Source organism: Pseudoalteromonas sp. MMG022 (genome assembly GCF_021654245.1).
Classification (GTDB): domain Bacteria; phylum Pseudomonadota; class Gammaproteobacteria; order Enterobacterales; family Alteromonadaceae; genus Pseudoalteromonas; species Pseudoalteromonas amylolytica.
Genome location: NZ_JAKFZQ010000014.1, coordinates 57,169 through 114,839, shown reverse-complemented (window position 1 = coordinate 114,839; position 57,671 = coordinate 57,169). Strand labels below are relative to the sequence as shown.

The 57,671-nt window shown below is 44.2% G+C and carries 50 protein-coding genes (2 of these 50 only partly in view); 32 read left to right on the top strand and 18 right to left on the bottom strand.

Translation table 11 applies throughout. From position 1 onward, the window contains the following. Positions 1–404: the 5' portion of a TraB/GumN family protein gene (locus L1070_RS13870; protein ID WP_237125950.1), read on the bottom strand. 484 nt of this gene lie to the left of the window's left edge; the window shows 404 of its 888 coding nt (coding positions 1–404); the start codon lies at positions 402–404; the stop codon falls past the left edge of the window. Between the two features lie 515 nt (positions 405–919). On the opposite strand from L1070_RS13870, the gene ilvG reads away from it, so the two are divergent. The 8 genes from ilvG to can all read left to right on the top strand — a co-directional run bounded on the left by ilvG (position 920) and on the right by can (position 10,307). Then, complete coding sequence (gene ilvG / locus L1070_RS13865) at positions 920–2,566, top strand: acetolactate synthase 2 catalytic subunit (protein ID WP_237125949.1); 1,647 nt, start codon at positions 920–922, stop codon at positions 2,564–2,566. Continuing rightward, the gene (gene ilvM, locus L1070_RS13860) at positions 2,566–2,808 is read left to right on the top strand and encodes an acetolactate synthase 2 small subunit (RefSeq protein ID WP_237125948.1); all 243 of its coding nucleotides are present in this window, start codon (positions 2,566–2,568) and stop codon (positions 2,806–2,808) included. The genes ilvG and ilvM overlap by 1 nt, the downstream gene beginning before the upstream one ends. Positions 2,809–2,847: 39 nt before the next feature. Further along, positions 2,848–3,771, top strand: coding sequence for a branched-chain amino acid transaminase (locus tag L1070_RS13855; protein ID WP_237125947.1), 924 nt, complete (start codon positions 2,848–2,850; stop codon positions 3,769–3,771). A gap of 94 nt (positions 3,772–3,865) precedes the next feature. Then, positions 3,866–5,722 (top strand): dihydroxy-acid dehydratase, encoded by a 1,857-nt coding sequence (ilvD, locus tag L1070_RS13850; protein ID WP_070986454.1) that lies wholly within the window; start codon positions 3,866–3,868, stop codon positions 5,720–5,722. Between the two features lie 2 nt (positions 5,723–5,724). Then, the gene (ilvA, locus tag L1070_RS13845) at positions 5,725–7,266 is read left to right on the top strand and encodes a threonine ammonia-lyase, biosynthetic (protein WP_237125946.1); all 1,542 of its coding nucleotides are present in this window, start codon (positions 5,725–5,727) and stop codon (positions 7,264–7,266) included. Between the two features lie 63 nt (positions 7,267–7,329). Next, positions 7,330–8,430, top strand: a complete 1,101-nt coding sequence (locus L1070_RS13840; protein ID WP_083330570.1) for an ABC transporter substrate-binding protein — start codon at positions 7,330–7,332, stop codon at positions 8,428–8,430. A 33-nt stretch (positions 8,431–8,463) separates the two neighbouring features. Then, entirely contained in the window at positions 8,464–9,666 is a 1,203-nt protein-coding gene (locus L1070_RS13835; protein ID WP_237125945.1) for a methyltransferase, read from the top strand. After that, the gene (gene can / locus L1070_RS13830) at positions 9,654–10,307 is read left to right on the top strand and encodes a carbonate dehydratase (RefSeq protein ID WP_237125944.1); all 654 of its coding nucleotides are present in this window, start codon (positions 9,654–9,656) and stop codon (positions 10,305–10,307) included. The genes L1070_RS13835 and can overlap by 13 nt, the downstream gene beginning before the upstream one ends. 4 nt (positions 10,308–10,311) lie before the next feature. Here the strand turns inward: can and L1070_RS13825 are convergent, their stop codons facing one another. Next, the gene (locus L1070_RS13825; protein ID WP_070986451.1) at positions 10,312–10,578 is read right to left on the bottom strand and encodes an accessory factor UbiK family protein; all 267 of its coding nucleotides are present in this window, start codon (positions 10,576–10,578) and stop codon (positions 10,312–10,314) included. Between the two features lie 121 nt (positions 10,579–10,699). Here L1070_RS13825 and rep point away from each other — a divergent pair, with 121 nt between their 5' ends. Then, entirely contained in the window at positions 10,700–12,715 is a 2,016-nt protein-coding gene (gene rep / locus L1070_RS13820; RefSeq protein ID WP_237125943.1) for a DNA helicase Rep, read from the top strand. Here the strand turns inward: rep and L1070_RS13815 are convergent. From L1070_RS13815 to elbB, 3 genes are all read right to left on the bottom strand, one after another. Beyond that, on the bottom strand, positions 12,699–15,278 hold the full coding sequence (locus L1070_RS13815; protein WP_237125942.1) for a diguanylate cyclase: 2,580 nt from the start codon (positions 15,276–15,278) through the stop codon (positions 12,699–12,701). The genes rep and L1070_RS13815 overlap by 17 nt on opposite strands. Before the next feature lie 161 nt (positions 15,279–15,439). Beyond that, on the bottom strand, positions 15,440–15,832 hold the full coding sequence (locus L1070_RS13810; protein WP_070986448.1) for a c-type cytochrome: 393 nt from the start codon (positions 15,830–15,832) through the stop codon (positions 15,440–15,442). Positions 15,833–15,995: 163 nt separating this feature from the next. Continuing rightward, a complete protein-coding gene (gene elbB / locus L1070_RS13805) occupies positions 15,996–16,646 on the bottom strand; it encodes an isoprenoid biosynthesis glyoxalase ElbB (RefSeq protein ID WP_070986447.1) in 651 nt (216 codons plus the stop codon). 430 nt (positions 16,647–17,076) lie between these two features. On the opposite strand from elbB, the gene polA reads away from it, so the two are divergent. From polA to L1070_RS13790, 3 genes are all read left to right on the top strand, one after another. Beyond that, on the top strand, positions 17,077–19,842 hold the full coding sequence (gene polA, locus L1070_RS13800) for a DNA polymerase I (protein ID WP_237125941.1): 2,766 nt from the start codon (positions 17,077–17,079) through the stop codon (positions 19,840–19,842). 387 nt (positions 19,843–20,229) lie between these two features. Beyond that, complete coding sequence (locus L1070_RS13795; RefSeq protein WP_237125940.1) at positions 20,230–20,802, top strand: YceI family protein; 573 nt, start codon at positions 20,230–20,232, stop codon at positions 20,800–20,802. After that, positions 20,786–21,307 (top strand): DUF1285 domain-containing protein, encoded by a 522-nt coding sequence (locus tag L1070_RS13790; protein WP_237125939.1) that lies wholly within the window; start codon positions 20,786–20,788, stop codon positions 21,305–21,307. Before L1070_RS13795 ends, L1070_RS13790 begins: the two co-directional genes overlap by 17 nt. Before the next feature lie 9 nt (positions 21,308–21,316). Here L1070_RS13790 and yihA read toward each other — a convergent pair whose 3' ends face one another. Continuing rightward, positions 21,317–21,958, bottom strand: coding sequence for a ribosome biogenesis GTP-binding protein YihA/YsxC (gene yihA, locus L1070_RS13785; protein WP_070986443.1), 642 nt, complete (start codon positions 21,956–21,958; stop codon positions 21,317–21,319). A 312-nt stretch (positions 21,959–22,270) separates the two neighbouring features. Between yihA and L1070_RS13780 the strand changes: the two genes are divergently transcribed. From L1070_RS13780 to L1070_RS13715, 14 genes are all read left to right on the top strand, one after another. After that, positions 22,271–22,903, top strand: coding sequence for a c-type cytochrome (locus tag L1070_RS13780; protein WP_070986442.1), 633 nt, complete (start codon positions 22,271–22,273; stop codon positions 22,901–22,903). A gap of 647 nt (positions 22,904–23,550) precedes the next feature. After that, positions 23,551–24,228 (top strand): methyltransferase domain-containing protein, encoded by a 678-nt coding sequence (locus tag L1070_RS13775; protein ID WP_237125938.1) that lies wholly within the window; start codon positions 23,551–23,553, stop codon positions 24,226–24,228. After that, positions 24,225–24,803, top strand: coding sequence for a Der GTPase-activating protein YihI (yihI, locus tag L1070_RS13770; RefSeq protein WP_070986440.1), 579 nt, complete (start codon positions 24,225–24,227; stop codon positions 24,801–24,803). Before L1070_RS13775 ends, yihI begins: the two co-directional genes overlap by 4 nt. Beyond that, positions 24,803–25,318: a DUF2489 domain-containing protein gene (locus tag L1070_RS13765; RefSeq protein WP_070986439.1), complete on the top strand. Its 516-nt coding sequence runs from the start codon at positions 24,803–24,805 to the stop codon at positions 25,316–25,318. The genes yihI and L1070_RS13765 overlap by 1 nt, the downstream gene beginning before the upstream one ends. Before the next feature lie 286 nt (positions 25,319–25,604). Then, a complete protein-coding gene (locus L1070_RS13760) occupies positions 25,605–26,540 on the top strand; it encodes a CHAD domain-containing protein (RefSeq protein WP_237125937.1) in 936 nt (311 codons plus the stop codon). Positions 26,541–26,576: 36 nt separating this feature from the next. Then, complete coding sequence (locus L1070_RS13755; RefSeq protein ID WP_237125936.1) at positions 26,577–27,476, top strand: DUF350 domain-containing protein; 900 nt, start codon at positions 26,577–26,579, stop codon at positions 27,474–27,476. A 2-nt stretch (positions 27,477–27,478) separates the two neighbouring features. Beyond that, positions 27,479–29,200 carry a polyamine aminopropyltransferase gene (locus tag L1070_RS13750; RefSeq protein WP_275423284.1) on the top strand — a complete coding sequence of 574 codons (1,722 nt, stop codon included), beginning with the start codon at positions 27,479–27,481 and terminating at the stop codon, positions 29,198–29,200. A 77-nt stretch (positions 29,201–29,277) separates the two neighbouring features. Beyond that, positions 29,278–29,691 carry a DUF2170 family protein gene (locus L1070_RS13745; protein WP_237125935.1) on the top strand — a complete coding sequence of 138 codons (414 nt, stop codon included), beginning with the start codon at positions 29,278–29,280 and terminating at the stop codon, positions 29,689–29,691. A gap of 23 nt (positions 29,692–29,714) precedes the next feature. Continuing rightward, on the top strand, positions 29,715–30,407 hold the full coding sequence (locus L1070_RS13740) for a PspA/IM30 family protein (protein WP_070986434.1): 693 nt from the start codon (positions 29,715–29,717) through the stop codon (positions 30,405–30,407). 55 nt (positions 30,408–30,462) lie between these two features. Next, positions 30,463–31,098, top strand: a complete 636-nt coding sequence (locus L1070_RS13735) for a hypothetical protein (protein ID WP_237125933.1) — start codon at positions 30,463–30,465, stop codon at positions 31,096–31,098. Continuing rightward, positions 31,099–31,410 carry a hypothetical protein gene (locus L1070_RS13730; RefSeq protein WP_070986432.1) on the top strand — a complete coding sequence of 104 codons (312 nt, stop codon included), beginning with the start codon at positions 31,099–31,101 and terminating at the stop codon, positions 31,408–31,410. It begins immediately after the preceding gene. Between the two features lie 243 nt (positions 31,411–31,653). Continuing rightward, complete coding sequence (acnB, locus tag L1070_RS13725; protein ID WP_070986431.1) at positions 31,654–34,251, top strand: bifunctional aconitate hydratase 2/2-methylisocitrate dehydratase; 2,598 nt, start codon at positions 31,654–31,656, stop codon at positions 34,249–34,251. Positions 34,252–34,470: 219 nt separating this feature from the next. Beyond that, positions 34,471–35,103, top strand: coding sequence for a 2OG-Fe dioxygenase family protein (locus L1070_RS13720; protein WP_237125932.1), 633 nt, complete (start codon positions 34,471–34,473; stop codon positions 35,101–35,103). A gap of 8 nt (positions 35,104–35,111) precedes the next feature. Further along, positions 35,112–36,350, top strand: coding sequence for a cysteine desulfurase-like protein (locus L1070_RS13715; protein ID WP_237125931.1), 1,239 nt, complete (start codon positions 35,112–35,114; stop codon positions 36,348–36,350). Positions 36,351–36,513: 163 nt separating this feature from the next. On the opposite strand, the gene L1070_RS13710 is transcribed toward L1070_RS13715, so the two are convergent. From L1070_RS13710 to glnA, 5 genes are all read right to left on the bottom strand, one after another. Further along, positions 36,514–36,972: a cyclic nucleotide-binding domain-containing protein gene (locus L1070_RS13710; RefSeq protein ID WP_070986428.1), complete on the bottom strand. Its 459-nt coding sequence runs from the start codon at positions 36,970–36,972 to the stop codon at positions 36,514–36,516. Positions 36,973–37,167: 195 nt separating this feature from the next. Continuing rightward, a complete protein-coding gene (gene ntrC, locus L1070_RS13705) occupies positions 37,168–38,562 on the bottom strand; it encodes a nitrogen regulation protein NR(I) (RefSeq protein ID WP_237125930.1) in 1,395 nt (464 codons plus the stop codon). Then, a complete protein-coding gene (gene glnL, locus L1070_RS13700; protein ID WP_237125929.1) occupies positions 38,562–39,641 on the bottom strand; it encodes a nitrogen regulation protein NR(II) in 1,080 nt (359 codons plus the stop codon). The genes ntrC and glnL overlap by 1 nt, the downstream gene beginning before the upstream one ends. 65 nt (positions 39,642–39,706) lie before the next feature. After that, positions 39,707–40,189 (bottom strand): DUF4124 domain-containing protein, encoded by a 483-nt coding sequence (locus tag L1070_RS13695; RefSeq protein ID WP_237125928.1) that lies wholly within the window; start codon positions 40,187–40,189, stop codon positions 39,707–39,709. Positions 40,190–40,333: 144 nt separating this feature from the next. After that, positions 40,334–41,740 (bottom strand): glutamate--ammonia ligase, encoded by a 1,407-nt coding sequence (gene glnA / locus L1070_RS13690; protein WP_070986424.1) that lies wholly within the window; start codon positions 41,738–41,740, stop codon positions 40,334–40,336. A gap of 541 nt (positions 41,741–42,281) precedes the next feature. On the opposite strand from glnA, the gene typA reads away from it, so the two are divergent. After that, the gene (typA, locus tag L1070_RS13685; RefSeq protein ID WP_070986423.1) at positions 42,282–44,105 is read left to right on the top strand and encodes a translational GTPase TypA; all 1,824 of its coding nucleotides are present in this window, start codon (positions 42,282–42,284) and stop codon (positions 44,103–44,105) included. Positions 44,106–44,160: 55 nt separating this feature from the next. On the opposite strand, the gene L1070_RS13680 is transcribed toward typA, so the two are convergent. The 5 genes from L1070_RS13680 to L1070_RS13660 all read right to left on the bottom strand — a co-directional run bounded on the left by L1070_RS13680 (position 44,161) and on the right by L1070_RS13660 (position 51,446). Then, positions 44,161–45,009 carry a CZB domain-containing protein gene (locus L1070_RS13680; RefSeq protein ID WP_237125927.1) on the bottom strand — a complete coding sequence of 283 codons (849 nt, stop codon included), beginning with the start codon at positions 45,007–45,009 and terminating at the stop codon, positions 44,161–44,163. Positions 45,010–45,052: 43 nt separating this feature from the next. Beyond that, a complete protein-coding gene (locus tag L1070_RS13675) occupies positions 45,053–46,090 on the bottom strand; it encodes an ABC transporter substrate-binding protein (RefSeq protein WP_237125926.1) in 1,038 nt (345 codons plus the stop codon). Positions 46,091–46,133: 43 nt separating this feature from the next. Beyond that, on the bottom strand, positions 46,134–48,239 hold the full coding sequence (locus L1070_RS13670) for a GNAT family N-acetyltransferase (RefSeq protein ID WP_237125925.1): 2,106 nt from the start codon (positions 48,237–48,239) through the stop codon (positions 46,134–46,136). Next, complete coding sequence (uvrD, locus tag L1070_RS13665; RefSeq protein ID WP_237125924.1) at positions 48,184–50,349, bottom strand: DNA helicase II; 2,166 nt, start codon at positions 50,347–50,349, stop codon at positions 48,184–48,186. The genes L1070_RS13670 and uvrD overlap by 56 nt, the downstream gene beginning before the upstream one ends. Positions 50,350–50,498: 149 nt before the next feature. Beyond that, positions 50,499–51,446 (bottom strand): chemotaxis protein CheV, encoded by a 948-nt coding sequence (locus tag L1070_RS13660; protein ID WP_237125923.1) that lies wholly within the window; start codon positions 51,444–51,446, stop codon positions 50,499–50,501. A gap of 209 nt (positions 51,447–51,655) precedes the next feature. Between L1070_RS13660 and L1070_RS13655 the strand changes: the two genes are divergently transcribed. After that, complete coding sequence (locus tag L1070_RS13655) at positions 51,656–52,720, top strand: potassium channel family protein (RefSeq protein WP_070986419.1); 1,065 nt, start codon at positions 51,656–51,658, stop codon at positions 52,718–52,720. Then, a complete protein-coding gene (locus L1070_RS13650; protein ID WP_070986418.1) occupies positions 52,717–52,938 on the top strand; it encodes a hypothetical protein in 222 nt (73 codons plus the stop codon). The genes L1070_RS13655 and L1070_RS13650 overlap by 4 nt, the downstream gene beginning before the upstream one ends. Here L1070_RS13650 and L1070_RS13645 read toward each other — a convergent pair. Next, positions 52,935–53,384 (bottom strand): EVE domain-containing protein, encoded by a 450-nt coding sequence (locus L1070_RS13645; RefSeq protein ID WP_070986417.1) that lies wholly within the window; start codon positions 53,382–53,384, stop codon positions 52,935–52,937. The two genes, L1070_RS13650 and L1070_RS13645, sit on opposite strands and share 4 nt — an antisense overlap. 145 nt (positions 53,385–53,529) lie before the next feature. Between L1070_RS13645 and tesB the strand changes: the two genes are divergently transcribed. Beyond that, positions 53,530–54,390: an acyl-CoA thioesterase II gene (tesB, locus tag L1070_RS13640; RefSeq protein WP_237125922.1), complete on the top strand. Its 861-nt coding sequence runs from the start codon at positions 53,530–53,532 to the stop codon at positions 54,388–54,390. A gap of 41 nt (positions 54,391–54,431) precedes the next feature. Here tesB and plsB read toward each other — a convergent pair whose 3' ends face one another. Next, positions 54,432–56,858, bottom strand: a complete 2,427-nt coding sequence (gene plsB, locus L1070_RS13635; protein ID WP_237125921.1) for a glycerol-3-phosphate 1-O-acyltransferase PlsB — start codon at positions 56,856–56,858, stop codon at positions 54,432–54,434. A gap of 350 nt (positions 56,859–57,208) precedes the next feature. Here plsB and rpsJ point away from each other — a divergent pair, with 350 nt between their 5' ends. Together rpsJ and rplC are read left to right on the top strand one after the other, a co-directional pair. Continuing rightward, positions 57,209–57,520 (top strand): 30S ribosomal protein S10, encoded by a 312-nt coding sequence (gene rpsJ / locus L1070_RS13630; protein WP_005495349.1) that lies wholly within the window; start codon positions 57,209–57,211, stop codon positions 57,518–57,520. 27 nt (positions 57,521–57,547) lie between these two features. Beyond that, positions 57,548–57,671, top strand: partial view of a 50S ribosomal protein L3 gene (rplC, locus tag L1070_RS13625; RefSeq protein ID WP_070986414.1) — the start only. Its footprint extends 512 nt past the window's final position; 124 of the gene's 636 nt are visible here — the first part of the coding sequence; its start codon is at positions 57,548–57,550; its stop codon lies off the right edge, out of view.

Sequence of the window (57,671 nt, the reverse complement as noted above, 5' to 3'; positions counted from 1 at the left end):
ATGACAGCCCAAGGACGATATTGGTTAAATAGGGTGATATCAACGCCTGCGTTGCCGAAATAGTTTTTAAGTGTTTGATAGGTTTTTTTGCTGACTTCAGAAGCCAGTGTTTTATCCGCTGGTAATTGCATGAAAGGCGCTGAACGTTTTTGAATTTGGGCAGCAGATAATTGGGTGAGATCGACCTCAACAACCACTTGTGTACTGTTGTTGATAGCCTGAGTGACATACTGCGGCAAGCCCTCCATTTTTGGTGTACCCACATGCACCGTGCCCAGCAAGTAAGAGCTAACACCGTTTTTTTCAACCTTGAATAATGCAGGAGCGACATGGCCTAATGGGCTAAAGAGCAGTGTGGTAAATAGTAAGATTCCGACACAAGTTCGCAGAAATAAAAATTTCATAGCAGTCCTTAAATAATTTGAGTTCTACCATTTTAAGCACATATGTACCAACTCATAAAAAATTCATGTGTATTTTTATGAAATTAGCTCTGTTGTAAAAGCTGTATTAACAATTAACATTTGAATAATTAATTATATGAGGGGATAGTTTATTTTGTTTTATTAATTAAATGGAATTTATTTTTCTTATTTAAGGGTTTTGACTTTGCATTTGGCATAATATTTATGGTTGACTTAATGGTTCCAGCGGGTTACTAATAGAAAAAGGAACAGGGCTGGCGTGAAGTAACGAAGCCAGACAACAAAAAATTTTAATTGGTGATACAAAGAATGCTAAACACAGCACTTACTCTAGTCGTGATTATCAACGTGGTGATTATTATTACCGCGGGGGCGAGCTAGTGCTGTAAGAAAAGTATTAGTAAGAACCCCCCGCACTGAAAAGTTCGGGGGGTTTTTTGTTTTTAGGGCAAAAATTTAGTTAACAAACGCAAGCAATGGGAATGGGGAAAACAATGACAGGCGCACAACTACTCATAGATTTATTAGCCAAACAAGGCGTAAAAGAGGTATTCGGCTATCCAGGTGGCGCGATTATGCCTATTTACGACGCTTTGTATGGCGCGCCTGTAAAGCATTATTTGACGCGTCACGAACAAGGCGCAGGTTTTGCGGCGGTTGGATATGCGCGTAGCACGGGTAAATTAGGTGTGTGTTTCGCCACATCGGGACCTGGAGCTACCAACCTCATCACTGCGTTGGCAGATGCGATGATGGACTCTGTGCCAGTGCTTGCGATCACAGGGCAAGTTCCAACGGCTGCCATTGGCTCGGACGCCTTTCAAGAAGTTGACGTCTTAGGTATGTCTTTATCTTGCACTAAGCACAGTTACATGGTGGAACGTGCAGAGGATTTAGCTGAAGTACTACAAGAAGCAATGCATTTGGCGCTATCTGGTCGTCCAGGTCCGGTGTTGGTTGATATCCCTAAAGATATTCAACTGGCTCAAGTGCCATTTCATCCTTGGTTAGCGTTAGATGAGGCACAGCCTCAAGTATCACCAGTACAAGTTCAAAAAGCCGAAACGCTGTTGGCGCAGGCCAAACGACCTGTTGCATACATAGGTGGAGGTGTACAAAGTGCTGATGCTCAAGCCGAGTTGATGCAGTTTTTAAACAAAACGCAAATGCCTGCAGTATCGACATTAAAAGCACTTGGCAGTGTGTTACCCGATTATGAATACGATTTGGGTATGTTAGGTATGCACGGCGGCCAGGCTGCCAACATTGCGGTGCAAGAGTGTGATCTGTTGGTATGTATCGGGGCTCGTTTTGATGATCGCGTGACGGGTAATTTAGCAAAGTTTGCAGCAAAAGCGGATGTGATCCACTTAGATATCGACCCAGCTGAAGTTGGTAAACGCAAACCCGCACAGGCGTCACTCATAGCCGACTTGAAACAGTCAATCCCACAATTGAGTTGCTTTGTAACAGACAGTGATTGGCTAAAGACAATAAAAGAACTAAAACAGCTACATGCTTGGCGTTATGACTACCCAGGTGAGCGCGTATTTGCACCGTATTTACTCAATCAATTAAGCCAGAAAATGCCCGACTCGGGTGTGGTGTGCTGTGATGTAGGCCAGCATCAAATGTGGGTGGCGCAGCATATGAAATTTACCCATCCAAGCAATCATTTAAGCAGTGGGGGGGCAGGTACTATGGGATTTGGTTTGCCAGCAGCCATCGGCGCACAAATCGCTCGTCCAGATGATATGGTGATCACCGTCTCTGGCGATGGATCAATCATGATGAACATTCAGGAGTTGGCGACAATACGTCGTAATAACCTGCCAGTTAAGATAGTGATTTTGGACAATCAGCGTCTAGGCATGGTGCGTCAATGGCAACAACTATTTTTTGACGGTCGCTACAGCGAAACAAATTTATCGGACAACCCTGACTTCGTTGCTTTGGCTGCGGTGTTTGGCATACCTGGGCAAACCATCACCCACGCAAATGAAGTAGATGATGCAATAGATGCGTTAGTCACTTCACAGGGCCCTTACATATTACATGCCTGTATAGATGATAAAGAAAACGTATGGCCTCTGGTCCCACCAGGTGCTGCAAATGATGAAATGATGACGGAGAAAGCGTAATGAAACACCAGTTAACTGTTGCAGTAAAAAACCATGCCATCGCTGTGGAGCGCTTTTTGCGCGTGGCACGTCACCGCGGTTTTCGCCTTACCCAGCTGGAGTTAGAGGGTAAAGACGAGTTGTTTCATGTCAAAATGACGGTAGACAGTGATAAACCCATCTATCTATTAACCTCACAACTAAGTAAGCTTGTGGAAGTGCAGCAAGTTAATCTGCACACACTACAGCAACAGGCAATTTAAATAGTTAATTATATAAAGAATAAGTACAAGGTATTACACATGACAAAAACATCGGAATTAATTTGGCATAACGGCGAGATGATCCCGTATGAGCAAGCAACAACACATATTTTAAGCCATGCTATACATTATGGCAGCTCAGTGTTTGAAGGGATCCGCGCATACGATACGCCAAAAGGTCCGGCGATTTTCCGTCTCAAAGATCACATTAAGCGTCTTTATGATTCAGCGAAAATCTACCGCATAGAGATCCCGTTCACTGAAGATGAATTGATGCAGGCATGTAGAGATGCAGTAAAAGCAAACGGGTTTACTAATGCTTACCTTAGACCATTTGCATTTTTGGGTAATGTTGGTTTAGGTGTTCACCCCAAGTCTCATAAAGCCGATGTCAGTGTCGCCGCGATGGAATGGGGTACTTACCTTGGTGATGGTAGTTTAGAGCAAGGTGTTGATGCATGTATTTCATCTTGGACACGTCTTGCGCCAAACACCATGCCTACGGGGGCGAAAGCGGGTGGCAACTATTTATCTTCTCAATTGATCACCGCAGAAGCGAAGCGTCATGGCTATGTTGAAGGCATTGCTTTAGATGTAAATGGTTACCTCAGTGAAGGTGCCGGTGAAAACCTATTTGTTATTAAAAATGGCGTGCTTTTCACGCCACCTACGACTGCGTGTATTTTACCAGGGTTGACTCGTGACACTATCATTAAGCTTGCTCAGTCACGTGGCTATGAAGTACGTGAAGAGTCCATTGCCAGAGAAGCGCTCTACTTGGCTGATGAATTCTTTATGACGGGAACAGCAGCGGAAGTGACGCCGGTACGCAGTGTAGATCAAATTCAAATAGGTGATGGTAAGCGAGGACCAATCACTAAAGAGCTACAGCAAGCGTATTTTGATTTAGTTAAGGGTCAAAGCGAAGACAGCTTTGACTGGTTAGACTATATCAATAAGTAAGCACTATCACGGCCACCTTAGGTGGCCTTATTTTAGGAATGAGGATAAGTCGATGTAGCGAATGGCTACATCGCAAAGATTAAGGGTAAATATCATGGCAAAATTAAGAAGTAAGACGACCACAGAAGGCAGACAACGCGCAGGCGCAAGAGCACTTTGGCGCGCAACGGGTATGACGGATAGCGACTTTGAAAAACCAATTATCGCGGTTGTGAACTCTTACACTCAATTTGTGCCAGGACATGTGCACCTTAATCAGCTCAGTGAATTGATGGCCGAAACCATTCGTGACGCAGGTGGCGTACCCAGAGAATTTAATACCATTGCTATCGATGATGGTATCGCCATGGGTCATGGTGGCATGTTGTACTCGTTACCATCAAGAGACTTAATCGCCGACTCGGTTGAGTATATGGTCAATGCTCACTGTGCCGATGCCATGGTATGTATTTCCAACTGCGACAAAATAACCCCAGGAATGCTACTGGCTGCATTGCGCCTGAATATCCCAGTTGTATTTGTGTCTGGCGGGCCAATGGAAGCCGGTAAAACCCGTTTAGCAGACATCGACATAAAACTAGATTTGGTTGATGCAATGGTAAAAGGAGCGGATCCTAATGTTAGTGATGAAGACTCTGAGCAAGTTGAGCGTTCAGCCTGTCCTACCTGTGGCTCTTGCTCTGGGATGTTTACAGCAAACTCTATGAACTGTTTGCTAGAGGCTTTAGGTTTAGCGTTACCGGGCAACGGTACGACCTTAGCGACTCACAAAGATAGACAGCAACTATATCAGGCCGCAGGCAAGCGCATTTTGGCGTTATGTGATGAGTACTATCGCAAAGACAACGAAGCTGTGTTGCCGCGCAATATTGCAAATCAAGCTGCATTTACCAATGCCATGACGCTGGACATCGCGATGGGCGGCTCATCGAATACGGTTCTACATTTACTCGCCGCAGCGCAAGAAGGCGGAGTTGATTTTGATATGGATGATATTGACCGTCTTTCCCGTAATACCCCATTTTTGTGTAAGGTTGCTCCAGCGACGCAGCAATACCATATTGAAGATGTACACCGTGCGGGCGGTATCATGGCACTCCTTAATGAACTTGCCAAAGGGGACCGATTAGACCTCAGCGTTGGCCATGTCGCGGGTGGTACGTTGGCAGAGGTACTTAAGCGTTGGGATGCAGCAGACCCGACTAACGAAAAGGCACAGACATTCTTCCGTGCGGGCCCCGCTGGGATCCGTACTACTAAGGCAATGAGTCAAGAGTGTCGTTGGGATGAACTCGATCTCGACCGCGAAAATGGCTGTATTCGCAGTATTGAACATGCATTTCGCCAAGATGGTGGTCTTGCGGTGTTGTCCGGCAATTTAACTCCAGATGGTTGTATTGTGAAAAGCGCAGGGGTTGTTGACGAGATGCTTAACTTTACTGGACCGGCTGTGGTATTTGAATCTCAGGATGATGCTGTAGATGGCATTCTTAATGGTCAGGTGAAAAAGGGTGATGTTGTGGTGATCCGTTATGAAGGGCCAAAGGGGGGGCCGGGTATGCAGGAAATGCTTTATCCGACGAGCTATTTGAAATCTATGGGATTGGATAAAGACTGTGCATTACTGACTGATGGCCGTTTCTCGGGTGGAACATCAGGCTTGTCTATTGGTCACGCGTCACCTGAAGCGGCCAGTGGTGGAGCGTTAGCTCTGGTAGAAAATGGTGATTTAATTCAAATAGATATCCCTAATCGAGGCATTCATTTATTACTCGATGAAACACAAATGGCAGAGCGCCGAGCAAAACAACAAGCGCGCGGCAAAGATGCCTATAAACCGCTTGATAGACAGCGTGTCGTGACACCGGCACTGAAAGCTTACGCACTGCTTGCAACCAGTGCAGACAAAGGAGCCGTGCGTGACCTTGCGAAGTTAGAGGAGTTGAGTTAGCGATGGTATCTCAAGAACTTGATTACTTCCGTGCCATTATTCAAGCGGATATAGCACCCCTTGCAAAAGTCACTGAGGTCAGCCAGATGCATACATTGTCTGAGCGGCTGGGACAAAAAGTTTGGCTTAAACGTGAAGATCAACAGCCTGTTTATTCGTTCAAGCTGCGCGGCGCCTACAATAAGCTACGCCAGTTACCTAAGGGCAGTTTGGTCATCACCGCATCAGCAGGTAATCATGCTCAAGGAGTGGCGCTAAGCGCTGCCCACCTCGGTCATCGCGCAATTATTGTGATGCCAGTGACTACCCCAGAGATCAAAGTCAACTCTGTGCGTAACTTTGGTGGTGAGGTGGTACTACACGGGCATAACTTTGATGCAGCAAAGGCCCATGCTTTTGAGCTTACTGAGCAGTTGAGTGCGGTGTTTGTGCCACCATTTGACGATAAAGATGTCATTATTGGGCAAGGCACGGTGGCGCGAGAGTTGATGCAACAGCTTAATGAGCTCGATGCGGTATTTATCCCTGTTGGCGGTGGTGGTTTGCTCGCAGGGATGGCGGTGTATATCAAATCATTACGTCCTGATATTCAAATTATTGGTGTTGAAGCGCAAGAAAGTGCCTGTTTGCAAGCCGCGCTAGAGGCTGGCGAACCGGTTGAACTTGCACAGGTTGGCGGTTTCGCAGATGGTGTTGCGGTCAAGATCATCGGCTCTGAAACTTTTCGACTGGCGCAAAAGTTTTGTGATCAGGTGGTCACCGTCAGTGTCGATGAAATTTGCGCTGCCGTTCAGGATATATTTGTCGAAACGCGCGCCATTGCAGAGCCATCGGGGGCACTGTCACTGGCGGGCTTAAAAAAATGGAGTCAGCAAGGTAAGCGAGCAGGGCTTAATTTGGCGGCGGTTTTATCGGGGGCAAATTTAAACTTTGATAGGTTGCGTTATATCGCCGAACGCACTGCATTGGGAGCGAAAAACGAGGCATTATTTGGAGTGACCATTGCTGAGGAAAAAGGAAGCTTTAAACGCTTCTGTCAGTCTCTCGGTGGCCGTGCGATAACCGAGTTTAATTATCGCTACGCGGGAGAGGGTGAGGCACAAATATTCGTGGGTGTGGGCCTGCGAGGTGGTCAAGTAGAGCTGGACGAAGTAAAAACCCAGCTGTACAAAAATGGTTATAAGTTTGAGGACTTCTCCGATAACGAACTGGCTAAGCTACATTTGCGTTATATGGTTGGCGGTAAACCACCCGTGGCGATTCAAGAGCGTTTATTGCGGTTCGAATTTCCAGAGTACCCAGGGGCATTAGCACGATTTTTAGATACCTTGGGAAGTGATTGGAACATTACGCTGTTTCACTATCGTAACCATGGTGCCGCAGAGGGCAATGTATTGGCAGCTTTTGATATTCCAACGAGTGATTATGCAAAGTTTGACAGTCACTTAGCACAGCTTGGTTATCATTTTAGCGAAGAAACCAATAATCCATGTTTTGCGCAATATTTACAATTGCCAACTGAGCCCAGACGCCAAGCAAGTTAGTTGCATTTATGGCCTATTTTTCTATAGTTATGATTAGAATTTAACCATACTAAGAGAAAAAGGATGACAAGGCGTGTTTTTACCAATGTACTATGGCTAATCAGTCTTTTGCTAGGGGGCTTTAGCCATGCACAGGAACACGTTGTATTACAGCTAAAGTGGGAGCATCAATTTCAGTTTGCGGGCTACTATATGGCCAAGGAAAAAGGCTTTTACGAACAAGCCGGTTTGGACGTTACCCTTGTACCCGGAGACCCGAATAATCCCGATACGCAATTCAAAGTGCTTGCTGGCCAAGCGCATTTTGGTGTTACCCATTCAGGTATCTTACAAGCACGCATGCAAGGCAAACCTTTGGTAGCACTGGCGGCGATACTACAGTCTTCTCCTTATTGCTGGATGGTAAAAGAAAGCTCCAATATATATACCCCTGCCGACTTTACCAACAAACGGATCAGCTATTTGGGTAAGGCCGAAAATGCCGAGCTGATCGTCATGTTGCAGCAAGCAGGTGTTAATGTTACTAAGTTACCCTTGTATTCTGGGTTGTATCCGCTTCGTGATTTTCAAAATGGTTTATTTGATGCGTTACAGGTGTATATCACGAATGAGCCCTTTCAAATGCGACAAGCTGGTATCGCTACCAGACAAATTTGCCCTAAGCAATATGGTATCAATGTCTACGGTGATATTTTGTTTACCAGCGAAAACGTTATTAAACAAAAGCCACAAATGGTAGAGAAGTTTCGTCAGGCAAGCTTGAAAGGTTGGCGTTATGCGATGCTTAATATGAATGAGAGTATTGATGTGATCCGACGTCAGTACAATCCAAACAAGAGTAAAACGCAGTTGGCATACGAAGCCGATACAATGAGACCTTTTATTGCGCAGGCAGGGATCCCTATAGGCAGTATGTCTGAGATCCGCTGGCAGTGGATCGCACAGCTATATAACTATGAACCACAGAAATATCAAAATGAGTTAGATGAGTTTGTCTATCACCCTCAAACGGATGAAGAACCTTACCCTTGGTCTTGGATGCTGGTGGCCGCGTCGCTTTTAACGGTGTTATGTATACCCCTTTATTTACACCTGATCTTCTCAAGGCAACAACAGTACCGTATTTTACAAGCCACACAAGAGGAGAAAAAAGAGGTAGAATAGCGTTTTTAGTTTGTGTGTTGTGCAGCGCTAATCATGTCTCTATTACATCGATTTACCCACTTAGATACTTTGTTATACCAAACAAGTCGTTATTGGCAGTTGGTTGCGTTTGAGGCGCGTGCTTTGCCATGGGATGGTGCGCTTAATGAGTGGCTTATGGCGCTCAGTGATGAGCAGGTCACGTATTTAGACAGTCATCCGCTACAATTACAGCGGGCATTGTTACCATTTATTCCGCAGTTAGGTGAACTTGATCCTTTGTTGCTTTTGCCCCAAGAACCGCGTGCACGACACCCCCTGCCATTTTGGCTAAGTAACGGCATTAAAGGTCGTAAACTGCTTCAGTTACAAGATTTTGTAAGCCATATTGATGAACATCATTACCCGGTATTGGAATGGTGCGCAGGAAAGGGGCATTTAGGTCGTATGCTTGCCTATGACGGTGCGCCACATGTACATAGCATTGAGTTGCAAGCATCTTTGTGTGAGCAAGGTCAACACAGCGCTCGTCAGCAGGGTTTGCCCATGACATTTAGCTGTGCCGATGTGTTGCGTGACGATACATCTGGGTATTTTAAACAGCAACAACATGCGGTTGCGCTTCATGCTTGTGGACGATTGCATCAGGAATTTATGAGTCAAGCCGTCAACGCTGGCTGTGAAAAAATCAGCTTATCACCGTGTTGCTACCATTTATTCACAGACATTGTGTACCACGCGATGAGTGATGCGGGACAGCAAAGTGGCCTAAGGTTGACGCACAGTGACATGAAATTGGCTTTGCAAGAAACCGTTACCGCGCCGGAACGTATCGCAAAAGTTCGCAAAAAAGAGGTCACTTGGCGTTTAGGCTTTGATGCTCTACGTCGTGACATTACAGGTGTGGACCACTATGTCAGCGTACCTTCGGTAAACAAAGCTATCTTCTCAGGGGAGTTCTCACAGTTTTGCCAATGGGCAGCACAGCAAAAAGGCATTACCTTGCCACAGCAATGCGATTATAGCGCTTATCTTGTACAAGGGCAGCAGCGTAAAAAGATGACGGATCGTATCGAACTTGTGCGTCACGCATTTAGGCGTGCTATTGAGATCTGGTTGGTCCTCGATAGGGCTTTATATTTACAGGCATCTGGGTATGATGTCAGTCTTTATGAATTTTGTGACAAACAGCTAACGCCTCGGAATATCCTGATCCAAGCGACGGCCAAAATAGAGGAAAGCACATGTGCTCGCTAGATCACTTACTAGAGAATAATCAACAGTGGGCCCAGCGCACGCAACAGCGCGACCCTAACTTTTTCAAAAAACTGGCCGGACAGCAAAATCCAGATTATTTATGGATAGGCTGCTCAGACTCTCGTGTGCCGGCCAATGAAATAGTTGATTTGATGCCGGGTGAACTGTTTGTACACCGCAATGTCGCCAATGTGGTCGTTCATACGGATCATAATTGTCTGTCAGTGATGCAGTATGCGGTTGAAGTGCTTAAGGTTGAGCATATCATGGTGGTCGGGCACTATGGCTGTGGTGGTGTACAGGCGGTGTTGGATGAGGCGCGCTTTGGCTTAATTGATAATTGGCTGCGTCACGTTGCCGATGTGAAAGAAAAACATCAAGCTATGTTATCAGCAATAGAATTGTCACGACGCTGTGCTGCATTGTGTGAACTGAACGTGATCGATCAGGTACGTAATGTGTGTTTAACCAATGTGGTACAGGATGCTTGGACACGCGGGCAGCAATTGACCATACATGGCTGGGTTTACGGGCTAGAAGATGGTCTTTTACACGAAGTGCAAGAGCAGACATCACAACCTGAGTATATTAATGCTGGATATACTCAGGCGGTGGAACTGGTGGCAAAGCGCTATTTATAAGCGCTTATTCTTCAGCGCTATCTGCGTTGGTGAGTTTTGCTTCTAGCTGCGCCACTTTGGCTTCTAGCTCTGCTAATTTTTCACGGGTGCGGATCAGCACCTTACTTTGAATATCAAACTCTTCTCTGCTGACAAAATCCATCTCGGCCAGTTTATTTTGAATAACCTGCTTAGTTTTGCTCTCAAAAGTGTCGGCAAGGTTCTTCACGCCTTGTGGCATGTTGCTGGAAATTTGCTTTGCGATCTCTTCTATTTTTGCTGGGTTAATCATTTCAGATCCCTTCTTCAAAATATGCTTGTGCTCATCTTAGCAAATGCTTTGCCAAGCGCCTAGGCGCACCGAGCGCTTTACGGTAAAATATCACTTCGGTAGCACAACACATAGTCTGGCAATGAAACTCAATCCAAAACAAGACGAAGCGGTAAAATACATCAGTGGCCCTTGCTTAGTACTCGCAGGGGCGGGTTCCGGAAAAACACGTGTAATTACCAATAAAATCGCTTACTTAGTACAAAAATGTGAGTATCAGGCAAAGAATATTGCCGCTGTGACATTTACCAACAAAGCTGCTAAAGAAATGCGGGAGCGGGTCTCGCAAACACTGGGCAAACAAGAGTCAAAGGGCTTATGGGTATCCACATTTCACACGCTTGGACTTGAGATAATAAAAAAAGAGCTAAAAACACTCGGTTATAAAGCCAACTTCTCTTTGCTAGATGATCAGGATACCAATCAACTACTGAGCGAACTGACAGAAAAAGAATTAGAAAAAGATAAAGATTTGCTGAATTTACTCAAGATGCAAATTGGTAACTGGAAGAACGAATTGATCTTGCCACAAAGGGCAATAGCCGAAGCTAGGGAGCCACAAAAGGCGTTATTTGCCCAGTTATATGCGCGTTATCAAACTCAGCTACGTGCCTATAACGCGTTTGATTTTGATGATTTGATCATGGTACCGACCTTGTTGCTGTCGCAGTCCGCAGAAGTTCGAGAGCGCTGGCAGGCGCGTTTTCGTTATTTATTGGTGGATGAGTATCAAGATACCAATACTAGCCAGTACCAGTTGGTAAGACTGTTGGTAGGTGAACGAGCCAGATTTACTGTGGTGGGTGATGACGACCAGTCAATTTATTCATGGCGTGGCGCGAAACCACAGAACTTAGTGTTGCTATCCAAAGATTTCCCCGGTTTGCGGCTCATCAAACTTGAGCAAAACTATCGTAGTTGCAAACGGATATTAAAAGCAGCCAATATTCTCATTGCCAACAACCCACATGAGTTTGATAAACAATTATTCAGTGAGCTGGAAAACGGTGACCCGATCAGGGTTATTGCAACACGTGACGAAGAGCATGAGGCTGAGCGTGTTGTTGCAGAGATTATATCTCACAAATTTATGAAGCGTACGAGCTATAAAGATTACGCCATTTTGTATCGCGGCAACCATCAGGCAAGAGTGTTTGAAAAGTCGCTGATGAGTAACCGTATTCCTTACAAAATAAGCGGCGGAATGTCATTTTTCTCGCGTAGTGAGATCAAAGATATCATGGCGTATCTGCGCTTGTTGGTAAATCAGGATGACGACAATGCTTTCTTACGTATAGTTAATACACCGCGACGAGAAATCGGGCCTGTGACACTTGAAAAGCTTGGTAGCTTGGCAAATGAGAAGCATATCAGCTTGTTTGAGGCCTGTTTTGATCCTCTATTGGCAGAGCGTTTGGCTGGTCGAGGGTTTAATGCTCTGATGGGATTCGCCCGTTGGGTTGTAGAGTTATCCGATAGGGCGGTGCGTGGTGATACATTAGAAGCGGTGAAAGATATGGTCCGTGAAACCAACTATGAAGCCTATCTTTACGAGTCTTCCCCCAGTGCCAAAGCTGCTGAAATGCGCATGAAGAACGTTTCCGAGTTATATCGCTGGATCACAGACATGCTTACAGGAGATAGCGACAATCCAGCCATGACGCTTGCTGAAGTGGTGAGCAAGCTCACGCTCAGAGATATGCTTGAGCGTAACGAAGAAGAAGACGATTCTGATGCGGTACAATTGCTTACATTGCACGCATCCAAAGGATTGGAGTATCCACATGTATTTATGGTTGGCATGGAAGAAGGTTTTTTACCACACCAGACGAGTATTGATGAGGATAATGTTGAGGAAGAACGTCGTTTAGCTTATGTGGGAGTAACACGCGCCCAACAAACATTGACGTTGACACATGCCAAGAATCGCCGTCAGTTTGGTGAGGTCGCGACACCCGAGATAAGCCGTTTTGTACAAGAGCTGCCGCAGGATGATCTAAGCTATGAAGGGCAAAAGAAAACTGTGGCTTCACAAGCGGAACGTATGGAAAAAGGTCAAGCCAGAGTCGCCAATCTAAGAGCTATGTTAAAACGATAGGGCCACTTGAGCTTTGTGAGACAACCTTGCTGACAGAGGCCTCTTGCAGCAAGTCTACACTATGTTGTTTGCCAAAAAATAACTCAATCCCATGGCTTTCTAATAAGCCTCGGAAATTTAAAATAGCGGGGCCTTTGGCTATCACTTGTGTTTGTTTTAGCTTAGTTACCGCTAATATCCCCTGTAGTTGAAGGTCATAGCAACGCTGCTGTAGTACTCGCTTGCTAAATGTCGAGCTTAACAATAGATATTTAAAATCATGTTGAGTCAGCATGGCAAGATCGCAGCGATCCTTAGCAAAGTCGTTTAACCCTACATGCTCACCCATATCGCACAGTGTTTTGAGATTCTCTAACTGTTGGCTAGAGGCGTGTCGCAGCGCGGCTTCGTCGAACAATAAGCACATTTGATGTTTAGCGCTTTTTAACAATTGGCATAATGGATTAAAAGCTTGGTTATCAAGTACTGCTAAAGAGCAGGCGAACAATAGGTCTTGAGACTGGGTATTACCTATGTGTATCACTTGTTTGAGAAGTTGTAATTCAATCTCTAGCTGCTCAGTTTTTTCTGCTGCAAATTTTTTCAATATGTCGAAATTGGTACTGCCCAGTATGGGATGTTCTCCAAATGCATCTATCAGGCTAATAGAATTTATTTTGTCAGCCATAGAAATAACTTCGGTACGTCGAAAGTGTGTCGGCAATGCACTTAAATGATGGTGCTCGATATGCTTATTTGCTCCCGAGCTTGCAGTGAGCAATGGATGGTAAAATTCATACCGACCACGACCTGCATTTTTGGCATAGTACATTGCGGCATCTGCATCACGAATGATTTCGTCAATGTTGTTGTAGCGTTTATTACTGTACGTGATGCCAATACTTGCACCACTTTGCACACAGATGCCTTTCATACAAAATGGTTGTTGCATGACTCGAATAATACGCTTTGCGACATCTTCGGCCTGCTGTTTATCGCTGAGATGATCCAACAGTATGACAAATTCATCGCCAGCTAAGCGTGCGAGCAAATCATGATCTCTGATACAGTCGGCAAAGGTTTTACTTACCCAAATCAAGAATTGATCACCAGCTTGGTGACCAAGTTCATCATTAATAGACTTGAACTTGTCTAAATCGATGAACAGTACAGCAAAGTGGTGATCAGGATGACGTTGGAATTTGTGTAATGTTTTTTCTAATTGCGTTAGAAATAAACTACGATTGGGCAGGCTCGTCAGCGGATCGTGATGTGCGTCGTGATATAACTGCTGTTCAATTTTTTTACGCTCTTCAATTTGCATTTGCAGATGTAAATTGGTTTGCTGTAATGCCTTGGTTTTTTCTGCTACGCGATGCTCAAGCTCTTGGTGACTACTCTTAAGTGCTTGATTAGCTAGGTGAGTTTGTAATACCGATGCTATCTGGTTGGATACGAATGAGATCAGTTCAACATCATCGTAATCAAACTCATATTTATGATCATACGCCTGACATGCGATCAGTCCTATCACACCATTGGCGGTTTTTAACGGCGCCCCCATCCAGCTAGTTGCCAGCTGAATTTTATTATACTCTTTGGAACGTTGTACGGTGCCTTCGGCAATCAGCGTTTTTGCCCGCACAGTATCAATGAGCTGGCTTTGCTCCGTGCGGATCACCAGTTCACTATAGCCTTTTGCGAAAGGTCTGGGTTTATATTGTGTGACTTCATCAACGCTATAAGGGAAGCTTAGCCAGCCTGCATGTTTGTCATACAAAGCAATATATAGGTTATCAGCGAAGGTAATTGAACGAATGATGTCATGTACTTGTTTGTATACATCATCGATGTCACTAAATTGCGTCGCCAGCTCAGATATCTTGAAGAGGATCTGTTGGCGATCCAGCGCTCGTTTACGGTGCTCAATCTCTTTGTTGAGGGCTTCGTTGCTTTGCATCAACGCTCTAGTGCGAATTTTAACCTCAGACTCAAGTAATTCACGCTTTTTGACACGCTCGATGGCGGTTGCCAAGTACAAAGACATCACCTCAAGCAGCTCGATTTGTTGCTCGCTGTAGCTTTGTTTTGCCTGATAACTTTGCGACACCATCACACCAATAATGTTACTGTCGCGATAAATGGGCACGCCAACCCAATGCTCGGCTTGACTGCCCAGCGCCTTAAACTCCCCTTTTTTGGTTTGTTCAAGCATACTCTCTTTGGTGAGGTAAACGGTCTCACCTGTGCGAAAAACGTACCCAGTCACTCCGTCGGAAAAGTGGCTGTCTTCATGTAATGGTACAGCAATGCCATCTTTTTCATCGACAAAATAAGATAATTCAAGGGTTTGTGTATATTGATTTTGAAGTACTACGTAGAAACTGCGACTGGGAAGGTACTTGACTAAAATGTCATGTATCGCAGGATAAAGCAAAGTCAGTTCCGCAACCGTACTTGCCCGTTCTGATAATAAAATCAGAGCGTGCTGTAAGTGGTTGTTCTGTTTATACTTTTTAAGTAAAAACCGTAAACGTTTATTATTACGTTCAAGTTTTCGAAGTACAGGTGAGGGATCTTCCAATGATTTAACCCATAGTTATTATTATCTGCTCAATTATTATCCGTATATTTTCACTTTTATTGGCAAGGGTCAAGTTCAATATGGGTGACTTTGGTTGAGGTTTTTTGAACTTACACGGCAATATCGAAGGAGATCGAGCGATCTCCTTAATTTTATTGATATTATTTAGCTGTCATAAATTCAATTGCTGCAGCAATCTCATCATCAGAACAGTCCATACACGTACCACGAGGTGGCATTGCGTTGAAGCCGTTGATTGCATGATCTAACAATACATCAGCGCCTTTTGCTAGGCGAGGAGCCCAATCATCAGCTGTTTTTGGTGCACCTAATGCGCCAGTTCCGTGACAGGCAAAACATGCCGCTTGATATACTTGTTCACCAGAGCGAGGCCCGCTTGGTGCCGCTTCAGCGGCGCTCTCTGCACCAGCCAAATATACGCTGCCAACAGGTGCGATACGTTTCTGAATTGCTTCTTCAGTTAAAGCATTGTCATAAGGCTGCGCTACTGCGGCCGTTGATAGCAATAATAATGCTGCAGAAAGTTTTTTCATTTGTCTTGCTCACTTCATTTGGACGTGATCAATCACGATAAGATGACGGAATTTCTAGCGATTATAACGCCACCAACTAATTTATAAAACTAAACTTGTGTATATTAGAAGAAAAATGCCCAATTTATTGCTTTAGCGCAAATATAGGCAACTGCTCCATCACTTAGGACATGTCCAAAAGTGCTTTGATCGCCTTTTGGATCCCACTTGATGCTTCTGTGATTGAGCCTGCTAGCATATAGGCTGGAGTACTGATTACTTTTTGTTGTTCGTCAACAACAATCTCCTCAACTCCACAAGTAACATGTTTAGCACCCAGTTGTTCTGTTGCAGCTGCGGTTTGCTCATCATTACCGATTGTGGCAAGGGTCCCTTGGGGGTGAATATGGCCGATTAGTGCTGGCGCTATACATAAATATGCAATAGGTTTATGTTGTTGTGCAAAGCTTTGACAACATTGTTTTAGTAGCTCTAAGATAGTTGATTGTGCACCTTCAAAAGCAAAACTACTGAGGTTCTTGGCAACACCAAAGCCACCAGGGAGCACTAAAGCGTGGAACTCATCAACGTTTAATAACGATAAATCCTTAATGTTACCTCGTGCGATACGCGCAGCTTCCTCTAGAACATTGCGTTGTTGTGCTTGCTCTTCACCAGTTAAGTGGTTGAGCACATGATGTTGTTGAATATTGGGTGCGAAGCATTCATAGCTTGCCCCAAGTTGCTCGATGTGCAGCATCGTTAAGACAGATTCATGGATCTCTGCTCCATCAAAGACGCCACAGCCACTCAAAATTATTGCGATTTTTTTCATATGTACTCCCTCTAATGTAAGATCTTACAGGCTTATGCTTAATTGTAATTAACAGCGAAGAAAAATATTATAAAGGATCTTATTTGATCTTGGATCAATTGTGTTAGTATACCCGTCCGCTCACAAAATAGAGCTTGATTTTTGTACAGCTTGTTCTAATCTTTGTGGGCGCCAAAATGTTTTTCCACATTTTAGGCTTAAATAATAATAAAAAAAGAGTTTGCTTTTCTCTTTAATATCAAAAACTTAAAATATACGGTAAATGTTTTAAAACATTCTTGCTGCAATCGGCTGTGTTTATCTACAAAGTTATCCACAGTTTATTCGAGCCAACACTGATGATCTTCTTCGTTTTTATCCCTCGTTTTATCTGTGTCCTTATGGCATCCTTATGTAGTTATTTAAAAGCCCATTTAGGATCCCCTTTATTATGTCTTTGATCCCTGAAAATCCTTTGATCTTGGTTGATGGTTCTTCTTATCTTTTTCGGGCGTACCATGCGCCACCGCATCTTACTAACTCAAAAGGAGAAGCAACAGGTGCTATTTATGGCGTGATCAACATGCTCAAGAGCTTGTTGAAGCAATATCAGCCAAGTCACATGGTGGTCGTGTTTGATGCCAAGGGACCAACATTTAGAAATGAGATGTACAGCGAGTACAAAGCTCATCGACCGCCTATGCCTGATGATCTGAGGTCTCAGATCAAGCCAATTCACGACATTATCGAAGCGATGGGGTTGCCGCTTGTTAGTATTACTGGCGTAGAAGCCGATGACGTCATTGGTACATTTGCGCGTATCGCGGCGGAGCAAAAACGTCACGTGTTGATAAGCACGGGTGACAAAGATATGGCTCAGCTAGTGAATGAACATGTCACACTGATTAACACCATGACCAACACAGTGCTAGACCCACAGGGGGTGGTGGATAAATTTGGTATAGGTCCAGAGCTTATCATCGACTACTTAGCGTTAATGGGTGATAAGGTTGATAATATCCCTGGTGTGCCTGGTGTTGGTGAAAAAACGGCATTGGCTATGTTACAAGGCCTTGGATCGATTGAGAGTCTATATCAACATCTTGATGAAATTGCAGGTCTTGGCTTTCGTGGTTCTAAAACCATGGCTAAAAAGCTTGAGGAGCATAAAGAGCAGTTAGAGCTATCTTATGAACTTGCGACTATCAAACTTGATGTTGAGGTTGAACAAGACTTGGAGCAGTTTGCGATTGCGCCTATAGATAAAGATAGATTGATAGAATTGTATGCCGAGTGTGAATTCAAGCGCTGGTTAAGTGAATTGCTTGACGATGCCAGTGCCGCGAGCAAACCAGATATTGCCGATATCGAAGCATCAGGTAGCGCACCTATGGCGCAACAGCCTGAGGCTAATTATGAGACCATCTTAACCGAAGAGCAGTTAGAGCGTTGGTTGGATAAATTGCAATCAGCGCCATTGATGGCCTTTGATACAGAAACAACAAGCCTTGATTATATGCAAGCTGATTTGGTTGGAATGAGCTTTGCGGTTACCTCCGGTGAAGCTGCCTACTTACCTATCGCACATGATTATGTTGGTGCCCCTGAGCAATTACCAAAAGCCTTGGTGTTCGAAAAGCTAGGTGCGATTTTAGCTGACGATAAAATAAAAAAGGTTGGGCAAAACTTAAAGTATGATAAGAGCGTATTGGCCAGAGCGGGGTTAGAGCTCAATGGCATCGCCTTTGATACTATGCTGGAGTCGTATGTGTTCAATAGCGTGGCAACACGCCATGATATGGACTCATTGGCACTAAAATACTTGGGCCATAAAAATATCAGCTTTGAAGAGATTGCCGGTAAAGGCAAATCGCAGTTGACGTTTAATCAAATTGAGCTGGAAAAAGCGGCCCCATATGCGGCAGAAGATGCTGATATTACATTGCGACTACATGAACATTTATGGCCATTGTTAAAACAGCAAGACAAGCTACAAGACGTGTTTCTCGATATCGAATTGCCACTGTTATCTGTGCTGTCTGAGATTGAACGCACCGGCGTGAAAATTGACTCCTCAATGCTCGCGCAGCAAAGTGTGCAAATCAGTGAACGCTTAGCTGAAATTGAAAAAGAAGCATTTGAATTGGCAGGTGAAGAGTTTAATTTAAGTTCACCAAAACAGCTTCAAGTCATTTTGTTTGAAAAGCAGGGATTGCCAGTTGTTAAGAAAACGCCCAAGGGCGCGCCTTCCACCGCTGAAGAAGTGCTACAGGAGTTAGCGCACGATTATCCGCTACCAAAACTCATCATAGAGCACCGTGGGTTAGCTAAATTAAAGTCCACCTACACCGACAAATTACCCAAGCTTGTTAATCCTGACACTGGGCGGGTTCATACGTCATATCATCAAGCGGTTACCGCGACAGGTCGCTTAAGCTCCAGTGATCCTAACTTGCAAAACATTCCTATTCGCAACGAAACGGGTCGTCGCATCCGTCAAGCATTTATTGCCGATAAAGGTAAGCAGATATTGGCGGCGGATTATAGTCAGATTGAATTGCGGATCATGGCGCACTTATCTCAAGACCAAGGGCTGCTGAATGCTTTTGCGCAAGGCAAAGATGTGCACAGTGCGACCGCATCAGAAGTTTTTTCCGTACCGCTAGAGGAAGTTACCTCAGACATGCGTCGCAAAGCGAAAGCGGTAAACTTTGGTTTAATATATGGCATGAGCGCATTTGGTTTATCTCGCCAGTTGGATATTCCGCGTCATGAAGCGCAGCATTATATGGATAAGTACTTTGAGCGTTTCCCAGGCGTATTAGAATACATGGAGCGCACGCGTGAAGAAGCCGCAGAGCGAGGTTACGTGGAGACATTGTTTGGCCGTCGTTTGCATTTGCCTGATATTAAAGCGCGCAATGGCGCTCGTCGAAAAGCGGCTGAGCGTGCCGCTATCAATGCACCGATGCAAGGTACTGCGGCAGATATCATCAAAAAGGCAATGCTTAAGGTGAGTGACTGGCTACATACCCAATCTCGCGATGACATAAAACTACTTATGCAGGTACACGATGAACTGGTATTTGAAGTGGCAGAAAACAAAGTGGCGCAATTTAGCGATAAAATCTGTGCACTGATGAGTGAAGCCGCGACCTTGGATGTGCCTTTATTAGTAGAAGCTGATCATGGTGAAAACTGGGAACAAGCGCATTAAAGTGCAAGTTCGAAGGGATTTTTACCTAGATAGGGAAAATTAATTTATTTATAAAAGGGCGTGTGACGCCCTTTTTTATTGGGCTATTAGTAAAAAAAGCGTAAATAGGGACAACGGAATGTTTATAAAATATCAAATTGGCCCAATTTTTGCCTCTGGGCGTTTATTTCTGTAAGTGGTTTTGTTACAGTGCGCGCGTCCTCATCCTGTAGGACATCCTGTTGATGATGTATCTCTCGCAAGAGGATACAACGTATTGATAGCTTCTCCCCAGATTGCTATAACGGCTCACTGAATTTGGTGAGCCGTGTTTTTCTTTTCATTCATGTATCATTGAGCATTGCGTGTTAATATTAGGATTCTTCATTACATAAAAAGGATCATGTCATGCTTAAGTCTGTACTATTGTGTGCAAGTTTGCTTTCAACTCAAGTGTTTGCAGCTTGGCAGTTAGATAATAGCCAAAGTGATTTAAGTATCACTTCTATCAAAAAGAACGCGATTGCTGAGAATCACTATTTTAAGGAACTGGAAGGTACACTTTCAGATGATGGAAAATTGGAGCTTTCAATTGATCTCAAAACCATTGAGTCCATGATCCCTATCCGTAATCAGCGCATGCAAGAGATGCTATTTAATGTCAGTAGCTTTCCTAAGGCGAATATCACTGCCGATTTAAGCAAATTTTATAAGACGCTAAATAACGGCATACAGGTAATTAAATCGGTACCAGTTGAGTTATCACTACACGGCCAACAACAGATATTAACATTGGATTTAGTGGTAAATAAGCATAACCAGCAACTACATGTAACGCCGCAGCGCGCCGTCCTGATTAAGGCAAGTGACTTTAACATGGTGGCAGGTATTGAAGCTCTAAGAAAAGTCGCGGGTCTAGACAGTATCGCGACAACCGTACCGGTAACCTTTAGCTTGGTATTTAATGAGCAAGCTAAGTGAATTAGTCGCTGAGCTTGTTACGCCACATGCCCCAACCGAAAAATGGACGGGGCAAACCTGTGGTATGCTAGACATGCGTATTGATAGGCAGGGTCATTGGTTTCATCAAGGTGGAGAAATAAAGCGACTGGGGCTACTGAAGTTATTTGCCAGTGTACTCAGCTGTGAGCAAAACACTCATTGGTTAACGACTCCTGTTGAACGCTGCGAAATAGCCGTAGAAGATGTCGCCTTTCTAGTAACCAGTTGGTATAGCCATAAGTTAGATGATATGGATGTGCTGGTGGCCGTGGATAATTTAGGAAGAAAGTGGCCGATTTGCCAGCAGTATCCACTTGAGTTGCGTTGTTTTGAGCAACAGCAATTACCTTATCTAGGTTTAAGTAATGGTCTACATGCCAGAGTGGCGAGAAATGTCTACTACCAATGGGCTGAGATTGCTGAGCAAGACAAACAGGGCGTTTATCTGCGCTCAGCAGGCATGCAGTTTTATCTAAGTGAATAACCTTTAAGGTTATTCACTATCTTCAGTCTGTTCCTCAGGCTTAACAAAGGGTCCTAAATACCAATCATCAAGTTTCCAAGCCAGCTCGTTTAAACCAATACCTTTTAAAGATGAAAATGCATGGACTGTAATATCAGCGTCTAACTCCGCCAGTGCTTTGCGTACTTGCAGAACCTCAGCTTTGCGCTTGCCTTGTTTGAGCTTATCTGCTTTGGTCAGTAGTGCCAGAATAGGGATTTCACTGTCAACAGCCCAGTTAATTAGATCCATATCTAAGTCTTTCAGAGGGTGGCGAATATCCATTAGCACGACAAGCCCTTTTAAGCTTTTTCGCTTTTGTAGGTACTCGCCCAATGAACGTTGCCATTTCTTTTTCATTTCGATGGGGACTTTGGCAAAACCATACCCAGGAAGGTCGATTAATCGTTTTTCTTCGTCTAATTCAAAGGTATTAATGAGCTGTGTACGACCAGGAGTTTTACTAGTACGCGCCAACTTTTGATCTGTTAGGGCATTTAGAGCGCTCGATTTCCCTGCGTTGGAGCGACCCGCAAACGCGACCTCGATACCCGCATCAGCAGGCAGCTTAGAAATATCAGGGGCACTGGTAATGAAACTAGCAGTATGGTATTTAATCCGAGATTTGAGCACTGGCTCTCCTAACAATAAAACAAAATGGCTAAAACAAGCGTAGTTTATAACACTTAGTGGCGTTGCAAAAGCAGGCATTGTTGACTCAGGATGCTTTTAAAACTGCTTTTGGGTAGGATTAGAACTTAATCTAGGTCAAAACCCCATAATTTATAAGCTTAATGTGGGCAGAAAACGTGCCAGAAAAATTTATATCGTGTAGAATGTAAAAATTGCAACGTAAAGATAAAGATTGTCTACTCAAGTTACGCTGAAAAGCATGTCATCGTGTCTTGGGACTAAATATTACAGGGTCGAAACAGAGAATTTACCATGAAAAAAATAGCATTAACTTTAACAATGTTGCTTGGTACGTTGTCAGCAAGCAACGCAACAGCATTTGATGGCGACGCAGAAGCGGGTAAAGCAAAGTCTGCAACTTGTGCAGCATGTCACGGCCCAGATGGCAATGCACCTGTAACTATGTATCCGAAAATTGCAGGTCAGCATGCTGACTACATTTATAAGCAACTACAAGAATTTAAGCTTGGCATGACATCAGGTGGTAGCGAAGGTCGTATGGACCCAGTCATGAGTGGTATGGCCATGCCTCTTTCTGATCAAGACATGAAGGACTTAGCTGCCTATTTCTCTACTTTAAATATGAGTGAAGGCACAACGCCTGAAGATGTGGTTGCAGCTGGCCAAAAGCTTTATAAAGCGGGCGACGCTGAACGCGGTATTCCGTCATGTGCGGCGTGCCACGGACCTCGTGGTAACGGTACATCGTTAGCAAAATTCCCTAAAATCTCTTTCCAGCATCCTGAGTATATTAAATCTCAATTGCTTAAATTCCGTGATGGAACTCGCAAAAATGATCTCAATGGCATGATGCAGGACATTGCGAAAAAGCTGACAGACAAAGACATCGAAACCCTTTCGAAGTACTTGGGTGGCTTACACTAAAGTCTGATAGGCAGTTTGTACACTCGCGTATAAACTAAGCAAATCGTGCAAAAAGGCAGCGCTCGCTGCCTTTTTTGATCTCTGTAAACTGGTACGATATTCACCCAATCCTTTGTGAGACATTTGCCATTCCAATTTGTGAGATATCTCTTATTTTGTTTTCTGTTTAATGTGTAAGTATTTGTAATTTTGAGGTTTACATATTTTTAATTAAAGACATTATAGGAAATTTACTATTAACCAGTTGTAACTATTTCATTAAGGCGTAGATTAACTGGTGTCGCCAAGACAATAAAACAATACGGATTGAGCGCGATGGAAGCGTAGGTGACAAGTTTAGTACTAAGTCTGGTACTCATCATTATGGAAATAACAATAAAGTGTCAGGATTGACCGATAAAAATAAAAGCCCCATGGAAGTTTAATAATAAAAACAATATGGAAAGGCTCAGGGAAGTAACAATAAAAACAAAATGGAAGACAGCATAATAAAAATAATAAAGACTTAAAAGTCGAAGGGAGAAGTGTCCAGTTTTGAGACGCTCAGATTAGTAGGCGGTAGGGAGCAATCTCTACCGTCTTTTTATTTATGCCTACAAATAGACCTGCTACAATACGCCCCTTAATTAATATTCTGTAAGTCAGTCGTGCAAATAAACTCATCATGTGGCCTGTGTGGTGGTGTGAAGATTACACATTACCATCAGGATAAATTGCGTCATTATTGGCAATGTGAATGCTGCCAGTTGGTATTTGTGGACGAAAGTGAACGATTGACGCCACAGCAAGAGAAAGCGATTTATGACAGCCATCAAAACGATTTAGGTGACGAGGGTTATCGGCGTTTTCTTTCAAGGGTGGCAGACCCCATACTAGCGCGTACTTCTCCGCCTGCTATAGGGCTGGACTTTGGCTGTGGGCCGGGCCCTTTGCTTGCACATATGCTTACAGAAGCGGGACATAAGATGTCAGTATATGACCTATACTATGCTAATGATCCTGAGGTACTTACGGGGCAATATGACTTTATTAGTTGTACCGAAGTGATAGAGCATATTGCACAACCCAAAAGCATTTTGAGCCAGCTGTTTTCATTGTTAAAACCCGGAGCACCTCTGGTGTTAATGACTAAGCTGGTAATAGACAAGACACGTTTTGCAACATGGCACTACAAAAATGATCTCACCCATATTTCGTTTTTTAGCCGCAAAACATTTGCATATGTGGCACAAATTTATGGCAGCGATATCGAATTCGTTGGTAACGATGTCATTATCTTAACAAAACCAGAGGTGCTCGTAGCACCGAGTGAAGAAATATTATGACCAGAAAGAAGAAAACCCGTAAGGTAGCCAGTAATGGTACGCCAAGATTGAGTAAAGAAAAACTCAAAGAGCTCCGAGCAATAAAGGAGCAGCGTACTAAGAAAACCAAAGGGGCGAAACCGGGCTCACGTAATGCCCAAGAAGCAAAAGTGAATAAAGAGCAAACCACGAATAATGGCGCGAAAGATCAGCGCGTAGGTAGTAAAAAGCCTGTTCCGTTGGTTGCTCAAGCATCAGAGCACACGCAAGAACCTGTGATGAAGCGTCATTTGCAACCTCAAGTAGAGTTGAAGAAAGTTAAACCAACATTGTCACCGGAACAAGAACTTGAGCAACTTGAAAATGACGAACGCTTAATGTCGTTATTAGAGCGTCACGAACGTGGTGAGTTATTAACTGGCAAAGATGCGAAATACTTCAATCGCTCAGTTGCGCGCCATCAGGAGCTTTGTGAGTTATTAGGCTTGGATGACGAGTTTGAAGAGCAAGACATGATTGACGATGATCCGTTAGCGGAATTTATGAGTAATGACTTAGCGGATGAGTGGTTAACTGACGAAGACGAGGAAAGGTAATGTCTACTGGGCTGGTAATTGCCGTAATCTGTGGTGCAGCTATCATTGCAGGGTTATCGTTTTATGCGGGCAAATTGCTATGGCAATTAAAAGAGCAAAAAGCGCTGATTGCAAAGCACCAAGCGGAGCAAGCTGAAAAACTCATGCAAGCTCGCCAACAGCGCAACGCCAAACTTGCCGATAGTATTAATCTATTGGCCAGAGCCATGAAAGAAAAACAGTGCGAATATTCTGAAGGGTGTTTGCGGGTGTGGGTACTGATCTCTCAATACAGTTTTGCCGATGAGGTTAAATTGCCAGAAGTTTACCCGGGTGTGCATCAAATGTATGAAGTGGTCAAAGACATGCCCACACATGATGCGCGGAAAAAGTATTCAAAGAAAGAAGTATTCAAGATGGATACTACACGCTGGCGTGCAGAAGAGCAGCTAGAGCAAGCGATATTAGATGATTGCGAAAAGCTGGTCGCGCAGTTTCAGGCACTGCCAGGTAGTGAGAACGTTGTATTCCAGTAAGCGTATTGATATATCTGATATGAGTAAAGCGACCAAATGGTCGCTTTACTGCTTTTGGCTGCCACATTTTTATATTTGCTAACGGATAGATCCGTAAAACACTTATATTCAGAGCAATAGCGGTATATATCCATAGCGGTTATTTTGTTGCAATTTGCAGCTTGGCATCGTGCAAAAGCTATGTGACACTAATACAGGGAATTAAAATAATATGATTGAGTGCTGTGTGTTTGGCGTTATAAACGCTCAATCACAACAGACTTGAATTGGTCAAACGGTGACATGAATGTCGAAAATCAAAGCATGGGAGCTTGTTGGCTTGTTTTTGGTTGTGTGTTTACTGAGTGCGTGCTCTTCAAAAGAAGAGCAATTACAGCAGTCCATCACGCAATCAATTCAACAGGCAGAGACAGAGCTCATAGAATTAAAAGCTGCGCTGGAACAGGGTAGAATTCGTAATGCCACCTTGTTAAAAGAGTATCAAAAAGTATTGCAACAGCAGCGCCCTGAACTATTGCAAATAAGCACGTTAATCGCGCAAGATGCCACGAGTCAAGGACCGCTCTACACAGGCCTTGCCAATCGTCTCACAGACATTAAAAACCTACCAAAAACGCCGCCTAGTGAAGATACTTTGTTACGCTTAGATGTGTTACATGAAGCGATGAAACCCAGTTTGTTCAACGATGCATTGACGGATCCAATCAACATGTTAGCGGATATGTCAAATGGTGCGCTGGCAAGGGTGGGAGCAATTAGTCAGCGTGCTGAAGGGGAAGGAGCGGGAAATCAGCTCGTTGGCAACCCAAATTATGGTCAGTGGCAAACAAACGACAATGGCATGACGTTTTGGCATTGGTATGGCATGTATCGTTTATTAGATGATGTCTTTGATGCGGTAGAGTACGGCGGTTGGAGTAAACGTCGAAAATACAGTTATTACCATGATTATGGACGCTATCGCTATTCAAGTCCTAAACAGATCAAAACACAATCCGCCTTGGAAACTCGCACACGCCAGTCCTATCAGCGCCAAGGCAAACAATTTACTAGCCCTTACGCCAAAAAGCGCAGCGGCGCCTCAGGCTTAAGCCGAAGTAGCTACACACCCGTGCGCACACGTAGCAGTTATGCAAGTACCAGCAGCTATAGTAAAAGTGGCTCGGGGACGGTGCGAAACAGTAGTAGCCGAACATCTCGTGGCGTAAGTCGTGGCAAGTAATGCCGCGTGTAAAGAACAATTGTTGGAGTTATAAAAATGTACGAATTAAATGGAATAGCGATGTGGTCTTTACAAGCCTTGGCCATTGATTTTGTAATCATTATCGCATTATTTGTGAGCCTAAAGTTTATTAAGGGCTGGGTATCAAACCTACATGCCAACGACGAGATCACTGAGCGAGACAACTTTGCCTTTGGTATTAGCTTTGCGGGTGGGCTTGCTGCTCTAGCAATTGTGCTGACGGGCGTTAGTAGTGGCTCATTTGCGCCATCTTTGAGCCAAGAAGCGCTGCTGATGGGAGGATATGGACTGCTGGCTATTGTTCTCATCAAATTAGGTCATTTTTTCCAGGACAAAGTCGCATTACCTAAGGTGAGCCTGCACAGTGAGATTGCAAAAGGTAACACCACAGCCTCATTGATTGACTTCGGCCATGTGGTGAGCGTTGCAGTGGTTATTCGCTCTGCGTTATTGTGGGTTGCAACCGAGGGCTGGCATGGTCTACCCATTGTGATTGCTGCGTTCATTATTGCCAACATTGCACTGTTGTTGGTGAGCCAATATCGCGTGCAGTTATTTAAACGAACGAACCGCAGCGGTGATTGCCTACAGCAAGCAATTGTTGATGGTAACTTAGCGGTTGGCGTGCGTTATGCGGGCTTTTTAATTGGCAGTGCGCTGGCTGTCACGGCAGCTTCTGGGATAGCGCCGTATGCGGCTGATAATTTACTGGTTAGCTTAACTAGCTGGGCATTAAGTGCGCTGATCAGTTTGGTTGTGTTTATTCCCCTTCACTTATTGACGATAAAAATCATTTTGGCTGGCTGCGATATCTCAGATGAGGTTAATCGCCAGAAAAATGTAGGGGTTGCGACCGTATCCGCAGCCATCTCTTTTGCCATTGGCATCAGCATGGCGACGTTACTTGGTGCATAATCTTGTCTGAATCGACCATAGGCCCAAGCCGTAAAGAACTACTTGGGCACGACTTTTTACTGATCACTGTGATGGCCGTACTTGCTGGATGCGGCCTGATCTATGAATACTTACTTTCTCACTATGCCGGACGAGTGTTGGGGTCGGTTGAAAGTGCCATTTATGCCATGATTGGCACAATGATAGTCGCGATGGGGATTGGCGCTTTTTTGGCAAGGTGGTTCAAAGATGCGTTTACCGCGTTTGCTTGGCTAGAAAGCATCATCGCGCTGGTTGGTATGGGCTGTATTTTGGCTATCGCCAGTGTGATTGCAGTCAGTTATTCCTTACCGCATTTATTTTCTTCAATTTTTAACTTGCCAGCGGATGTTGTGCTCAACGGGTATGTGTTTGAAAAACTCCAACAGGTAGCGAGATTTTTACCCTATGTGTTTGGGTTATTACTAGGCATGCTCATAGGCATGGAAATACCACTGATCGCGCGTATTCGCCAGCAGGTGTATGGGCGCTTTTTGGAAAACAATGCAGGCACAATTTATGGTGCTGATTATATTGGTGCGGGAGTTGGCGCTGCCATTTGGGTCAGCATTATGTTGGCCATGCCGATAATGCAGGCGGCAGCTTGGACTGCGTTGTTCAATATTGTGGCTGGCTTGGCGTTCTTATGGCGCTATCATCAGCATGTTCGCTATGTCAAAGTATTGGTTGTCTGCCATGCCTTATTATTGGTGCTTTTTGGTTTCGTGTTGCTGTTTGGTAGTAGCTGGATGAAGGATCTGAGCAATGTGCTTTACAAAGACAAGGTCATTTATTCTGAGGCGACCAAGTATCAGCATGTGGTGCTAACAGAGCGCTTAAGTCGCAATCAAAGCGAGCCTATCACGGATCTTTATCTCAATGGTCGGTTGCAGTTCTCAAGCGTTGATGAGCAGATTTATCATACCATGTTAGTGTACCCAGCCATGCTCGCTTCTAATCGCCATGATAAGGTATTGATCATTGGTGGAGGTGACGGGCTGGCACTCAGAGATGTACTTAAATGGCCTGTAAAAAACGTGACATTGGTGGATTTAGATGCACAGCTACTCAATCTGTTTGGCTATGCGGGTGAGCAATACAACGCGCCCGATCATATAAAGCAAAGACTCGTGCAATTAAATAGCTCAGCCATGTCAGACCCAAGAGCCAATATTGTCGTGGCTGATGCATTCTTGGAGGTTGAAAACCTATTAGCTCAGGGCGCGCTGTTTGACACTATCATTGTGGACTTGCCAGACCCAAACCATCCTGATTTAAACAAACTTTATAGCGACTACTTTTACAACCATTTGCGGCAACTATTGGCAGCAGATGGAGCCATGGTCGTGCAGTCAACTTCTCCATATCACGCGAAAAAAGCGTTTATCAGCATCGCAAAAACAGTGAAGTCAGCGGGGTTTAGTCATGTTGAACAATATCAGCAAAATGTGCCCTCATTTGGCCAATGGGGGTGGACGATAGCAACTAAAGCGGGTAGTTCAGCCAGTGCCAGAGTACGTCGGGCAGAGCAACTACCCGTTGCATCACGCTGGGCGAGCAAAGAATATTTGCTGGCTGCGTTCGTATTTCCAAGCCAATTCTTTGCGCTAGAGAAGCAGATTGATGTTAACCAGCTAGGGTCAGGCGTTTTGTACGACTATTATCGTCAGGCTTGGCAGATAGAAAATGAGCTGTATAAAAATTAGTTCGAAAGGTTGACATAATATGTCAGCCGTGCAACTCTTAACTAAGACATAATATGTCAAATTAATAAGGCGATAAAATGGAATTAAATGAACTTTCAATCAAACTGGCTGCTTTCGAAACCGAAGGGGTAGGCTTTGAATCATTTATGATAGCCAACCCTGAGCAACAAGATGTTTTGCAAGTGATTGTAGATGGCAACGATGAATTGCCAATTTTTGTCACACAGACACAAGAACAGTTGCTTTGTATTAGTTATTTGTTTGCTGATGAAGAAGTTAAAGGTGAGCTTAAAGATGAGCTTAATGAAACGCTATTGCGTTTGAACGTACCTATTCCACTCAGTGCATTTGCCAAAGTTGACAATCGCTATGCAATCTTTGGTGCCTTGTCGGTTAACTCGTCATTTGATGATATTACTCACGAATTAGTGACACTTGCAGATAATGCGATAGAAGCGCTAGATGCCGTTACCCCTTATTTAAAAGATTAAATAAGTTTTTAGGAGTTAAGATTATGAGTATTTTAAAAAAATTATTCACAGCTGTGCGTGGCGGTGCGCGTGAAGCCGGAGAAGCAATCATAGATGCTAACGGTATTCGTATTTTTGAACAAGAAATCGCAGATGCTAAGAATGCGCTAGAAAAAGCGAAGCGCAGCTTGACCGAAGTGATGGCGAAAGAAATGCAGACATCACGCAAAGTCAAAGCCCTAGAAGATTCGATTGCGGAGCACGAAGGTTATGCAGGACAGGCGCTTGAACAAGGGAACGAAGCACTCGCACTTGAAATAGCAGAGAAGATTGGTGATTTTGAAACCGAAAAAGCCGAACATGAAGAGGTACTCAATGGCTTTAGCCAACATATTGTGGCTTTAAAGCAACAAGTAAAAGAAGCGGAAAAATCGATAAAAGAAAACCAACGCCAGCTAAGCATGGTTAAAACCACCGAAAGCGTTCAACAAGCAACGATGGCGGTCAATAGCACATTAAACACCAACAGTTCATCAATGACATCAGCAAAAGCTTCATTGGAACGTATCAAGCAGCGCCAGCAAGACCGCCAAGATCAACTCGGGGCGGCGAAAGCACTTGAATCGCAAACTAATGGTGACGACCTAAAAGCCAAAATGGCGCAAGCGGGTATAGGTGCAAGCAACCCAAAAAGCGAAGACATTTTAGCACGTATCAAAGCAAAGAAAGGTCAGTAACCCAATCGGGGGGCGCTATTTGTTCAGTGAGCCCCTGCCATTTTTTAGGTGAGATATGTTTAATTTTTTTAAGAAAAAAACAGCACCGACACGCCAACTAACTGAACCTTCTCAGTTAAAAGTGGGTGACATGCTGACATTGATAGACTCCTTCGCATATCCAAAATGGTTAAAAGGCCAAAGCTTACGAGTCATTGCTGTGCATACTTATCAGTATCAATATGGCGCTGAATATGAAATGGTTTTGGAAAACAGTTCAGGCCAAGTCGTGTTTTTGCAAATTGAGCAAGAAGATGGTGAGCAGTGGGCAAACTTTTCGATAAAAATTGAGCGTGACGACGTCGACGAGATTTTCACCTTAGATGAATTTGCCAGAATATTTGACGAAGAAGCTTTGACACAAATTAGTGTTGCAAACACGCCCGAGCGATTTAGCCAGTTCTTAGCGCGTAGCTACCATCAAACTCAAGCTCCTTTTGTATGCTATTTTCATCAACGTGATTATCGTCAACAGTCTTTACCTCAATTTGAGCAACAAGGCGGTGAGCCTTGCGAGGTGATTTGTTTGGCATCAGATGATGACAAACACAGCTTAAATATAGAGATTTGGGATGGCGGTGAAACGGATGTGTCTTTAACGCTTAGCAGACCGATATCAGATATTGTAGAACTGTTTCCAGGGAGTGACTAAGTGAGTGATGCTAAAGCGAAATGGCAACGCCAAGAGCAGGCCGTAAGGGCAACGCAAATGGCGTTTGATCTCAGTAGTGAAGTACAAAAGTCAATCAAAAAGCAGGCAATCGATGAGGAGCTGACCCCCTCGGATATGATCCGAAAAATCCTCAGCTTGGAAGTAAAATCTAAAAAGACTCGGCAGCGCTTGTCTTTTAATCTCAGTAACGAAGAAATCGCATTGCTCGCCGAGCGCTTTGGCGTTAACGCTGACGATAAACGTGCTGTTAAGCAGCGCGTGGCTGAACTATTAATTGCTCATACACAGTAAATCGGCAGGCGTGGTTTACTGTTTGCAATTGCAAATGATTCCTACTTACCAAACATTCATGAAGATATACTTGTTTCAATAAGACCATTCATAGTATTTATAGTCACTATTAAGCGCCAGTTTCAGTTGCAAGATTTTCATCTATACTCAAAGGCCTTATAATTAACCACCGGAATTTATCGGTCTTGTCTGTATGAACAATCACATAGACTAGACGATTCACGTCACCAAGAGGGCAAAATTGTGCTTCAAGAATATCGTAAACATGTAGAAGAGCGCGCAGAGCAAGGGATCGTACCTAAGCCGTTAGACGCACAACAAACTGCAGACCTTATTGAATTAGTAAAATCACCAGTAGCAGGTGAAGAAGAATTTATCCTAGACCTTTTAGTTAACCGTGTACCACCAGGTGTGGACGATGCCGCTTATATCAAGGCGGGTTTTTTAGCGGCAGTGGCTAAAGGTGAAGCGACATCACCACTTGTGAGCAAAGAATACGCAGCAGAATTGCTAGGTACTATGCTAGGTGGTTACAACATCGCACCTATGATTGACTTACTTGATGACGAAGCGCTTGCGCCTATCGTTGTTAAAGGTCTTTCAAACACATTATTAATGTTCGATGCGTTTTATGACGTAGAAGAAAAAGCGAAAGCAGGTAACGAATTTGCTAAGCAAGTTATTGAATCATGGGCGAAAGCTGAGTGGTTCCTTAACAAGCCAGCAGTTGCTGAGAAAATCTCTGTGACTGTATTTAAAGTAACAGGCGAAACAAACACTGATGATTTGTCACCAGCACCAGATGCTTGGTCACGTCCTGATATCCCGCTACACGCATTAGCCATGCTGAAAAACGCGCGTGATGGTATCAACCCAGAGAAAGACGGTGAAATTGGTCCAATCTCACAACTTGAAGAATTAAAAACAAAAGGCTTACCATTGGCGTACGTTGGTGATGTTGTAGGTACTGGTTCTTCTCGTAAATCAGCGACTAACTCGGTACTTTGGTTCATGGGTGATGATATCCCGTTCGTACCAAATAAACGCGTTGGTGGTGTTTGTCTAGGCGGTAAAATCGCACCTATCTTCTTCAACACTATGGAAGACTCTGGCGCATTACCAATCGAGCTAAATGTTGATGAATTCAACATGGGCGACCAAATTGACATCTATCCATACGAAGGTGTGGTTAAGCGTCACGGTACAGATGAAGTTATCTCTACGTTCACACTTAAGTCAGATGTAATTCTTGACGAAGTGCGTGCAGGCGGTCGTATTCCATTGATCATCGGTCGTGGTTTAACAGATAAAGCGCGTAAATCTCTTGGCTTAGAAGCTGAAGATATTTTCCGCAAGCCAGCACTTGTGACTGATTCAGGCAAAGGCTTCACGCTTGCTCAGAAGATGGTTGGTAAGGCATGTAACATGCCAGGTGTTCGTCCAGGTCAATACTGTGAGCCTAAGATGACGACTGTTGGTTCTCAGGATACGACAGGCCCAATGACACGTGACGAGCTTAAAGACTTAGCATGTCTAGGTTTCTCAGCTGATTTAACGATGCAGTCATTCTGTCACACATCAGCTTATCCTAAGCCAATTGACGTAAACACGCACCACACACTCCCTGATTTCATCATGAACCGTGGCGGTGTATCACTTCGCCCAGGTGACGGTGTAATCCACTCTTGGTTAAACCGTATGTTGTTACCAGATACAGTAGGTACTGGTGGTGACTCGCATACACGTTTCCCTCTAGGTATTTCATTCCCTGCGGGCTCTGGTGCAGTTGCTTTTGCGGCAGCAACAGGTGTTATGCCATTGGATATGCCAGAATCAATCTTGGTTCGTTTTAAAGGTGAAATGCAACCGGGTATCACATTACGTGACCTAGTACATGCTATCCCTTACTACGGTATCAAAGAAGGTCTATTGACTGTTGAGAAGAAAGGTAAGATCAACGAGTTTTCTGGCCGCGTACTTGAAATCGAAGGTGTTGAGCACTTAACCGTTGAGCAAGCGTTCGAACTATCAGACGCATCGGCAGAGCGTTCTGCGGCAGGTTGTACTGTTAAGCTATCTAAAGAGTCAATTGCTGAGTATCTTGAGTCAAACATTGTGATGCTTAAGTGGATGATCTCTGAAGGTTACGGCGATGTACGTACCATTGAGCGTCGTATCACCGCAATGCAAGAGTGGCTAGCAAACCCAGAACTGATGGAAGCTGACAAAGATGCTGAGTACAAGCATGTACTAGAAATCGACCTTAGCGAAATCAAAGAGCCAATCTTATGTGCGCCGAATGACCCTGATGATGCACGTCTTCTTTCTGATGTAACAGGTGAGAAGATCGATGAAGTATTCATCGGTTCTTGTATGACAAACATTGGTCACTTCCGTGCCGCTGGTAAATTATTAGACGGTTACACAGGTCGTATCCCAACACAGCTTTGGGTCGCTCCACCAACTAAGATGGATAAAGACCAACTCACTGACGAAGGTTACTACGGGATCTTCGGCCGTGTTGGTGCGCGTATTGAAACGCCAGGATGTTCATTGTGTATGGGTAACCAAGCACGTGTTGCTGACAAAGCAACGGTAGTGTCTACCTCTACTCGTAACTTCCCGAACCGTTTAGGTACTGGTGCAAATGTATTCTTAGCGTCAGCAGAGCTTGCAGCAGTTGCTGCAATCATAGGTAAATTACCGACTCCAGCTGAGTATCAAGAGTACGCAGCGAAGATCAATGCAACAGCGGCTGATACATACCGTTACTTGAACTTCCACAAGATGCCTCAGTATACGAAAAAAGCTGATGGCGTAATCATTCAGCAAGCTGTTTAATCACAGTCATTGCTAAAAAAGCCGGTGTTAACACCGGCTTTTTTTGGTCTGAGTTTAGGTTGAATTTTGTGCTGGAAAACTTAAATTAAATAGCCAGTTTTAATTGTTTATGTGGATGGTTAATCCAATATCGATGCCAAATACTGGGTAAATTAAACAGAATTTATTTTATTTTCGATTAGAATTGTCGCTAATTTCACACTAATAGGCGACAGCAAAATGACAGCAGTAAACAACCAGAATCTGCTTCAACTGCGTTTTATCCAACAGGCGCATATCGAAGCAGTTAAGCCCTCATTTGATCAACTTCCCGACAATCCTTATGCAGATGGTGCATTTCGTAAACGTCGTTATTCGGTGCTTAAGTTTGCCGATGATGCCGTGAGCTTACAGCCAACCAAAGCATTTGTTCAGGATGACTCAATAAACACCTTCCAAGGCAATGTTGAGCGCGTATATGAAAACCTAGAAACGAGTTTAATCAACAGTGATGGCTTTAAACATCTGCTGCGTGAGTTTAAACAGATGACCGGCATTGATGATGAGCGTGATATTGAAGTGCATCAATTCCGTATGCTGGCGATTGAGTCTGATACACCACCTGCACCGGAAGGTATTCATCAAGACGGCTTCGACCACGTGTGTGTCTGTGGTGTTTCTCATGAAAATATTGCCGGTGGTGAGCTGCTTGTTTATGAGAATAAAGAATCAGAGCCATGTTTTAAAATGGAGATCAAAGACGGTTTGTTTGCGCTGATCAACGACCGTCAGGTATGGCACAACGCAACGCCAATGAATAAGCTTGATGCCGACCAAGTTGGCTATTTAGACTGTTTCGTATTTACAGCGTAGGACAGAGCATGGAACTTACTCAACTTCGTCGTCAGTTTCCTGCGCTTATGCAACAGGTTAACGGCCAATCACCCATCTTCTTAGATGGTCCAGGTGGCTCACAAGTGCCTCAATCAGTGCTCAGCGCCATGTCGGCATATTTAGGTTATTTTAACTCCAACTTGGGCGGCGCATTTTTCTCAAGTGAGAAAACCGTTGCCTTGATGGACACCGCTCGCCAAGCTGTTGCTGATTTACTCAATGCACCAAGCAAAGAGCAAATCGTGTTTGGTGCCAACATGACCAGCCTGACTTTTAGTTTTAGTCGTGCCATTTCTCGTCAATGGCAAGCTGGTGATGAAGTGATTGTGACTAACGCAGATCACTATTCTAACGTGTCTTCTTGGCGCTTAGCGGCCCAAGATAAAGGTGCGACAGTGAATGCCGTACGCATCAATGAAGATGACTGTACGCTTGATCTTGACCACTACAAAAGCCTGCTTAATGAAAACACTAAGCTCGTTGCTGTGACATACGCCTCTAACACCACAGGCTCAATAAACGACATTAAGCAGATTGTAGAGCTTGCGCACCAAGTTGGTGCGTTGGTCTATGTTGATGCGGTACATTATGCCCCGCATGAGTTGGTTGATGTTCAAGCGCTAGAGTGTGACTTTTTAGCTTGCTCGGCTTACAAATTCTTTGGCCCACATGTCGGTATTGTCTACGGGAAGCGCGAACATTTAGAAGGGTTCACGCCTTACAAAGTGGAACCCGCTAAGGATGTGATCCCTGGTCGCTGGGAGACAGGGACACAAAGCTTTGAAGGTCTAGCCGGGGTCGTTGCAGCCATTGACTATATCGCTTCACTCAGCGGGATGACAGAAGATACGCCACGTCGCGAACGTTTGGCGGAGGCGTTTGCTAAAACCAAACAGCATGAAATGGCGCTCAGCGATTACTTTTTAACGCGACTGGCAGAATTCCCACAGATTTCGTTATTTGGTATCGCCGATAAAGCACGCTTAGCAGAGCGCACACCGACCTTCGCTTTGACGTTCAAAGACATTGAGCCGCGAGCAGTGTCTGAGTTTTTGGGTAAGCAACACATGTGCGTTTGGGATGGTAATTTCTATGCACAGGGCTTATGTGAACAACTCGGTGTCATGGACAAAGGCGGCGTCGTGCGCATTGGTTGTATGCATTACAACACCATCGAAGAGCTAGAAAAATTATTCAATGCATTCGAGCAGTTACTCGCAAAGTAACTCTTAATTGCAATGAAAGTAAAGGTCGAATATAGATTCGACCTTTACGATATAACCGTTTTTATGAGGGTTCGTAACCTATACACCTCATTCAATGCCACTAGATTTCACATCCCATCACTTATTCATAATATCAGCGAAAATTGCCTAATATTTTGCTTTATCACATATTATCTTCAATAAAGCTGCTGAGAGTGTTAATTCTAACACTCATCCCTTCAATAATTTGGTCTTTGACTTTTTCTCTTATTACAGAGGGGAGGCGGGTCATGGCATCGGGTGTGATGGCCAGTAAAATACTGTCTTTAACGGCTTTTGCACTGGTGGAGTGCTCGCGATGACAAATAAAAGCCCCTTCACCGATAAACTCCCCAGGCCTGATCCGACCTAGCTCATGAAGCTGACTACTTTTAAAAATCACCAGCTCTCCACTGAGTACAATGAATAGGCGATTATCAAGCTCAAAGCGTTTGAAGGCGTGGCGGTTGGCGTTCACCAAGTAAAGCCGACCAAAAGACTCCAATAATATTTGTCGCTCGGCAATGCTAAAGTCTTTGAAAAAATCGAGCCGATTAATGATCTCTAATTGTTTTATAAGAGGCACATTTTCAAGTAATTTCATTGGTTTCAGTCGCCTTATGGTTTATCACTAAATAGTGGCGGCTTTTGCAAATAGGGTCAATGAAATTTTATGGAGTTGATACTAAGGATAACCGCTGGCAGATCCCGTCTGTGACTGAGAACCGCATGGGGTAGTGCGTGAAGGCTTCAAAAGGTGAGTGCTTAGACTGGCACAAAGGTACCAGCCTATCGAGCCTTACTCCTGAATATTTCTTTCTTTGAGCTTTCTAGTCAAGGTGTTGCGCCCCCATCCTATCTTGAGCGCAGCGTCTTGTTTGTGTCCATGACAGGCACTGAGTGCGGTTTTGATCAGGCGCACCTCTAGTTGAGCCTGTACCGCTGGCCAAATGTTTTCCTTACCTTGTTTGAGCTCTTGATTTAACCATTGTTGAAATGCATCTAACCAGTCGCCTGTTGCCTCATCGGTGACGGCCTGATTGTTGAGTTCATCAGGTAAGTCGTGTGGACCAATCAAATCACCTGGTGCCATCACGGTCAGCCATCTACAGGTGTTTTCTAGCTGACGTACGTTACCGGGCCAGTGGTATAGCCGCATTACATCAATAGCCTCGTCGTTGAGGACCTTACATTCCACTTGCAGCTCTTTAGCACTGCGACCTAAAAAGTGTTGGGCAAGCTTGGCAATGTCCTCAGGGCGCTCTCTAAGCGCAGGTAGCTTTAAGCGCACCACATTGAGACGATGGAATAAATCTTCTCGAAATTGGCCTTTTTTTACCAACTGCTCTAAGTCCTGATGCGTGGCTGCAATGATACGCACATCGACTTTAACACTTTGATGGCCGCCTACTCGGTAAAATTCACCGTCTGCTAGCACCCGCAGCAAGCGAGTTTGCACATCCAATGGCATATCACCAATTTCATCTAAAAAGAGGGTACCGCCATTCGCTTGCTCGAAGCGCCCTCTACGTGTGCTATCGGCACCAGTAAACGCCCCTTTTTCATGACCAAATAGCTCAGACTCCACTAAGTCTTTTGGAATAGCAGCCATGTTGAGCGCAATAAACTCTTTCTCTTTTCTTGGGCTGTGATTGTGCAGGGCACCTGCTACTAACTCTTTACCAGTGCCTGATTCGCCATTAATTAACACGCTCATGCTAGATGCAGACAGCTTGCCTATCGCTCTAAAAACCTCCTGCATAGCAGGCGCTTCACCAATAATGTCTGGGTGCTTTTGCTCTTGGGTTTGGCGTTTGGTTTTACGTGCTTGCTGGCTGGCTTGATAGGCTCGTTCAACTAATGATGTGGCTTCGTTTAAATCGAAGGGTTTAGCAAGATATTCGAATGCACCTTTTTGAAATGCATTTACAGCGGAGTCCAAATCGGAATGCGCGGTCATGATGATCACAGGCAGACTTGGATATTGTGTGACAATCTCTTCTAGCAATGCCATGCCATCTAAGCCCGGCATTCTGACATCAGAAATCAACACAGCGGGTTGGCTGTATTGCAAGGCTGTTAATACATCTTGGCCGTTGGCGAAACTTTCGGTGTTAAACCCTGCGCGAGATAGTGCCTTGTCTAAAACAAAGCGGATTGAAGCATCATCATCCACGAGCCAAACTGTTTTCATTACTTGCTCCCCGTGCCGTCGTCGTCAAACGGCAAGTAAATATTAAATTCTGTATGTCCGGGCCAGCTGTCACAGTCGATCATGCCACCATGTTGCTCAACAATCGTTTGTGCAATGGATAAACCCAACCCAGAACCACCTTCCTTGTTGGTGATCATGGGATAGAATAAGGTATCCTTTAGCTCTTCGGCGATACCCGGTCCATCATCCGTAATTTTTACCAACAATGCTTTTTTCATCAAGCGCTCACCACGCCTCATGCGGTGCTTAATCCGCGTCGTTAAGGTGATGGTGCCTGCACTTTCTAGCGCTTGTTGAGCATTTCTCACGATGTTTAGCACAACTTGTTGTATTTTCGCTTGGTCGATCACAATATCGGGTATGCTTGGGTCATAGTCTTTTAATAATGTTATTTGACTGGCGTTGTCCAACATACTCAACTTAATAACGGACTCGAGCGTTTGGTGAATGTTGCACGGCGCTTTTTTGGGCAATTGATTGGGCCCAAGCAGCCTGTCCACTAACTCGGTTAATCTGTCCGCTTGTTCTATGATCAACTGTGCACATTGATCGCGTTCTTGCTGACAGGTCTCGTACTGCAATAATTGCGCCGCTCCTCTAATTCCACCTAAAGGATTTTTAATTTCGTGTGCCAAACCTCTTATCAGTGTTCGTGCCGCTTGGTATTGATGCATTTGGTTGGAGGCTTGATCAAAACGAACTTCATCATCGATACGACGACACTCAAGTAAAATAAAGGTTTGTTGTTGGTGGTTGATGCGTCTTGCGTGCAGGTTGATTGTGGCAGCTCGATTATCCACGAACACCACGTCTACCCTGTGCTGCTGGCAATCAACCCCATCATTTAAGGCGTATTGTGACAGGCGTTCAAAGTCAATATGGTGATGGCTAAATATGTTGTTAATCGGCTGGCCGATGAGTCGTTTAATACCCAGTCCAAATAACTCACTGCTGCTGTTATTGGCATAATGGATCACAAACTCTTTATCTAGCACTAACACGCATGTGGATAGGTTATGCCATAGGGCACTCAGCATAGGGTGGGTACTTTGTACCATGTTGGGTCACCTGTAGAATCTCTTGCACCAATTTGGTGCACTATAACATGCACCATTTGATTGGGCTATGGGTTGATACGGCTGGTTTTGTGCAAATAAAATGTACTTTGTGGGCTGGTTGCAATTCTCGTACCGTGCTCATCAAACAGATACATAACCAAATGGTGCTCGCCACGCTCTAAATTGTGTAACGCAAAAGTGGTGTTGGTTTGCTTGTCACTAACGAGTTGGCCGTTGAGTGATAGTTGTACGGTTAAGCCTTTGCTAAAAACAGGTTTGACTTGTCCGCTTACATACACGGTGCCAGTGTTTTCTCTGAGTGTTTGTTGATGCCCAGGGGAGGAAATTTTCAGCTCGTATTGCACCGCTTTGTTCACTTTTTTGGGTTTAAGAATTGAGGTATCGGTCGTTGGCATACTAAGGGGTTTATTTAAACTGATTTTTTCCGACCCTGCGCGGGGAACATCAGAAAATACCCAGTTGCCATTTTCGTCTTTCCAGCGGTAAACCTGTGGTTGTGAAGCCGTTGCGCAGAACGTTAGTATCATAGTGCATACCAACCAAATCCGTATCATTAATCAGGCCTCTTACTCTCGACTCGTTTGGTAATACTCTAGTATGAAACAGATAGATTTACCATTAAAAAAGCCCGCTAAAGCGGGCTTGAGAACACATATGATTTAATTGCGCGATTAAACGCTGTAGTACATTTCAAACTCAACTGGGTGAGTTGTCATGTTCAGTTTTTCCACTTCTTTTGACTTAAGTGAGATGTAAGCATCGATTAAGTCGTCAGTGAAAACGCCACCTTGAGTCAAGAACTCACGGTCAGCGTCAAGGCTTGCTAGTGCTTCGTCTAATGAAGCTGCAACGGTTGGGATCTCTGCTGCTTCTTCAGCAGGTAGATCGTATAAGTCTTTGTCCATTGCGTCGCCAGGGTGGATCTTGTTCTTAATGCCGTCAAGGCCAGCCATAAGCATTGCTGAGAACGCAAGGTATGGGTTAGCTGTAGGGTCAGGGAAACGTACTTCGATACGACGAGCTTTTTCTGACGGTACAACAGGGATACGGATTGAAGCAGAACGGTTACGAGCTGAGTAAGCAAGCATTACTGGTGCTTCGAAGCCTGGTACCAAACGCTTATAAGAGTTGGTAGATGCGTTTGCAAATGCGTTGATTGCTTTAGCGTGTTTGATGATACCACCGATGTAGTAAAGAGCATCTTCAGAAAGACCGCCGTACTTGTCGCCAGCGAAGATGTTTTTGCCATCTTTAGCAAGAGATTGGTGACAGTGCATACCAGAACCGTTATCACCTACGATTGGCTTAGGCATGAAGGTTGCTGTTTTGCCATATAGGTGAGCCATGTTATGGATAACGTACTTCATTTCCTGAATTTCGTCAGCCTTAATTACCATCGTGTTGAAGCGTGTTGCGATCTCATTTTGACCTGCTGTTGCTACTTCATGGTGGTGTGCTTCTACAACGTGACCTAGCTCTTCAAGTACTAGACATGTAGCTGAACGCCAGTCTTGTGATGAATCAACAGGAGCAACAGGGAAATAACCACCTTTTACGCCTGGACGGTGACCTGTGTTACCGCCTTCGTAGTCTTTATCAGAGTTCCAAGATGCTTCTTGTGCGTCGATTTTATACATCGAACCTGACATATCTGTTTTATATTTAACATCGTCAAATAGGAAGAATTCTGGTTCTGGACCGAACAATACGGTGTCAGCAATACCAGTTGAACGCATGTACTCTTCTGCGCGCTTAGCAACAGAGCGAGGGTCACGCTCATAGCCTTGGTGTGTGTTTGGTTCTACTACGTCACAGCGAACGATAAGTGTTGTTTCTTCTGCAAACGGGTCTAGCTTTGCTGATGCAGGATCTGGCATTAATACCATGTCAGATTCGTTGATGCCTTTCCAACCTGCGATTGAAGAACCATCAAACATTTTACCATCTTCGAAGAAGTCTTCATCGGCTTGGTGATGTGGGATAGAAACGTGTTGCTCTTTACCTTTTGTATCAGTAAAACGTAAATCTACGAATTTAACGTCATTTTCTTTGATAAAATCTAAAACCGATTGTGACATGTGTCCTCCGACTCGTTGGGTTTTTTAAGCTTGCTGCATTCTAATGCGATTGCGCTGTTTGTAAGCTTAATTTGTGCCATTTTTTCAACTTCATGATTCTTAAGTGTTTCTTGTTTTGATGCACCAGAGTGTATCGTAGTTATGCACCAAAATGATCCATAAATGCACAGGGTTGGTGCATGGTGAGTATAGTGCAACTTGACTATATTCCCAGCTTACACTTGTCCATTTGTTGAGAGTTTACGCTTGTCATCACTTTTACATCTTGATGTTTTATTGTTGCTGTTTATTAGTGTACTAAACGCCTCTTTATATGCTTCGGCTACGTTAAATTTAGGCTATGCTAAACTGAATATCGGCCATAAAGTACACAATTTATGCTTAGTGATTAAAAAATAATGCTGCATAAACTTTCATCTACCGCGTTATTAGGGGATAATACGCCACTTTAAATCCTGGCGGTCTACTTTTATGGACTGTTTTGTGCAATTTGGTGCACAGGATTAACCCACTCTTTCGAGTAATTATCTGAGTTATAGACATGAGTATTGAAAAATTACGTAATATCGCGATTATCGCCCACGTAGACCACGGTAAAACCACCCTAGTTGATAAGCTACTAGAGCAATCTGGTACACTAGAAACACGCGGCGGTAACGAAGAACGTGTAATGGATTCAAACGATATCGAGAAAGAGCGCGGTATCACTATCCTAGCTAAAAATACAGCGATTGAGTGGAATGACTACCACATTAATATCGTTGACACTCCGGGACACGCCGACTTCGGTGGTGAAGTAGAGCGCGTTCTGTCAATGGTTGACTCAGTATTACTACTGGTTGATGCACAAGAAGGCCCAATGCCACAAACGCGTTTCGTAACGCAAAAAGCATTCGCATTGGGACTAAAGCCTATCGTTGTTATCAACAAAATCGACAAGCCAGGCGCACGTCCTGATTGGGTAATGGATCAGGTTTTCGACCTGTTTGACAACCTAGGTGCAACAGATGAACAGCTAGATTTCCAAGTTATTTATGCATCAGCAATCAATGGCTGGGCAACACTTGATTTAGATACTCCGTCTGACAACATGCAACCGATGTTTGAAGCAATCGTAGAGCAGGTTGCTGCACCAGATGCAGACCCTGCTGGTGGCTTCCAGATGCAGATCTCTCAATTAGATTACAACTCATATATTGGTGTAATCGGTGTAGGTCGTATCAAACGTGGTACGGTTAAAGTAAATCAGCAAGTGACTATTGTGGGCGCAGACGGCAGCAAGCGTAATGGTAAAGTTGGCCAGGTACTAACTTACTTAGGTCTTGACCGCCATGAAGCACAAGAAGCACAAGCTGGTGACATTATTGCCATCACAGGCTTAGGTGAGCTGAAGATCTCTGACACAGTATGTGATGTGAACGCGGTTGAAGCCCTACCGGCGCTGTCTGTTGATGAACCAACAGTAACCATGACTTTCTCTGTTAATACTTCACCGTTTGCGGGTCAAGAAGGTAAATTCGTGACTTCTCGTAACATCCTTGAACGTCTACAAAACGAGCTAGTACATAACGTTGCATTACGTGTTGAAGAGACTGATAACCCTGATAGCTTCCGTGTTTCTGGTCGTGGTGAATTACACTTAGGTATTTTGATTGAAAACATGCGTCGTGAAGGCTACGAGTTAGCGGTATCACGTCCTGAAGTAATCCTACGTGAAGTAGATGGTCAGTTAGAAGAACCGTTTGAAACGGTAACGGTTGACGTTCAAGAAGAGCACCAAGGTTCTATCATGGAGCAACTTGGTCTACGTAAGGCTGAGATGACAGACATGGCGCCAGATGGTAAGGGTCGTGTACGTTTAGACTTTGTCATGCCAAGCCGTGGCTTGATCGGTTTCCAAACTGATTTCATGACCTTGACATCAGGTTCAGGCCTCATGTACCACACGTTTGATCATTACGGTCCGCACAAAGGTGGTTCAATCGGTAAACGTAAGAACGGTGTATTAATTGCCAACGCGACTGGTAAGGCTCTAACTAACGCACTATTTAACCTACAAGAACGTGGCAAATTGTTCATCGGTCACGGTGTTGAAGTTTACGAAGGGATGATCATCGGTATTCATAGCCGTGATAACGACCTAACTGTTAACGCACTTAAAGGCAAGCAGCTAACGAACGTGCGTGCATCAGGTACTGATGAAGCGCAGACACTTGTGCCACCTATCAAGATGTCACTTGAGCAAGCACTTGAGTTCATTGATGATGATGAGCTAGTTGAAGTAACACCTGAGAATATTCGTATTCGTAAGAAGTTACTAACGGAAAGCGAGCGTAAGCGCGCTAGCCGTCAAGCAAAAGATTAATTTCGATTGTTGAATAAAAAACGCCGCTACATAGCGGCGTTTTTTTATGTCTTTGTTAAAAGAGTCCATAGCTTTCTGTTTCTTCTGGCTCATACCCTTGAAGGTGCTCGGGGCGAAAAATTGAGCTGGGGTCAATGAGTACACTGTGGGTGCTGCCACGTTTAATGAGCCCTTGCATCATCTTTTTGGTTTGCGGGTCGATTTCAAAGCCGATATTGGTAATTTCACTCAAGGACTTTATTTCATCTTCTTCGCAATGAATGTTGTCTTCCACTTGGTCAACCAATAATCCGATATGTGGTTTGTGACCATCTTGTGTGGTAAATACGATAATGGGTTTGTGATCTAGGCTAATTTGCTCACGTGCGGATTCAAATAGGCGCATTAACTTGATGTATGTAGTTGCACGTTCTCTTTCTAACATTGTTATGGCCTGTTGCTTTTTATCCTGTTCACATAATGTCAGTAGCTTATCAGCCAGTGCATGTAACCTATCATGAGGTTCTTTAAAGCGACCCAATATGGCTTTTAAGTCTTCATTTTCTGTTTTAAAACTAGAAAGCCACTGTCCAAAGGTACATTGTTTGGGATCTCTTGCTTTGTCAAAGTCTTGGCCTTTAATAACACTTCGCTCGAGTGCTTGTAACCACTGTCTGTGTTCTTCTTCTCTTTCTTTTAGTAATTCAACCAGTGCGTTGTTAATATCATAAGATGAGCGTTTATTGAGAATGATGCCCAAGTCGAAAATGGGAGTGGGTGTACCCATGTAATCTTTTACCCCAAGAAAGCTGGGATTTTCATTGGGCAGAGTGGTTAAATCTCCTTCATAGCGTTCCGTGAGCAGAATATCCAGAATCTTCAGTGAAATAGTTTTTTGTCCGACTCGGAAATTGATTAAATCCATATTTTCCTCAACTTGCGCATTGGTTTTGTTTAAGGATAGAACATTATGGTGAATATGAGCGATACACAGGTAATTTCTTTTGTTGAGTTGTTAGTCCAAAAAGTGTTTTCAAATCACTATCATGCTCTAACACATTAGGTAGGTTGTTGAGTAAACATTGCTGAGAGTAGTCGGCTTTGCATTGTTTGGCAGCACGACTAAAAACTACCGCATTCAGGTAGCCCTCAAACAGAATATGGTCGATCTTCAACTCAGAGTGCGCTTTTACACGTCGGCGAAACTGTTTACATAATTTTGCCTGGCAAGTATTTGGGTCTGGCACCACTTCAGTGACCATAACGGCTTGACCAGGCTCTAGCCTCGCGAACAACTCTTTACTGGAAACAAACGAGACACTGGTGAACTCAAGGCCTAGCTTGGCATTATTGGCTAACCTGATGAAGGTGGCAAGGGGCTCGTACGTGCCAATCATAATGACCGCGGTGGCACTGGTCTCTTTTATCTGTTCATGGGCCTTTTCTACATCATTGCTGTTACGCTTGAAGCGTGAGATAACGGTGGGTTTGAGGCCTTGCCTTGCTAGTGCTTGTGTTAGGCTTTTTTCAACGGTGATCCCAAACTCATCAGCTTGGATGAGCAAAGCGATATTTTGATGCTCTTTTTCGGCTATTAGAAATTTGATGTGCTCATTGGCTTCATCACGATAACTGGCTCTTAGATTAAAGACATGGAATTTAGGTTCTTGGTGTAAAAAGTCCGCACCTGTAAATGGCATGAGCAAGGGAACTTTACTGTGTTCCAGAAGTGGACGAATTGCAGCGGTTGTGGGGGTACCCATAAAACCAAACAGCACATCGACATTATGGGTATAGATAAATTGCCGTGTGTTGTGGACGGTTCTATTTGGCTCATAGCCATCATCCATGACTATCAACTCGATACGTCTGCCCGCAATTCCACCTTCATTGTTGATGGCATTAAAATGGAGTAAAGCACCATCATACAGTTGTTTGCCAATGCCTTGAGCTGGCCCTGTAAGCGCGATGGACATGCCAAGCTTAATGGTGTGTTGTTCAGACATACTCGCTCCGCTAACCCCCAGTAGTAGCAGGGCAAATAGAGCCTTAATGTAGCTTAGTGAGCTGTCCATATAGTTCATGCACCAGAGTGTTGAGAGCTTGATCAAATTGCTTTCTCGAGGTTAAATTTAAATCGCTTGCGAGCCACGCTTTAGTATTGTTTTGTAATAGTAGTCTAATACCTAATTGTTGTGAAATATCTGATATATGTAGTAATAACTTGGGAGATAGTAGCAGTATATGCCAAATTGTTGCGCTATCTTGCTCAAGCATTTGCCCTCTAGTAGCCAAGAATTTGAGTTGGGCCTGCAAGGAGGGAGGGACTGGCTGATTGGGCATGGCTGTGAGGATCTGCTTGACCAGTTGCCAAGGTAAACGTTGATAATGATTGAGTAATTGATAGCTAAAGTTGGTTCTAAAATGGGCGCTCAGGTCATTAATGTGGGTGTGGTTACGTTGGCGACTTTTCACAACCATGGCTGCATATTCACCGCTCGCCTTATCCTGTTTAAACCCCAATCTAACTAATTGATAGCTGTTTTTCTGCCAAAAGTTGAGCAATTGTGCAGTGGCACCAAAGCTGCTACCAAAGTAATCAACCCGAGTGCTAAGTTGTGATTCAGCATAGTTCAGCAGGTCACTACCAAGTCCTTTTTGATGGAGTTCAGGGGTGATGACGATGCGTACGACACGAGCAAACTTTGCTTTAAGAAAATGGTTATCCCCTTGAGCTGAAAACAGTTGTTGCGGTAACAGGTGGCCTTGAGGTCGACGTACACCAGCGGCTATATCACGGTGTAATTCATCTGGAAGCTGTCCTTCTAGATTGACTAAACACAAACCTAGCAACTGTTTTTGATTGCGTATGGCAAAAATAACATTAGATGGGCTATCTAGAAGCTGGCGCAGGTCGTTTACCGTTGTTTGGTAGTGAGCCAATACCAATAGTGCAAAGGCTTGTTGTAACAAAGCTTCATCATCAGCGAGGGTGGTTCTATCAAGCTGACAAAAACTGGGTTGATCAATGTGCTCCACTATAGGGTACCGACAATCAAGGGCGAAGAGTTGATTGATAACTCGCTCTAACGGATCGTTGTCTTGATAGCGAATAGGGTGTTGTAGGATAAGTGAAACATGATTAGGGTACTGTTGCTTGAGGTAGTTTTGAAATCTCAAAGTGTAACCACGTCCATTGCCTTCATAGCCAATAATGGTGCTTGAAAACACGCACTGACTGGTTTTGCGAGACAAAGCTATCAATATTGGTACTGGGATTGACGCCGCTTCATCAATCAACAACACTTGTCCCTCTAAATCTTGCGAAAGTAACTGATCTGGTGGCACAAATTTTAGATTGGCTAATTGTTTTTCGTGTCCTTGATAAGTTAGCCCTAATGCTTGTGCTAAATGCTTAAAGCTATTTTTAACCGCGCGATATTGTAATGCACAGATGATGAATTGCTTATGCGCCATACTGGCTGCCAATAAGCCTAGTGCTGCGGACTTTCCACGACCTCGATCAGCGCTTAGTAGTACGGGCATGGGCGTGCTGCTTACTAAGCTAAGCCCGATAGATGAAACAACCTCTTGTTGCTGAGTATAGGTGGCTGGTGAGTGGCGAATTAGACCATTTAGTGACAGATGCAGGCCATTAACTTGTGACCAGTAGGATATATCCGCATGGGTTAGACTATTTTGCCAGCGTTTTAGAAAAGGACTATCGGTGACGGTATAGCCAAAAGAGCACCAAGTAGCGGCGCTAGGATCCACCCAATCAGCGAGTTCTGCCAATTCAGGTAGCAGTAATACCATGAGCCCGCCAGCTTTAACCGTGCCGCTAAGCGCTGCCAATTTATTGGGGTTAATGCCCGCATAGCCATCGTAGACGGCTAATTCAAACTCTTGTCCTAAGATTTGATGGAGGTGCTCAGGCCAGCAAGCGTTACTTAGCCCTTGGTGTTTAGATAGCACCAAGCTATCTTCAGATAACTGGAATAACCGACCAAGTTGTTCAACAGCCCAATCGTGCGCACCGCAGATCAAAAATAGCTGACGGTGCTGATTGTTTTCCAGCTCGGAAAATAACGGCTTTAATTCAGAGGCTTTGTAAACGGGCATAGGCGGTGACCAACCATTTGCTTCCCACATCATCAAAGTTTACCTGAATACGAGATTGTGCGCCGCTGCCCTCATAATTAAGTACCGTGCCCGCTCCAAACTTTGCATGTAATACACGTTGCCCTAAATTATAGCCACTGTCTTCAAAGGCTGCATGAGTAACGGATGCACTGAAACGACCGCTGTTTACTGGGCGAGATACTTGGGTTTTGATACGGATCTCTTCGATACACTCCTCTGGAAGTTCTCGTAAGAAGCGAGAAGGGCTATGATGCTTTTCTTGTCCGTATAAACGGCGACTTTCAGCATGGCTGATGTAGAGTTTATCCATGGCTCGGGTCATCCCCACGTAGCATAAGCGCCTTTCTTCCTCCAAGCGACCAGACTCTTCGTGGCTTTGCTGCGATGGGAACATACCTTCTTCAACGCCCACCATAAAAACCAACGGAAACTCTAGACCTTTTGCTGAGTGTAAGGTCATCATTTGCACTGCGTCTTCATGCTCCTGTGCTTGGCCTTCGCCCGACTCTAGTGAGGTATAGGCCAAAAAGCCCTGCAGTGGAGAGCTAAAATCTTCATCAATAGGCGGCTCATACTGGCCACAGGCGCTTATCAATTCTTCAAGGTTTTCTACTCGCGCACGACCTTTCTCACCTTTTTCAGCCTGATACATTGCCATTAAGCCTGAGTATTCAATGGTTGTTTTGGCTTGTTCTGAAAGTTCCAGTTCTGTGATTTTGTCATCCAGTTGCTCAACAAGCTCAATAAAGCGCGCTACGGCGGTGGCGGCTCTACCCGCTAAATGCTTTTGTTCAAGTACGGCTTTGGCAGCGTACCAAAGTGGCATCGACTCATTACGTGCACAGTCGCGAATATGGCTAAGTGTTTTGTCACCAATCCCTCTAGCAGGTGTGTTGATCACCCGCTCAAAAGCAGCGTCATCCTGACGGTTACTCAATAGCCTGAGGTACGCCAACGCATCTTTGATCTCTTGACGCTCGAAGAAACGCATACCGCCGTAAATTCGGTATTTAAGGCCCTCTTGCAGCAAAGCTTCTTCTAACACCCGTGATTGCGCGTTATTACGGTACAAAATTGCACAGTCTTGCAGTGCATTTCCGGCATTAAGCCAAGTGCGAATTTTACTGACCACAAAGCGAGATTCATCGAGTTCATTAAACGCCGCATAAATCGAAATTGGCTCACCTTGATTGCCATCGGTCCAAAGGTTTTTGCCCATTCGCTCGGCGTTATTTTGAATTAGCGCATTCGAGGCTTTAAGAATGTTGGCCGTTGAGCGATAGTTTTGCTCAAGGCGAATGGTTTCTGCCGAAAAGTCTTCTAAGAAACGTTTGATATTTTCGATTTTCGCGCCACGCCAACCATAAATACTCTGATCGTCATCGCCAACAATCATCATATTGTTTTCTTGCCCTGCTAGCAGTTTTAGCCACTGATATTGAATACTGTTGGTATCTTGAAATTCGTCAACAAGCATATGGCGAAAACGTTGCTGGTAGTGTCTCAATAATGTTGGGTGTTGTTGTAATAATTCATAGCAGCGCAGCAGTATTTCAGCAAAGTCGACTAGGCCTGCTCTGTCACAGGCATCTTGATAAGCTGTGTAAACGCGCAGCAGCAGTTGTTCATTGACATCATAAGCTTGAATGTCTTTGGGTCTTTGCCCCTCATCTTTACGCGCGCTGATATACCAAGCAACTTGTTTGGGCGGCCACTTTTTCTCATCAATGTTCATCGCTTTGAGTAGACGGCGTATCATACGGACTTGATCATCGGTATCTAGGATCTGAAACGCTTCAGGTAAGTTTGCTTCGCGATGATGGGCCCGCAAAATACGGTGAGATAAGCCATGGAATGTACCGATCCACATGCCACCGACGGGCATACGTAAGGTTTCTTCAACGCGCGTACGCATTTCTTTGGCCGCTTTATTGGTAAATGTTACGGCAAAAATACTATAGGGCGAGGCATGTTCAACTTGCATTAACCAGGCTATGCGATGTACAAGCACACGGGTTTTTCCTGAGCCAGCGCCTGCCAGAACCAACATATTGCTCAGAGGGGCTGCAACCGCTTCTCGTTGTTTGTCGTTTAAGCCATCGATTAATTCAGAAACGTCCATTATCGCGCCTATTTCAGTAAAATGAGCGCAAAGTATACCCGTGTTAGGGGGGCGTTGCCCAGTTACACGGGTTAAAAACTCACATAATAAAAGCTATCATTTTGAATTAATTAGATAAATAAAGAATACAAAACTGTATAAATAAACAGTTATTCGTGGTCTAACACTGTCTTTAATCTATTTTGAATTTCTTCTACCAGTAAATCAGGTTGGAACTTGGATAAAAACGCATTACACCCTACTTTTTCAACCATTGCCTGATTAAAACTACCGCTTAGTGACGTATTCAAAATGACGTAGAGATCTTTTAAGCGTGCGTCATTGCGAATTTCGTAGGTGAGTCGATAACCATCCATTGCTGGCATTTCAGCATCGGTGATCACGGCTAGCAGCTCTTTGTTAACGTCAATTCCTTCATCAGCCCAATGCTTGAGTAAATTCAAGGCTTCTTGACCATCCGTTGCAGGAATGATTTCTATACCGAGTTGAGCGAGGGTATCCGATACTTGGCGACGAGCGGTTGGAGAGTCATCTGCGTGAAGAATTTTACGGCCTTGAAATTCTTCAATAATGCTTTTGTCCAGAATGTCGTCTGGGATCACCACATCATAAGCAACAATTTCAGCCAGTACTTTCTCAACGTCGATGATTTCAACGATGTGTTCAACACCATCTCGTTTGATTTTGGTCAATGCCGTGAGGTAATGGTTTTTTCCTACAGAGCTTGGTGTTGGCATGATATCTTGCCATGTCGTATTGACGATTTGGTCAACCTTGCCGACCAGAAAAGCCTGTACTGAGCGGTTGTATTCTGTGATCACCAGATTGCTGTCAGCGTCCCTGTCACATTCAGGCATGCAAATAGCGCGACGCAAGTCTATAACGGGAATAGACTCGCCACGAATGGTTGTTACACCGCAAACTTTTGGGTGGGCATTGGGCATAATGTTTAAGTGTGGCAGTTTTACCACCTCTTTAACTTTAAATACGTTTAGGGCGAAGAAATGACGGCTATGAAGATGAAACAGCAACAGCTCTAAGCGGTTTTCGCCTACTAATTGCGTTCTTTGATCAACAGAAGCTAATACACCACCCATACTACTTCACCTTTTTCTCCCAATTGCCTCACTCCAGTATACTGAAGTTGGGACAAAATACGAGCTTTGCATGATTCGCTACTATGTCTACATTTGTATTTAATATTTTACTCGTTGTGCTATTGCTCATAAATGCGTATTTTTTAAGGTTTTCAAGCTTGTAGAGATAGAGTAAGGTGGCACTATGGGACAATAGATAGCATTAGATTATGCCTTTAATTTTTAAACGTTTTATGGTGTTGCTCAGAGCGCACGTTGACAAAGCGAGCTGGCAGCTGTTAATCACGGTCACTGTTTGCCATTTGTTACTTGTATGGGTGTTGCTGAATTATGCGGGTGAGCGGGCATTAATTGAGCCTGATACTTTTATTTATTACTACATAGTGACCACTTCAACCGTCGGTTACGGCGATTTCAGCGCAACAACCAGTATGGGGCGCTGGATAGTGGCATTGGTACAAATTCCGTTCGGCCTAGCCTTATTTGGTATTTTACTCGGTAAAGCGGGTCAGTTCATGACATTTTGGATTAGAAGAGCAATGACAGGCGATAAAAACTTTAACCACCTACGTAATCACATTATTATTTTTGGTTGGCACTCAATACGCACAAAGAAGATGATCGACTATATCTTAGCCGATACCAAAAGGCAGGATAGACGCATTGTTTTGGCAGTGGTCGACGAAATTGAACATCCCTTGTTAAGTTATTCAGAAGTGGATTTTGCGAGGTTATCGAGCTTTACAGATAATGACGAATTGGCACGTATTGCGATCAGTACTGCCGATAAAATTATCATCGATGGACAAGACGATGATCAAACCTTCACCACAGCCCTTAAACTAAGCCCTATGGTACAAACAGGGGCGCATATCAGTGCGCATTTTGTGGATGAAAGCAAAGTCGCATTGCTTAGAGCGCATTGTCAGAATGTGGAGTGCTCAGCGAGTAAATCTGCGGAAATTCTAGTCAGAGCAATGCAGGACCCAGGTTCTAGCCGTGTGCAAGAAGAGCTGTTATCGACCTTACATGGCGATACCCAATTTAGCCTACAGCTCCCAGCGAGTGTGAAGACTTGTCAGTTTGGCGCTTTATTTCATTATTTTAAAGAAAAGCATGATGCAATTTTACTGGGTGTGGCCCATGATTTAAGTGCACAGAATATGGACTTGAACCCGCCGCTTGACTATCTAGTCAATGCTGGGGATATTTTACACTACATCGCCGCTGAACGGGTATTACCTGATGAGGTGGCTTGGCAAAGGTTGTCATGAATGAGCTAATACTATTATTTATTGCCGTGTGTGGGTATTTGATTCCGCTGGCAATCATTTTAGGTAGTAAACGCACAAAAGGCCATGAAAAAAACGGTTGGTTAATCGGCACGATAGTTTTTTCATGGCTCACGTTATTACTGTATTTTTCCATCGTGCCAAAAGGTGGTGTGCAAGTCGAAAAAGACAAAAGAACTCGTTCACGTCATCGACACTAAGCTTGCGTTAGTAACTGCCACTCATGTTCAGACACGGGCATTACCGACAGGCGGCTGGCTTTTTTCAACGCTAATTCGACAATATTGGGGTTAGCTTTGATTGCAGCGAGACTAACTGGCTTAAGGTGCTGTACATATTTCAAAGTGACGCCATACCAGCGTGGATTATCGGCGCTCGACTTTTCATCAAAATAATCACTGTTTGAATCAAACTGGTGTGGGTCGGGCTGTGCAGCTTTAGTGACTTTGGCGATTCCTACAATGGCAGGCACCTTACAGCTAGAGTGGTAAATAAACACTAAGTCATTAAGCTGCACTTTATCTCGTAAAAAGTTACGAGCCTGATAGTTTCTGACGCCTTCCCAAAAAGTGCCTTGCTCGCCTGCTGATTTTAAATCGTCGATAGAAAATGTATCGGGTTCTGTTTTGAATAACCAATATGCCATGTTGCGCCCAATCTTGTTGCAAATATAAGAATAACGATGCGATGAGTCTACAAGTATTTTCTCTAATAGCTTGGGGGTGAGTGACTCACTTAGGTTACTATTATACTATGATTATTTAATTAAACTGATGAAATAAGAGGTCTCGATGAGTCAAGTTCTTACCGATTTATTGTCTTTATTGAAGCTTGAGGAGATAGAGCAGGGTATTTATCGAGGACAGAGTCAGGATTTAGGCTTCCCTCAGGTGTTTGGCGGCCAAGTAATGGGGCAGGCGCTGTCAGCAGCGAAATATACCCTGCCAGAAGGGCGATATGTAAACTCGCTACATTCATATTTTTTGCGCCCAGGGGATGCTAAAAAGCCGATTGTCTACGATGTTGAAGTGATCAGGGACGGGCGCAGTTTTAGTACTCGCCGAGTGCGTGCAATCCAATACGGTAAGCCAATCTTTTATATGACCGCATCTTTTCAGGGCGACGAACCGGGCTTATCTCACCAAAGCACCATGCCGAATGTCCCCGGTCCAGAAGCGCTGAAATCCTCATTGGATTTCTATCGTGAGAACAAAGCGCTTATCCCTGAAAAGTTACGCAATAAGTTTACCTGTGATATGCCACTTGAAACGCGACCGGTGGAATTTCAAAACCCATTTCAGCCAGAGGTGACAGAGCCACAACGTCACGTGTGGTTTAAGGCAAATGGACCGCTTCCTGATGACAGGCGTATTCACAACTACTTACTTGCCTATGCATCTGACTTTGAGTTCTTACCAACCGCTTTACAGCCACATGGCTTATCATTTATGCAACCGAACATGCAGGTTGCGACCATAGATCATGCGATGTGGTTTCATCGTCCTTTTAGAATGGATGATTGGATCCTATACAGTGTTGATAGCCCTAGTGCATCAAATGGCAGAGGTTTAGTACGTGGCCAATTCTTCAACCGAGAGGGGGAGCTGGTGGCATCGACCATTCAAGAAGGGGTGATGCGCCAAAGAAGTTAACAGCCTTGGCCGCTTATCGAAAGCGGCCAACTTGTTTTTGGTTACAGCGTATCTTGAATTGAATGAGAAATACTGGCGGGCAGTAATTCATCTAGGTAGTGTTGTAAATGTTCCAGCTTAGCTTCTGCACGTATGCACTGCTCATCAGACATTTTGATAAACCCGTTTTCTTTCAAGCTGCTGATAAATGCCACCAAGACCTTTTTATCAAAAAATTCTGGGCTTTTGATGCCATGTAGCGTGCCTAGACGGTTGGCGATTACGTCGCTTTCAATTTCTAAGTTTTTGCGGGTAATACCTTGATTATTTTGAATAAGGCTCACTGTAATTGCATAGCGCTCTAAGGTTAAGTGACAGACCTTACCCAGCATTTCAAGCTGTGTTACTGCGCTACTGTCTTTTTTGACCTGTGCGGTTTGGCCATTAAATTCGATCAGCCCCTGCTGTGCGAAGCAGACCAATACTTCCTCTATGTATTCGTCTCGTAGCGGTGTGAGGAACCACTCTTTGGCAAACAACGGATATAGGGTTGCAAACATTTGTTTGCATTCATCCACATTGACAGTGAAACGATTGAACAGCAGCTGAGCAATTACGCTGGGCACCGCGAATAGATGTAGGATGTTGTTGCGATAGTAGTTAAAGAGTGTGCGCTCTTTTTCTTTTATTGCGATGATCTCGCCCAGCTCATCGGCAATAACATCCAGCTTGTTAAGTTGCAATGCGTGTGAGAGTAATTCTTCTGCGCTGTCTTTTGGAACCGTGACCTGTGCGTTGTATTTTGCACTACGTTGTAGGGTCAGATAGAACGACAGTTGTGTGAGCAACTTGCGTTTGCTCAAAGCAAACTGGCTATTACACAGCAGTATTGTGGCTAATAGATTGATGGCATTAAGTGCAGCTGCACTGTTAATGTTGGTCATGATCGTATCGGCCAGTTCAGCCACTTGAGTGTTTAGCCATTGTGGTTTTTGTACGTCGGTTGGGTGAATCGCATCACGCCAGTTACGTTGATGCTCCGTCAGGTACTGATTGACGTTAATGGGCTCGCCAAAATTCAAATAACCACGACCATAGTTTTTGAGATTTTTGATGGCCTTGAACACGGCAAAAACAGATTCATTCTTTTTGTTATTTCCCGCGAGCTCTTTGAGGTAGGTATTGATCTCCATAACGTGCTCATAACCGATATACACGGGCACGATTGAAATGGGACGGTCAATGCCTCTGAGCATAGATTGAAGCGTCATTGCGAGCATTCCGGTTTTAGGTGGCAGTAGACGACCCGTACGGCTGCGCCCGCCTTCAGTGTAAAACTTAACCGAATAACCTTTTATAAACAGCTGACTTAAATATTCTTTAAACACCGCAGAGTAGAGCTTATTACCTGCAAATGAGCGACGAATGAAAAATGCCCCAGAACGTCTAAAAATACCACCGGCAGGGAAGAAGTTAAGGTTGACTCCCGCAGCAATGTGCGGTGGCACAAGACCTTGATGATAAATCACATACGTCAGTAACAAATAGTCCATATGGCTGCGGTGACAAGGCACATAGATGATTTCGTGGCCCTTGTCGGCGAGTTGATGCACGCGGTCGGCATACTTGACTTCGATACCATTGTAGAGTTTGGTCCAAAGCCACGTAAGTATACGATCACCGACACGCACCATAGCATCAGAATAGTTTGCCGCGATTTCATCAAGCAACTCTTGCGCATTTAGGCGTGCTTCTTCATAGCTCAAGCCTTTGCTTTTGGCTTCATCAGCTATTGCTTTCTTGATGGCTGGAGCGGCCAATAATGAGCTGAACAACTTATCACGAGAAGGCAGCTTGGGGCCCGTTGCGGCCAGTTTTTGACGATGAAAATGCACGCGAGCCACACGTACCAGTTTTTGTGGTAGTTCATCAACATCAGACTTATCATTAATGAGTTGCTTTAAGTCTATCGGTTGACTAAATCTCACTAAATTATCGCGACCTGAAAACAATAGTACGAAAAACTTACGCAGCCAGCTTGGCGTTAGAGAGTGAGAGAAGAGTGTGCCGATACCAGCTTTCTCTTTGCCCGGATTTCGGCCCCACAAAATGGTGACAGGGATAATTTGCGCCTGTATTTGAGGATCGCCATGTAATGCGGAAAAAATAGCTCTGCCTGTCGTTAATACGTTACTAGGCGCTGCCACTTTGGCAAACAATGGGGTTGGGTTTTGTAAGCCAAGAAAACGGTCAATGTCGTTATCTCCCAGTCTTTGAGGTTGGGTTGGCCTAGGCAAACCTAATTTTTTACAAACGGCATCTAATGCGGCCAAGTCTGCGCGAGAATTGAGCCTTGCGACATAAAAGGTTGGCAAATTGGGGTTGAGGTCAAATTGCGCTATTGGGTTGTCTGGTAATAATTTTGTTTTTACAAATAATAAATTAGCCCAATGAGCGAACAGGTTTAAGGTTCGAGAAACAATTCCCATGGCAACACCACATCAAAAAATTTGCAATAGCATAGCAAGCTTTAACTGGACTGACCATTTCTAGTGGCCTCGCATACTTGTGCGGATTATTTAGTAATCTACGTCAGTACTTAAAATAACTTAGCATTAGTTGTTGCATTTATCACCAATCTCATTATAATGTGCGGACTTTCTTGCTACTAAGTAGCTCGAAAGCAAATATAGGGCTTGGATTTCAAGCCAATTAAACAGGAATTCCGATTTGGAATTCAATGGTAGAAATAAGAAGACAACCAGCGATTTAAGTATTTATTTCGTTCTGGTGGTTTTTTTATGCTCTTTTTAAATGCTCTTTTAATTGAGGTTTAAGAATGTCAAATCAACGCATTCGTATTCGCCTAAAAGCTTTTGACCACCGTTTGATTGACCAATCAACGGCGGAAATCGTGGAAACTGCGAAACGCACTGGTGCTCAAGTACGTGGTCCAATCCCACTACCAACGCGCTTTGAACGTTTTACTGTATTGATCTCTCCGCACGTAAACAAAGATGCGCGTGATCAGTATGAAATCCGCACCCACAAACGTCTGATCGACATCGTAGAACCAACAGATAAGACTGTAGACGCTCTAATGCGCCTAGACCTTGCTGCTGGTGTTGATGTTCAAATCAGCCTGGGTTAATCGGAAGATTAGAGAGGTTTTAGGAAAATGGCATTAGGTCTAGTCGGTCGTAAAGTGGGTATGACACGTATCTTCACTGAAGATGGTGTATCTATCCCTGTGACAGTTATCGAAGCGACGCCTAACCGTGTTACTCAGATCAAATCTGACG

What these genes read in the sequence shown, in the direction of transcription:
- ilvG (WP_237125949.1), top strand. Translation starts at nt 920, where the DNA reads ATGACAGGCGCACAACTACTCATAGATTTATTAGCCAAACAAGGCGTA.
- ilvM (WP_237125948.1), top strand. Translation starts at nt 2,566, where the DNA reads ATGAAACACCAGTTAACTGTTGCAGTAAAAAACCATGCCATCGCTGTG.
- L1070_RS13855 (WP_237125947.1), top strand. Translation starts at nt 2,848, where the DNA reads ATGACAAAAACATCGGAATTAATTTGGCATAACGGCGAGATGATCCCG.
- ilvD (WP_070986454.1), top strand. Translation starts at nt 3,866, where the DNA reads ATGGCAAAATTAAGAAGTAAGACGACCACAGAAGGCAGACAACGCGCA.
- ilvA (WP_237125946.1), top strand. Translation starts at nt 5,725, where the DNA reads ATGGTATCTCAAGAACTTGATTACTTCCGTGCCATTATTCAAGCGGAT.
- L1070_RS13840 (WP_083330570.1), top strand. Translation starts at nt 7,330, where the DNA reads ATGACAAGGCGTGTTTTTACCAATGTACTATGGCTAATCAGTCTTTTG.
- L1070_RS13835 (WP_237125945.1), top strand. Translation starts at nt 8,464, where the DNA reads ATGTCTCTATTACATCGATTTACCCACTTAGATACTTTGTTATACCAA.
- can (WP_237125944.1), top strand. Translation starts at nt 9,654, where the DNA reads ATGTGCTCGCTAGATCACTTACTAGAGAATAATCAACAGTGGGCCCAG.
- L1070_RS13825 (WP_070986451.1), bottom strand. Translation starts at nt 10,578, where the DNA reads ATGATTAACCCAGCAAAAATAGAAGAGATCGCAAAGCAAATTTCCAGC.
- rep (WP_237125943.1), top strand. Translation starts at nt 10,700, where the DNA reads ATGAAACTCAATCCAAAACAAGACGAAGCGGTAAAATACATCAGTGGC.
- L1070_RS13810 (WP_070986448.1), bottom strand. Translation starts at nt 15,832, where the DNA reads ATGAAAAAACTTTCTGCAGCATTATTATTGCTATCAACGGCCGCAGTA.
- elbB (WP_070986447.1), bottom strand. Translation starts at nt 16,646, where the DNA reads ATGAAAAAAATCGCAATAATTTTGAGTGGCTGTGGCGTCTTTGATGGA.
- polA (WP_237125941.1), top strand. Translation starts at nt 17,077, where the DNA reads ATGTCTTTGATCCCTGAAAATCCTTTGATCTTGGTTGATGGTTCTTCT.
- L1070_RS13795 (WP_237125940.1), top strand. Translation starts at nt 20,230, where the DNA reads ATGCTTAAGTCTGTACTATTGTGTGCAAGTTTGCTTTCAACTCAAGTG.
- L1070_RS13790 (WP_237125939.1), top strand. Translation starts at nt 20,786, where the DNA reads ATGAGCAAGCTAAGTGAATTAGTCGCTGAGCTTGTTACGCCACATGCC.
- L1070_RS13780 (WP_070986442.1), top strand. Translation starts at nt 22,271, where the DNA reads ATGAAAAAAATAGCATTAACTTTAACAATGTTGCTTGGTACGTTGTCA.
- yihI (WP_070986440.1), top strand. Translation starts at nt 24,225, where the DNA reads ATGACCAGAAAGAAGAAAACCCGTAAGGTAGCCAGTAATGGTACGCCA.
- L1070_RS13765 (WP_070986439.1), top strand. Translation starts at nt 24,803, where the DNA reads ATGTCTACTGGGCTGGTAATTGCCGTAATCTGTGGTGCAGCTATCATT.
- L1070_RS13760 (WP_237125937.1), top strand. Translation starts at nt 25,605, where the DNA reads ATGTCGAAAATCAAAGCATGGGAGCTTGTTGGCTTGTTTTTGGTTGTG.
- L1070_RS13755 (WP_237125936.1), top strand. Translation starts at nt 26,577, where the DNA reads ATGTACGAATTAAATGGAATAGCGATGTGGTCTTTACAAGCCTTGGCC.
- L1070_RS13745 (WP_237125935.1), top strand. Translation starts at nt 29,278, where the DNA reads ATGGAATTAAATGAACTTTCAATCAAACTGGCTGCTTTCGAAACCGAA.
- L1070_RS13740 (WP_070986434.1), top strand. Translation starts at nt 29,715, where the DNA reads ATGAGTATTTTAAAAAAATTATTCACAGCTGTGCGTGGCGGTGCGCGT.
- L1070_RS13735 (WP_237125933.1), top strand. Translation starts at nt 30,463, where the DNA reads ATGTTTAATTTTTTTAAGAAAAAAACAGCACCGACACGCCAACTAACT.
- L1070_RS13720 (WP_237125932.1), top strand. Translation starts at nt 34,471, where the DNA reads ATGACAGCAGTAAACAACCAGAATCTGCTTCAACTGCGTTTTATCCAA.
- L1070_RS13715 (WP_237125931.1), top strand. Translation starts at nt 35,112, where the DNA reads ATGGAACTTACTCAACTTCGTCGTCAGTTTCCTGCGCTTATGCAACAG.
- L1070_RS13710 (WP_070986428.1), bottom strand. Translation starts at nt 36,972, where the DNA reads ATGAAATTACTTGAAAATGTGCCTCTTATAAAACAATTAGAGATCATT.
- ntrC (WP_237125930.1), bottom strand. Translation starts at nt 38,562, where the DNA reads ATGAAAACAGTTTGGCTCGTGGATGATGATGCTTCAATCCGCTTTGTT.
- glnL (WP_237125929.1), bottom strand. Translation starts at nt 39,641, where the DNA reads ATGGTACAAAGTACCCACCCTATGCTGAGTGCCCTATGGCATAACCTA.
- L1070_RS13695 (WP_237125928.1), bottom strand. Translation starts at nt 40,189, where the DNA reads ATGATACTAACGTTCTGCGCAACGGCTTCACAACCACAGGTTTACCGC.
- glnA (WP_070986424.1), bottom strand. Translation starts at nt 41,740, where the DNA reads ATGTCACAATCGGTTTTAGATTTTATCAAAGAAAATGACGTTAAATTC.
- typA (WP_070986423.1), top strand. Translation starts at nt 42,282, where the DNA reads ATGAGTATTGAAAAATTACGTAATATCGCGATTATCGCCCACGTAGAC.
- L1070_RS13680 (WP_237125927.1), bottom strand. Translation starts at nt 45,009, where the DNA reads ATGGATTTAATCAATTTCCGAGTCGGACAAAAAACTATTTCACTGAAG.
- L1070_RS13675 (WP_237125926.1), bottom strand. Translation starts at nt 46,090, where the DNA reads ATGTCTGAACAACACACCATTAAGCTTGGCATGTCCATCGCGCTTACA.
- L1070_RS13670 (WP_237125925.1), bottom strand. Translation starts at nt 48,239, where the DNA reads ATGATGTGGGAAGCAAATGGTTGGTCACCGCCTATGCCCGTTTACAAA.
- uvrD (WP_237125924.1), bottom strand. Translation starts at nt 50,349, where the DNA reads ATGGACGTTTCTGAATTAATCGATGGCTTAAACGACAAACAACGAGAA.
- L1070_RS13660 (WP_237125923.1), bottom strand. Translation starts at nt 51,446, where the DNA reads ATGGGTGGTGTATTAGCTTCTGTTGATCAAAGAACGCAATTAGTAGGC.
- L1070_RS13655 (WP_070986419.1), top strand. Translation starts at nt 51,656, where the DNA reads ATGCCTTTAATTTTTAAACGTTTTATGGTGTTGCTCAGAGCGCACGTT.
- L1070_RS13650 (WP_070986418.1), top strand. Translation starts at nt 52,717, where the DNA reads ATGAATGAGCTAATACTATTATTTATTGCCGTGTGTGGGTATTTGATT.
- L1070_RS13645 (WP_070986417.1), bottom strand. Translation starts at nt 53,384, where the DNA reads ATGGCATATTGGTTATTCAAAACAGAACCCGATACATTTTCTATCGAC.
- tesB (WP_237125922.1), top strand. Translation starts at nt 53,530, where the DNA reads ATGAGTCAAGTTCTTACCGATTTATTGTCTTTATTGAAGCTTGAGGAG.
- plsB (WP_237125921.1), bottom strand. Translation starts at nt 56,858, where the DNA reads ATGGGAATTGTTTCTCGAACCTTAAACCTGTTCGCTCATTGGGCTAAT.
- rpsJ (WP_005495349.1), top strand. Translation starts at nt 57,209, where the DNA reads ATGTCAAATCAACGCATTCGTATTCGCCTAAAAGCTTTTGACCACCGT.